This window comes from Candidatus Paceibacterota bacterium (assembly GCA_035452965.1).
Taxonomy (GTDB): domain Bacteria; phylum Verrucomicrobiota; class Verrucomicrobiia; order Limisphaerales; family UBA8199; genus UBA8199.
In genome coordinates, this window is record DAOTCE010000002.1 from 239,241 (window position 1) to 296,911 (window position 57,671).

Genomic DNA, 57,671 nt, shown 5'->3' on the forward strand with positions numbered 1-57,671 from the left:
GTGGCCACCTCCTCGCTGATCGTCTCCTGCGGCACGATGGCAATCCCGGAATCAATCTCGACCGCGCGCTTGACGGTTTCGATGTTGTCGAACTGCATCACCTGCTCGACGGTCACATGATGCCGCTTGAAGATTTTGTCCAGCGCCCGGCGCGTGGGGATGTCTCGTTCGAAGTTGATGAACTTCTGCCCGTCCAAAGTCTTGACCTTAACGGACTTCCGCTGGGCAAAAGGATGTTGCGGGTGGCAGATGAGAACCAGCGTGTCTTTGCGGATGGGAACGATCTCCAACCGGGCATCGCGGGCGGGGAACGCCACCAACCCCAGGTCCACCACGTTACCCAGCACATTCTCGTAAACCTGATCATCCCGGCGATACTCCACATGCACGTTGACGCTCGGATAGCTCTTCAAAAAGCGCTTTACGTAAGGCGGCAGCACGTGCAGGCCAACGCTGTAGATGGTCGCCACGCGGATATTGCCGGAAACGACGTCTTTAATCTCCTGCAGCTTGCTATGGAGCGAATCACAGGTCTGTAGAATCCGCTTGCTGTAATCGTAAAACACGTCCCCTTCAGGAGTGAGGCGGAAGTTCTTCTTGCTGCGCTCGATCAGCAGTGCGCTGAACCGCCGCTCCAATGCGCTGATGGTCTGGCTGACGGCCGATTGGGTGACGGCGTTGATCTGCGCGGCCTTGGTGAAGCTCTTGGTCTCGGCCAAATCGCAGAAAACCTTCAGGCTTTCGATTTGCATAGTTCTACTAAATACGATAATCCCTTATCAGTCAATATGAACAACAGCATGAATCGTCGTCGGTTCCTCGGCGCCGCCACGATCACCGGCGCAGGGCTCGCCCTCAGCTTCTCCCCACACGCTCGGGCGCAGAGCGCCGACAGCAAACCCGCCCTGCTGGGAGGCAAGCCCGTTCGCTCCCGACCTCCGCGCGAATGGCCCATCATCGACGGGCGCGAGGACAACGCCATGCTGGAGACCGTCCGCAGCGGCAAGTGGTTCCGGGGCAACGGCAAGAATGTCGCCCGGTTCGAAGCCGCCTACGCCAGGGCCACCGGCGCAAAGAACTGTCTCCTGACCAACAGCGGGACCAGCGCCCTGTTCACCTCCCTGGCCGCCGTGGGCGTTTCTGCCGGCGACGAGGTAATTGTCGCGCCCTACACGTTCATCGCCACGGTGAATGTGGTCCTGCTGCACCACGCCCTGCCAGTGTTCGTGGATACCGACCCCGAAACGATGCAGATTGACGCCCGCCAGATCGAAGCCGCGATTACCGATCGCACCACGGCGATCATTCCGGTGCACCTGGGCGGCTCCGCTGCCGACCTGGATACCGTCCTCGCGGTGGCCAAAAAGCGCAAGCTGCCCGTGATCGAAGACGCCTGCCAATCGCACCTGGGCCAATGGCGCGGCCGCTGCCTCGGCACCTGGGGCGACACCGGCTGCTTCAGCTTCCAGGCCAGCAAGAACCTCAATTGCGGCGACGGCGGCGCCATCATCACCAACAGCGACGAATGGGCCGACAAGTGCTATTCCTTCCATAACCAGTGCCGCCCCCGCCGGACTTCCAGCCACGACACCGTCTATACGAGCAGCCGTGGAGCGAACTTGCGCATGACTGAGTTCCAGGCCGCCATCCTGCTCTCCCAGATGACCCGCCTCGAGGAACAGATGAAGATCCGCGAGAAGAACGCCGCTTACCTGCGCGGTCTGGTCCAGGAAATCCCCGGCATTGTCCCCGCCAAAACGTACGACGGCTGCACGCGGCACGCCTATCACCTGTTCATGTACCGCTACCAGAAAGAGCACTTCGCCGGGATGCCGCGCAATCGTTTCCTGGAGGCGCTCAAAGCCGAGGGCGTGGACTGCAACCCCGGCTACGGCCGGCTGAACAAGGAGGCGTTCATCAAGCAGAGCCTCGCTTCGCGTTCATGGCAGCGGCTGTTCCCGGCGGAGACGCTGGCGAATTGGGAGCAGCGCACCGAATGCCCCGCCAATGACAAGCTCTCCGAAGAAGCCGCCTGGTTCACCCAAACAACCCTGCTTGGCTCGCGCAGCGATATGGACCAGACGGCCGAAGCCATCCGCAAGATCCAGAAGCACGCCGGGGACCTGGCAAAGGCCTAACGTTCCGGGCGGGCAGCCTTCATCGCTGCCGGATCCGCCGCAGCCGGGAGGTCGCGGCCGGTGCAGCTTTGCCAGTGCGCCCGTACCTTGTTGCGGAGATCGTCCAGGAACGAGTAAGTCACCGGCGTGACCACCAGGGTCAACAGCAGACAGAGCGCTTGCCCGCCGATGACGACCACGGCCACCGCGCGGCGTTCCTCGGCCCCCGGTCCGGTGCCCAGCGCCAGCGGTAACATGCCGGCAATCAATGTCATCGTCGTCATTAGAATCGGGCGGAGTCGTTCCCGGTTGCCTTGCAGGATCGCCGCGGCGCGCTCCAACCCGGCGGCGCGGAGCTTGTTCATATGATCTATCTGCAGAATGGCATTCTTCTTCACAACGCCGAAGAGCACCAGCAACCCCAGCGCCGAGTACAGGTTAATCCTCTGGTTGGCCGCCAGCAGTGAAACAAACGCGAAGGGCACCGACAACGGCAGCGAGAGCAGAATTGTGAACGGATGCACGAGACTCTCAAACTGTGAGGCGAGAATGATATACATCAGAACCACCGACAGGGCGAACGCAAACAGGAACTCCCGGAAAGTGGTTTCCAGCTCGCGGGCACGTCCTGAGACGCGTGTCGAATAGCCGGTGGGCAGGCCCATCTTGGCCACCTCGTTGCGCAGCGCGGCGATGCGGTCCGCCTGGGCATAACCGGGCGCCACCGCCGCCCGCAGGCTGACCTGCCGTTGGCGGTCCAACCGGTCAATGCGCGAAGCGGCCTGTGTCGAGACCAGTTTCACCACGTTATCCAGTCGGACCAGGCCCCCACCCTGGCGGGGCACAAACAACCGCCGAATTGGCTCCGCTTCGTTGCGGTCTCCCGGCTTCAGCCGCACCTGCACGTCGTAATCCTCGTTCATCGAATCATCGCGGAAGCGTGTGACGCGCTCATCGCCGCCCACCATCACGCGAAGCGCATCGGCAATATCCGTCGTGCTCACACCCAGATTCGCGGCGCGGTCGCGGTCAATCTCGACGCGCAGCTCGGGCTTGTCGAGTTTCAAAGTAGTGTCGGCATCCAGCAATCCCAGCGCCGGCGCGTTGGTGCGCAATCGCTCAGCGTAGGCGTGCAGCAGTTCGAGATCCGGACCGAGCAAGGCGAAATCAATGTCGAAATTGGGGCCGCCGCCAACGAACGTCTGCGGATTGCGGACCGCCACCCGGATGTCCGGCAGCTTCCGCAGGCACCGGCGAATCTCCTGCTGGACATCGCTTTGGGAGAAGTTGCCACGGAACGCCTTCCAGGGGGGCCAGCTCAACAGCCGGCCCCAGCGGAAGGTGCGTTCTGCGTGGGGAACAAGCTGCACGAAAAAGTTGGCACCATTGACCCCGCCCAGGAAACCGCTCCCGGCGGTGGCGAGCACCAGGCGCACACCGGGGATCGAGCGCAACTCCTCCTCAACCTGCAAAGTCACGTGGTTCATCGCCGCGAGGCTCGTCCCCTCAGGCGCGGTGACCCGGACGTCGAATTCGCCCTCGTCCACGTTGCTCGGCAGATACTCCTGCCGCACCACCTGGTAAAGCGGCACGGAAGAGGCGATGACCAGCGCTGCCAGCCCGGCGATCACCAGCCGATGCGCCATTGCCCACCGCAGGACCTTCATGTATCCGCCGTCAATCCGGCGGTAGAATCCACCGCGTGAGCGCGGCTCCGCTCCTCCGGATTTGGGTTCCCGCCCGTTCCCAACGCGCAGCAGCCGGGCGCTCATCATGGGTGTCAGGGTGAAGGAAACCAGCAAGCTCACCAGCACTGCCACCGCCGCGGTGAAGCCGAATTGGTAGAGAAAGCGCCCTGAGATGCTGGACATAAACGACACCGGCACGAATATCACCACCAGACTGAAGGTGGTGGCCATGACGGCCAGCCCGATCTCCGCTGTGGCGGCTCGTGCCGCCTCGAACGGCCGCATCTTCTTTTCCTCCACGAACCGGAAGATGTTCTCCAGCACCACAATCGCATCGTCAATCACAATGCCCACCATGAGCACCAGGGCGAGCATGGTCACGCTGTTCAACGTGAAATCCAGCGCCTTCATCATGCCGAATGCGGAAATCACCGAGGTCGGGATCGCCACCGCGGCAATCAGCATCGCGCGCCAGTTGCGCATGAAGAGCAGCACCACCAGGCAGGCCAGGATGCTCCCCAGGACCAGGTGCCGCTGGATTTCGTGCAGCGCTTCGTAGATGTAGCGCGACTGATCGCGCGTTACCTCGAGCCGCACGTCGCTGGGAAGCTGCGGCGCCAGCTCGCGCAGCTTTTCCTTAATCCCATCAATCACAGCCACCGTGTTGGCGCCGGACTGCCGCAGCACGTTGAGCGCCACCGTAGGCGCGCCGTTGAGCCTTGAAATGGACCGTTGTTCCTTGGTCCCGTCCTCGGCCCAACCGACGTCCCGCACGCGGATCGGCGAGCCATTGCGCGTTGTAATCACCAGGTCATTGAACGCGCGCGCGTCCGGCAGCCGTCCCATGGTCCGCAAGGTCTCCTCGCGCAGGCTGCCGGTGACGTTGCCGCCCGGAATGTTCGCATTCTGCCGCGCCACCGCGTCGCGCACCGCGGTGATGGGCAGCTGGTAGGCGGCCAGGCGGTCCGCGTCCACCCAGATGCTAATCGCCCGCGCCAGCTCGCCGACCAACTCCACCTGCCCCACCCCCGCCGAGCGTTCAATTTGCTTCTTGACCAGCTTGTCCGCAATCTCCGACAGCTCGCGCTGCGAGCGGTTGGCCGAGAGGGCGATCGTCAGGATCGGAGCCTGGTCCGTGTCCGACTTTGCGATCGTCGGAGGGTCGGTGTCCCGCGGCAAATCCCGCACGACTGTCGCCACCCGGTCGCGCACATCCTGCGCCGCCGCGTCTATGTCTCTCTTCAAATCAAACGTTACGACGCAAAACGCGCTCCCCGCGCCATTGACCGAACGCAACTCCTCGATGCCCTCGATGGTATTCAGCACCTCCTCGATCGGCTGGGCAACCTGAGACTCCACTTCCGCCGGCGCCGCGCCGGGCAGCCGCGTATACACTCGCACCGTCGGCAAGTCCACCGACGGGAAGCGGTCCACATCCAGGTTCAAGTACCCCGCCACTCCCACCACCACCAGGCTCAGCACGATCATCGTGGCGAAAACCGGGCGGCGAATGCAAATTTCGGCCAGCTTCTGCATCGGTCAGTTGGCGGGAGAATCCGTTCCCTTCCTGGCCGACTGCAAATCCGGACGCACCTGCTCCCCATTGTTGATCGTCACCCGATCGCCCGTTCGCAGGCTGCCTGGACGCAATACCACAAGCTCCCCGGTCGTGACTCCGGACACCAACTCCACCCATTCGGCACCGCGGCGGCCGGTTGCCACGACCTTCTCCGTCGCCATTCCGTCCTGCACCGCCACCACCTTCTCGAGCCCGGCGAATGTGATAATGGCGTCGGCAGGCACGGTGAGTGCTTTCTCGTCCTCGGTAACGATGATCTGCGCCCGTGCAAACAGGCCGGGCCGCAAGGAACCTTGTTTCGGCACGTCCGCCTCCACCCTCAGCGTCCGCGTCTGCTCGTCCAGCGCCGGGCTTAATCGTGCAATTCTGCCAGAGTAGACGTTTGTATCCCCCTCGATGGACAGGTGCACCGCCTGGCCGGTGCGTGCGAGGACGCACTCGCGTTCGGGCACGTCCAGCCGCAGGCGCAGCGGGTCCGTCTTGACCAACTGCACAATCGGCGCGCCTACTGCCACATACTCCCCGACGCTCGCCAGACGGGCTTGCACCGCGCCGTCAAAGGGGGCCCGCACCGAAGCATCGGCCAGCCGCTTGCGGGCCAGCTCCAATTCGGCTCGCCGCTGGGCGACCGTTGCCATCCGCCCCCGCGCCTCCTCCAGCGCCGTGTCGTAGCGCGATTGCGCCACCGTATAGGCCGCCTCAACCGTATCCACTTCCGCCTGGGACGCAATGCCGGAACCCGACAGGCTCTTGACCCGCTCCCGGTTCTTGCCCGCTTCCTCCAGCACGGCCTTAGCCTGCTTGACCGACGCCACTTGTTCCAACGCGATGCGATCATCATCACCCTCCAACGGAAGTCCCAGCGCGGCCCGCGCCTGCGCGAGCGCGGCTGCCGCCTGTTGCAGCCCCAAGTCATAATCACGGGGTTCGACCTGCGCCACCAACTCGCCCTCGCGAAGCATGCTGCCGATATCCACATTCAGCCGCTCCAAACGCCCAGCCACCTTGGCGCTGAGGGTGGACTGATCCTGCGCTGCCAGCGAACCGGTGGCTTGGATTGTCCGCGGGACCGCCCGCACTTGCGCGCGCGCGACCTCCACCGGACGTTCTACCACGCCCGTTTTGATCGAGCTCTTCGACCGGTCAGCCTGCCCGCAAGAAACGAGCAGGATGACGCCCAGCCCAGCCATCGCCCAGAGCCCACAAGGAACGACTCTCATATAATCATACTAGCCCGATAATCCACTGATTGGCGAATCAAAACCAACCCCACCGCTGCCGAGGCGGCACAATTGTCGGCGCACTTTGCACTGCCAATCGAATTTGCTTTCCCCGCGCCGGACCCTATATTGCCGTCGCAACCGGCCAGGAACAGCGGGCCGGGCGGTAATCTATGTTGGTGCATGTGTTAAAGTCGAAAATCCATCGCGCGCAGGTGACTGCGGGCGACGTGGATTATGAAGGTAGCCTGGGCATCGCCCGGGATCTCATGGACAAAGTGGGTTTGCTGCCGCACGAGAGGATCCTCTGCAGCAACATGGCCAACGGCGAGCGGTTCGAGACTTACGCCATTCCCGCCAAACGCGGCTCCGGGGAGATCATCCTCAACGGCGCCACAGCCCGCTTGGGCAAACCGGGCGACCGGCTGACAATTATGAGTTTCACCGAGGTGGAGGAGGCGAAGGCCAAGTCCTGGAAGCCACGGGTGATCGTCCTGGGCGAGAAGAACCGCGTGGCCAACGAACGCGGTCTCTGAGCCAGCCCGATCAGAGCCGTTGCCGCCTGCAGCGGGCAGCTACGATGAGGGCGCCGAGCCCCAGGAGGAAGGCGGAAGCAGGCTCCGGCACACGGTCGTCGTAACGGAAATTCGGGGCCAGGTAAGCCGCCCCGCCAGTGCCAGCCATTTCCAAGGGAAAACTCAAACCTGCGGGAACGGTGCTCTTGGCGGCTGCGCCCAAACGAAGGTAAGCCCCCATGAAGTTGGTGCCGCCCGCTCCGCCACCGCAGATCTCGACACTAAGCTCGTCCAGGGACCAGGCGCCTATATGATAGGTCTGGTTGGGGTCAAGGGGTACGGGATTGATGGATACATAACTGCTCTCGTTCGTGAGGGCACTGCTGCGCTTGATCAAACTGGAAGCGAGCAAAACGCCGCCTGTGTTCCACAATCCTACTTGGATTTCGTTAACGAAGGGGGAGGCGAAAAGGTAGCTGAAGCAACCCAGATCCGTGACAGCTACAAAGCTGGTCGGTTGAAACGTCCAACCGACAGTGGTGGTAACAAGCTCGGATACAGGAGGAGTATTCTCATGTCCTATGATGGCCTCGAACGTCCCTTGGGCGCTGACCGTCCAAACTCCCGCAAGCACCGCGATTGAAAGCAAGAATCTCATATGCCCTCTCTCAGGTTCACTGGTCGTCAGGCAGTTTCGACACGCTGGATGGCAATTGCAAGCGCAAAGCTCCTACTTTATCAGCCGGTAGTACCGCGGGCTGGAGCCGATGGGATCATAGACGACGTACTCGTCGCCAATGGTGAACACACCGGTTGCGGGCGGGAATGGGACGTTAGCCCAGGGACCACCAGTCAGCGCCGGTTTGTACTGGAGGGTGTAACCAGGGAAGACGGTTGACCAGGAGATGCGAACCAGGTTGGTGGGCCAGATCTGGATGTAAAGCCTCGGCTGGAAAGCAAAGACCTGTACGACACGGTAGAAGCCTCCGGCCGGGACAGGCCTGACTTCGAAGGTGGTAAAGGTCGTGGTGGCGGTGATCGTGCCGATATTGGTCCACATAACGGGCGTCGCAATGCTAGGCGTATATTGGACGATGTAACGCTCGCCCACGACAGAGTTCCAGCTCACGAGCAAACCGTGCGGAGGCGCCAGCGTGGTAAGCGTGACTTGCAGCGGTTGAGCGCTGGGGAGCAGGCCGTTGCGATCAAGGAGAACGGCCCGGATGGTATAGGCCACGTTAATGTCCTCCTTGTTGTATACTCCCAGATACCAATGCCCGCGCAGGTCGGAGACGGTCGCGTCTGCAGGGATGGCTGGGTCTGTGCGGACGACGATTTGCTCGGGAGCGCGGCCAGAGAAGAAGCTGCCTTCGAAGTACGGCGCCATGGTTGGCGGCACCGTCCTTTCCAGCACCAGGTCGGCGTCGCCAGACAGGTTGTAGAGTTCGAACAGAACTCCGGACGTCGCATTGCTGATGCCGAGATCGAAGAAGACCCACTGGGGCGGTCCGGGCGGCGCGGCGAAAGCGCTGGCCGCAGTCGGCACGACGAAGGGGATGCCGTTGGTGAGCGGGATAATCGTGGGGTAGTTGGTGGCGGAGCAGGCCTGGACAGAGAAAGCAACGTTCGTAGCAGAGGTGTTGAAGACACCCACGTACCAGCGGTTGGTCTGAATCGGGAACGGGGTGGTGTTGGTGACCAGCATGATGATCTGGTCGTTGGTGCAGGGCTGCTGACTGATATAGTCAAAGTGATTCAGGTCGGGCAGCGGCAAGTGCTCGCTCAAGACGACCTTGAGGTTGCAGTCGGCGCCGGGAAGCCAGAAAGAGACCGCTGGTGGCAGGGCGCCGGGAAGCGTGTTGTCAGCTGGCACCTCGAATTGGAAGTAGCGCGGAATTCCCGCCGGACCAACGACGTTGGAGACGAGCATCTGGCAGTTGGTGAGGGTGATGATGTCGAACGAGACCCCCAGAGCAAAAGTGACGCCGACAGGATTGGGATTGGTGAGAGCCAGATAGTAGGGTTGGCCGATAACCAGCGGCGGCGTGGTGTTGTCGGCGAGGGTAGTCAGTCCGGTCGAGACCAGCGGGCCGATCAGCGGGATGTCCGCCGATGTGGGGAAATTCGTCTGGTTGAACAGGACGGTGACCGGCAAGGGATTGACGGTGCGGGCCTCGGCAGCGAAGTGAAGGATGTTGGTGGCCAGCAGCGCCCACTGCGGCACCGGAACCACGAAGTACTGGACGCCATTGGCCGGAAGGGTATTGGTGTAAGCGATGCCGTGAGTGAGGGTAATGACCGGCGGCGGGTTGCTGGGGGCGAACCCGAGGTTAAGTTGCCACTCGATCAACTGGGCGAGGTTGGTGTCCGGGCCGGCCCGGTTGTCCCAGATTTCGAGCGTCCAGATGCCATAAGCATCTTCGCCTGCCAATTCCGCCAGAGAGACTTCGGGGAGATAATAGAGCTCCGGCGGCAGTTCGGTGAGGGTAATGCCTTCCACGAGGGTGCCGGGCAGGAGGCTCTCGAGAGTTAGGACCGCGTTGGTATTCAGGGCGGTGAACCGCACGCTATGCGCGCGCCACTGCGAGTTATCACCGTAAACAACGTCCTGTTCAACGCCATCCACGGAGACCTTAAGCTTGGCCAGGCTTTGGCCAATGGGCACGGAGCGATCGGACTTGCCGGCGGTGCGGGCGGCGGCAATGGCGGCGATCTCGGGCTCGGTCAGGGCGCGGGCATAAACCGATAGCTCATCCAGGTAACCGCAGAAGGGCTCGAAATTGTCGTAGCGGCTGACGTTGCCAATCGTAATGCCGGGTTGAGAGGACGAGTCGAGGTTGCCGAAGGGGCTTTCCCCGGTGAAAGATGTCTCGATCGCCCCGAACACAGGGTCTGAGAGGAAGACGTTGGTCAGGAGCTGCCCATCCACGAAAAGACGCATCTGGTTGGTGGGCCAGGGCGCGTTATTGGTCCACTGCACATTGGATTCGAAGACGGCGGCGATATGTTGCCAGGTATTGGTTTTAATAGGGTGATTCGTCGTGACCAGCGATACCCCGCAGCCCGGGCTAGTCTCGCTTTCAACATGGAATACCAGATTGAATTCCCAGGTGTCATCAAGCTGCATAGCCAGGTAATACGGATCCAGGCAGTCCCTTGAGTCGCCACGGAAGAATATTTGCTGGAAGGTGGAAACCCCGATGTCGTTTGTGTGCGAAGGGACGGGGTTTATCCAGCCCTCGATGGTGAACGAGTTGGTGAAATGGAGGTTGAGCGGGTCGCCCAGCTCAACTTTGGGGGCAAAGGCATACCAGGGGGAATTGGTGGGCGGCCAGGGAATACCGGGGAAGAAAAGAGTATCGGACACATTGCCGTCATTGACGTATCCGTCGGCGGAGACAGTGGCGGAATTAATAAACGCGCCGTTATTGCCGCTAAGGATGTCCTGGGCGCGCCGGCTGAGCGGTTCCACGCTGCCGTCCCACCAGCCGACCGCGCACGGGCCGCGGAGGTTGTAACTGAGCTGGTAGCGGTGGCCGGGGCTGGTCGGCAGGAGGCACTGAACGGCGCCGGTGGCCATGGCCAGCCAGTTCGTTCCCAGCGGGTCGAGGAAGGCGTTGCTGACGACCGTGACCGCTCCGGTGGTGACAGTCCAGTCCCGAGTCCCGATCTCGGGGCTGTTGGTGCCTCCCAGGATGATGGCGCCAGCCTGGTAAACGCCGGCGGTGGCATTCTGGAAACTGTTGGAGAAAATGAGGACCGGCGGGAAGTTGGTGGCGGTAAAGGGGGCCGGGGCAAACTTGATCGGGATGGTCGCGAGGTTGGTATTCTCGGTGAAGTGCAGCAGCCCGTCGAAGGACTGCGGGACCAGTTCCGACAGGACGAAATCATCTACCACGGCGTTGAGATTGTCGGGGGCATTGGCGTCGCCAGAGACGTAGGGATTCGAGCCGCGCACGACAATGGGAGTTGGATTGGTGGAGGTGGAGAACGCAATCGTGTTGGTCTCCCAATGGGGTCCGTTGGTGGCCCAAGCGAGGCCATTGGTGAAGGTGAAGACTTGTATGCCGGCCGGGGTATTGGACAGGGTGACTTCGGTAACGACAGGGCAGACGAGGACGTTGGTGCCGTATTTGCCGCGACCTCCGGCGTTGTAGATGGCATTGACCTCGCACGGCGAAAGGGCGCGCTCATAGACGCTGAATTCATCCAGACCGCCGCCAAAGGAGGTTCCCGGCGTCGGGCCGCCAAAGGTCCAACTCAGGATGTCGTGGTCTTCCCACGCCCAACCGGTCCCGGCGGTGAATCCAACCCAGGCGTTGCCAGCCGTATCTACCGCCGTTGCCATAGGCACCGGAACATTTGTAAACACCATTACCCCGTCCAGCCAGACCGAGAGCGTCGCGCCGTTGAAAGAGATCCGAGCCTGGTGTACGGCTCCATCTTTCAGGTTGATGCCTAGTTGGTTCAGGTCCACTTGGCTAACATATCCAGCGTTGGTCACTATCCCCACGGAGTTGCCACTGATGTCACAACCTGGGCCAGCAGTGCACGATGGCCAGTTCCAAAACGCGTTGAAATGGACGCTAACGCTGTTTGTCCCCTCCTGCAACCCGCCGAAGTTAAGTGGGGTGTTAGGCCCCACGTTCTGGACGGCGAACGTTATCCCCTCTCCTCCGGGAGTAACCCCAGGGCGGCTGCCAGTATTGCTGTACTGGAACCGAAACCGCGTGTCGAAGCCAGCAGCGCAGGGTTGTTTAATTGTCGCCCACGCCTGCCCGGACACTGTGTCTGCCGCCGGGGTGAGCCGCAGCACATTCCCCAACTGTGTGGCACTACCGACCAGATTCAGCCCGGCGGTCGAACTGAAGTCGCTGTATCTGATGGGCGTCGGCTTCAAGGTCGGGTCGTAGCCGAGATAGAGATCGCCAGCGGTGCGCGGCACGAAATTGGTGGAGAATTGCGCCGTCGCGGCGCTTTGCCCGTTCGTGTAGAGAACCGCCGTGTTACTGTTGGTATCGTAAGTGAGGGCGACGTGCTGCCAGCCGGAGTTGGTGATCACATTCGGCAAGGTGGTAATGACATGCGGCTGGGAGTTGGTGTCCCAAATGATGGCGCTGAGCGAGCCAGGCCCGTTCGTCAACCCCAACCAGAACTGGACGCCAAGCGGAGACTGGTTGGTGGGATATGCCGGGTCATACCATTCCACCAGCGGGGCCGGGCTGGCAATGTCGAACGGGTTGATCCATCCTTCGATGCTCAATCCGCGACCGATACCCAAGTCGAGTTCCGGGCAGTAGGGGACGACCATTCGGGTGGCAACGCCGTCGCCAATGTAAGCCTGATTGACTTCGCCGGACAGCCCGCTGGTCAGCCGGACCCAATCCACCGCCACATCCACCGACGCCGACCCGCCAGGGATCCCCACGAACTGGGAAAGACCGAGCTTGAAACCAGAGGAGAAGGCCGAAGCCCCGTGGGCGAAAGAGAACCCGGCCAACTCCGTTCCAGCGTCATTCAGCAGCGCAGCGCGTACGCCCTGGTAAGGCGCAGCCGACAGTACCAGCCGATACCAGGTATCATTCTGGAAGTTGAAAAGGAGGTGGTTATGAGTACCATCAATACTGCTGCCTGCGAACAAGTCACGGGTCGCCCCCCAGGACCCCACAAAGAGGCAGATGGTGTCGAACCGGTTCGAATTGGCCGCATCTATGACCCAGATTTCGATCAATCCTTCTATGTTGCTACCGGGGCCCTGATTAAGTGTATTGAAGCGCACCTCGTAGCGGAAATCCTGCCCCTGGAAGGTTGTGCCTGAACTCCAGCCACGCCGCTGCAGAGGGCCGAACGTATTCGACAGCCGTATAACGGTATTGGTGCCGATGGTGGTAAAGCTGTAGCTCGGCGCTCCCACGTAGGTCTCATGCAGAGGGTCATTCCCACCGCCAGCCGCCGGCAAGGAAGGCTGCCATATCGTATTTAGCGGCCCGGCAAAGTCATCCGTGAAGTGCCCCGCATTGCCGGTGGAGAAGGCAACGTCGCCCAACAAAAATCCATCGAAACCGCCAAAGATGTCCGCCCCGTCAAAGTCCAGCGGCCACCAGGCGACCATGCCTTTGAGCCAAGGCAGGTGATTGACCCGGTAGGAGAGGGTATAGGGATACGAGTTAGTGACCAGAATCGCGTTGGTCGTGGGCAGGGTGTTGGACACCGCGCCGTCGAACAGGGCCAGGACGTGGTTGCTGAGCCACGGGTAGGTGAAGTCGTCCAGGACCTCGACGTAGTTGCTGAGCACATTCCAGCCCTGGAACACCCCGCCGGGGGCGTAGAGGCCGACCGGGGCAAGGTCGAAGTTGTTGGTGTAAAACGGCTCCATCACGTAGTTGGTGCTGAGGTTGAAGGTGCCCAGGCCGTTGGTGGAGCCGGCGCCCCGATTCTCGAAGAGCAGAACCCGGGTGCCGCTGGGGCTGATGAGGGTGATGGCCAGATCCGAGATGCGCGGATCCTGGATGAGCAAGCCGACGTCCACTGTGGAGACGATCCGGTGGAAGCTGTTCGTGATGAAGACGTCGGTGATCGCGTCGTCGAGGATCGGCACTGGTTCCTTGACGTCGGGGGTGGCGACCGGCTGGAGCGTGAGCAGGGAGAAGCCAAAGGCGGCGCGGATATTAACCGTGATGGGCGTGTCGGTCCGGTTGCAGACGCGCACCCGGTACGTGCCGGCCCGCAGCGGCGGGACATCCGTCTGGTCCGTGGTGACTGCTCCGCCAATTGTGTTGGTGACCTCGGTGCTCTTGCAAGTCCCCCCGCTCAGCGGGCAAAGTTCAATGGTGTAGTCAACGGGTCCGGTGGCGGAAACAACCGCGACGGTAATGGTCAGGCTGACTGCGTTCGCGGGCACGTCAATGAAATCATTGCGGCAGGATCGACCCTGAATCGTGGCGGTGACGCCCTCGCCGGTGAGGTCAGGCTGGCGCTCGAGGAAGATCCTGAGGCCGACATTGGTGCCGAGATGGCCGAGGGAATTGTCCACCATGGAGAACATCCATTGTCCCTGCCCTTCTTTGCCGGCGAAATTCGCCAGGGTCCCGGGTCCATCGGTATGCTGGACATGGGAGTTGAACAGGAACGGGTCGGGACCAACATTATTTTCGTCGCTGTCGTCGTAAATCCACGTGGTCCAGGTCTGGCAGGCATCGCCGGCGAGCACGCAAGTATGGTTGTTAAGGACGGCGAAATCGTCCCCGTGACTGAGGTTGCCGAGCAGGTCGGTGGTCAATTCGTGGTTGATGATATTCGTGACGATAGCGCGGCGGACCTGGATTTGCTGGACGGCGACGGCGAGCACAAACACATTCGTGGAACCTTCGGGCGACCCGTCCGGGATTGCCACAAACGATGGGAAACCGAGCAGCGAGAGATCGCCGTTGGTATTGCTGCTGCCGAACGGCTCGCGGCTGAAAACGCCCACCAGCGCGTATTCGGCGGCCTGCTGGTCTTCGGACTTGACGCCGATGTAATAGACGCCGGGCGTGGCATTGGAATACACGATTGTCTCCGTGCCGCCGCGGCCCAGCGATTTGGTGGCGGCGTCCACGACGGCCGGGTCCAGGTTCGTCAGCGAGAAATAGTTGGGAACTGTCGGTGGCGCGACATACAGGTCAATGTCGGCCTCCGGGCGGGTGGCTAGCTCCGCGCTGGGTTCGAACACGCCCATGCGCGGATCCGCCAGGTTGGCGGGCAGGAAAGTGAGGAAGGCGGCGTTGGTGAACGAAGTGTCGTTGGTGATAACGTAGAAATGCCATTGGTTGGTCACCCCGAACGTGAGGACGGCATTGGCGGCGTTGCTGATGATAGTGGTGTTGGTGCCCAGCAACTGCGGGTTGGCGCCGACGCGCTGATGAAAGAGCATGCCGCCGGCAAAGTCCGGGGAATTGGCGAAGCTGTTGCTGATCGCCGTGATCAGGGGCTGATTGTCGAAGGCCAGCGTGATGCTGGGATTCAAAGCGATGGCATTCGTGATCAGCCCATCGTCGCTGGAGATGACCAGGGCGTAGTCCTGGCAGACGTTGTTGGTCTGGGCCGTGACGGCGTTGACGTTCACGCGGCGGCCCGTAACGGTAATGGAGTAGTTGTTGCTGATGCCGAGAGCGGGGGAGAGGAACACATTCTCGACGTTGTTCACCGTGTCAATGTTGGGGGTCGTGTTGGTGCGCCAGGGCTCGTTGTAATCGTGGCCGGTGGTGATGTCGTTGCCGAAGTAAACCAGGTTCGTGTTGTCGAGGTTGGTGACAACCAGGTCCAGATTGTTGACAAGCTTGGTGCTGGCAACGGGATTGCCCGGCGGATCGGTCCAGACCAGGGTGACGCGCAGGCGCTGCTCCTGGGCTTCCGGGGAGAGAGAGATTCTGTAGGTGCGGCTTTGGCCGGTGGCCAGCGCATCAGCCGGACTTTGGTCAATCATGACCAGCGAGTTGGTGGCGGCGCTGCTGTTGGTCAGGGAACCCGGCAGGGTGGTGGGGAGGTTGAGCAGGCCCCAGCCCTGGGAATTGACGGCGGCTCCGACCTCGAAGTCGTAGAGGTTGCCGACCGAGCGGGCGCCGTTAATCAACAGGGCCTTCATGAGCGCCGGGCTGTTGGTGCGGCCCAGCCGCTGCTCGAAGAACTCCTGCATCAGGGCCAGGGTGCCGGAGACATCGGCCGCCGCCATGCTCGTGCCGGATTCGTAGCGATAGTAAGGCCCTAGCGAGTCGTTCATCCCGGCCAATACCTCGAGGCGGTTGTCCAACAAGTTGGTCACCACAACATCGGTCACCAAATCAAAGGGAACAGGCTCCCCGGTGTCATTGCCGATGCCGAAGTACCAGTCAGCGTTGACAGGGTTTAAGGCGGCGTCCGGAGGCAGGGAGATTTGGTTGGTGCCTACGGCATCATACCCGCCCGGGCCGTTGGTGGGGATGTCCGACTGTTTGACATAGATGGGCAGGTTCGGGAACGGGTCCGGCGAATTGGTGTTTGGGTGGACACGCAGGTTAAGCTGGACGGCATTGTCGGGAACAGAGACTGAACTGATCCACAGCATGTCGGTGGTCACTACCAGGTTCGGGTAGATGCCGATAATATGACTGGTGGGATTGTAATAGGCGTTGGTGTCCCACTGCGCGGACTTGGTGGAAATGACAAAGGTGCCCGGGGCGACGAGGTCGGGCTTAAACCGGCCGGAGGTCCCTTCGACGCCCCGCCCGACCGGGCCGCGGCCGGAGAAGCCGGCGACCTCGTCATTGGCATCGGCCACGGACAACCATGGTTGATTGGTGGTGCAGTTGGAGTTCGTGTCGACGGTCGTGCATTTCCAGGTCCTGTTGGTGATATTCCGGAGCAGCTCGATGGCCCCAACGGTGATAACGTTCTTGGCGGTGCCGGGCGACTGGATCGTGTCTCCAACGCCGGTGGTGCCTTCCGAGTTGCCGCCGCCGTTGTTGCCGGCCGGGAACACCACCAGCAGCGGTTGAGAGCCCGTCACCGTGGGCAGGGCGTCGCGGACCGCGGCATCGTAGCTGGCGGCATGAAGGTCGTAGGATTGGGAGTCCGGGCCGACATAGTTCCAACTGTTGTTGGAGATAAAGGCGTTAGTCCGCGCGGCGGTTTGCTGCAAGTAGCCATCGGAGGGCCACGACAGGGTCGCGCCGTCGCTGGACGGCCTGCTGGACATCGCAACAGGCAGGGCGAAGAGCCGGGCGGCGGGGGCCTTGCCGCGAAACTGGTTATTGGTGCCGCCGTACGGACCTTCGGGACCCGAGGCGTTGGTAACGCCGGAGGATTGGCCGCCGCTGCTGGCGATAATGCCGGCCACATGCGTGCCGTGGCCGTCGGGGTCAACCAGAGTGTTAGTGGTATCGCCCAGGACGCGCGGGCTCAAATCCGGGTGGCTGGCATCCACGCCAGAGTCGTTGATGTTCACCAGCACGTTGGAACCGCTCAGCCCGAGGTAATTGTTCGTGGCAACCGGGTCGGTGGCGACGCCTATCCGCACACGGCTGAAGTCGTTGGCCGGGGCGCGCGGCAGCGCCCATTCCACCTCCTGAACGCCGGGCAGGCGGGCGAGCGCGGACAGCTTGTTCGCCGGAGGGAACACCCGGAGCACAGGCCCAAAAGGCGAGCGCTCTTCGTCGCCGACGATCCGGGCGCCCATCTTCTCCAACTCGGCCCGGGTCGTCTCGCGCGCATCGGCAAAGAGCAGCACGTTGAGCGCGCTGTTGTCCGGCAAGCGATCCTCCGCCACCGCCAGCTTAAGCAGCGAGGGCTTGAGTTTGTAATAGGGTTCGTAAGGCAGGACCGCCTGGGTCTCCGGGGCGGCTTTCAACTGCTCCGCCACGGAGGCGGGGCCACGCACGAGAAACGCGTTGTTTGGAATATAGGAGACAATGACCGCCCCGGCGGCTTGCAGCCGGGCGCGGAAGGTGTTGTCAATCGGCCCGCGCGCCTGGACGAAATAGGTGCCAGGATCGCCCTGGGCGCGCAGATGGTCGGGAATGGACGGGGTGGCCCGGGTGGTGTCGAGCAGCGCGTTTTCGAGCAGGATGGCCTGGTCGCTGCGCTGCAACTGATCCAAAGGAGCGGCGGTGTTGCTGAGGCGAAGGGCGAAGTGGCTCGTGTTGCGGGCGGCATTGTTGGTGGGCGGTTGGGCGGCCGGCGGCGAGTTGAGCGTGCCGGCCTGGGTCAGGAGTTGGAAGGGGGAGAGGGCCGGGCCGCGCGTGACGGCCTGCGTGGCGCCTGGCACGGGTTGAGCGGGAGGAGGCGTGGCGCGGTTGGCGGCCCGCCGGTTGCCCAGGTGCCAGAAGTAATAGGCGCCGGCGAAGCACAGCATGCTCAGCAGCAGCCAGAGTAGAGGTCGCGAACGCATAAAGAGGGATAGCTAAAGCGGATCAGATCAGTCCGGGGGCAGGACGTTGAAACTTTCGATGACGGGGTGAAGGGCGTTGATAGCGGGCGGGAGACCACGCTCGTAAGGCTGGATGCCCTCGAAGCGAACAACCGTGCGCGTGGCGGACTCCGCCATGATTTGGTAGTTAGTGCAGAGGCCGGCAAAGGTGCCGCTGGGGACCGGCTGGGTGGGCTTGAGCGTCTGGCCGAACGCGTAGATCACAAAGCGCGGAACGGTATCCACCTTGAGCAGCCCGGCGATCTGCTGCGGCAGGCGCTCGTAGGCCGCGTCGTTGAGGCCGTTATTGGCCAGGGAAGGCGTGCCCGCGAGGTTGAGGAACGGCGAAGCCACGGTCAGCTCCGGCACGCTCAGAATGTCGCCCAGGCGCCGGAAGACGTGATTCGGATACACCGGCATGGGGGCGTTCGTGTTGGCCCGCGCGGCGTTGATGGCGTGGACGAGCCGCACTGTGGGCGGCCACGTATTCGTGTCGAAAGCGTCATAGACACCCGCCGGCTGGATCACCGCCGGGGCCAGGATCGGTTTGCCGGCGGCATCCACGTCATTGGTCAGCGTGATAACCCCGCTCAAGACGGCAGACCAGGCCGCGAGGTTGGTCTGGTTGATGGACAACTGGCCGCGGGTGGCGTTGTTGTTGAGCGCCGAGGTAAAGAGGTCCAGCAGGCGCCCGTCATTGTTGGGCTGCATGAAGGCGGCGTCATTCACCCAGTTGTTGATGGGCACCAGATTCGTCGCGAGCTGGCCCACGTTGACGACCACCTGGCCGTCGCCGCTCCACCTGCGCCAGTTGTTGAACCAGCCGGCGAAGTTGCTGACGCCGAACGACTTGAGGTACACCGTTTGCCAGGGCGTGCCGCGGTGAACGCGGCCCAGCCAGCCCACGTTCGGGAGCTTGTTGGCCGGGAAATCCCAGTAATCGGACCTCAGCATCAAGGGGTCTTTGACCGTCAGGTCGAAGATTGTCGGACTGGAACTGCCGCCGTACGGATTCCCACCCCACGGTTCATAGCGGGCATTGACCTGGCCGAGGTTGGCCACCGGATCGGGCGTGGTGGAGCTGAACTTGTCGAGCACGAGATTGGTGCGGACCAGGTCGGTAAGATCACCGGTAGTGTAATGCACCAGCGGATCGTTGGCCTGCCACGAAGTCACCAGATAGATGTTCCGGAGAGGCTGGTAGGGCGCGGCAAACGTGTTGGACTTGTAGAACACGGTGTTGGGAGGGTGCGTAAAGATCGGCCCGAGGTTGAACTGGTAGCGGAAGAAATCAACCGCCGCCGTCCGCCCCATGCCCGGCGGGAAGTCATTCACCGCGCTGTTCCAATCCGCCTGGTCAAAATATGGCCGGTTGCCCAGGCTGACCTGGAGCTGGTTCCTGATGCCGTAGGTCGGCAGGTTCTCGTCGGCGATGTTCGGATAGTGGTTCGTGCACCACATGCTCCCGTAGCTGCCGCTCGGGGTATAGGTAGTCCCGCACTCCCCGCCCTGGGTCAGGGCGTCCGTCAGGTTCACCACATTCTGCTCGGCCAGGTTCACATAATCCACAATCCGGTCGTTATCCACGATCGCAAACCGGAGCAGGGCCTTCACGAGGAGCCCCCAATGAGGGACGTAAAACGCGGGATTCACCTGCTCAAACAAGCCCGTCGCCGGCACGAAAGCGGGGGGATTATGGTGATAAGTCGAGTTCTGGAGGAAAACGAGATTGGTGGCTAGCGGGACGATAAAAGAGGCCCGATCCTGGAACGGGGGAATGTAGCCAAGCCAGTTGTTGGTAATGAAAACGATGTTGGTCGTGTAGATTTGCGGTGGAGGGTTGAGCACCAGGCTATTCTCATTGGTCAACACCACCCGGATGTCGGGCTGGACGTGGAGCCGCAAGGGGCGGGTGAAATTGGTCACGTAGGAATTCCAGGCCTCGAGGCCGAGGACATTGGAAATGCCCACCATGAACATCTGGTTGGTTTGCGCTATCGGGGAGGTTGCGCCGCTGGCCCGGCGGAATTGAAGCTTGCGGGTCACCTGCACATGCGTGTGCATGGCGAACTCGTTGAAGTTGGGGAGGTTCTTCCGGGCGCCGATCACGAGCGGCACGTTATAGACCATGCTGTAGGGTTGCATACTGCCTACCGAGTTGGTGTTGTTCAAGTCCACCATGGTCGCATTCAGAACGCTCACCGCACTGGTAACCTCCTCATAGTTACGGATGAACACTCCTTGATTTTGTACGTTGAACACAGGGCGGAACACAGTGGGCAGGTAGGGATAGTTGGTGAGATCGGCCCGATTGGTGGTAGCGTCGTACATGTTGGCGGCAAACTGGAAGATGCGGTGGACGCTGGGGGTGTAGAAGTTGGCGGGCCAGACCCGGATGTAGAGATTGGTAACGAGCAGGCCGTTGACTACGTTGGTTACCAGCAGGGAGGTATTCGTGGGATTAGCGGCATCGCCGACGGTGTAGCCCGCGTCAACCAGCAGCCGGATGGCGGCGTTGGTGAAGAACTCCTCCGCTATCCACGGCTCGAAGTTCGTCTCCAGGTTGGGCACGACACGGCCGTTGATCACATTGCGGTAATTGAGGTTCATCTTGCCCGACGGCTCGGGGGCGGAGTCGGTGCCAAGCTGGGAGAGCAGGCGGTAGAACGTATAGCGATTGTAGGAATCGCTGTTGGTGCCGGCCATCTGGAGGCGGTCCGTGAAAGAGTCCCCGGCGACAACCCACGGCGGCCGGGTCTTGTTCTGGTCAAACAAATCCTGGGTGCTGTAGAAGCGGTTGGGATTGTCCGCGCCGGACCAGGGGGAATCCACTCGTAGCAGGTCGGCATCAGGCGGCGCCGGCCACCAGGTGCCGAACATCAGCGGGCCGGCGGAGTATCCATCCACGAAATCCGTGCTGAAGGCGTCGACGCCGGCAGGGAGCAGCGTGGACACACGCGCGAGGTTGTTGTAGTCGCCCGCATAGCGGTAGCGCAGCAATGCAGCGGCATCGTCGGCCGCCTTGCCGGTGCTGGCCTGCATAAGGTTCGTATTGTAGCTGTAGTACTGAAAGTTGTACGGGTTCGGCGCGGTGGACGGCCACATGTTCGTGTTGAGGTCCACCAAAAAGGCGGCCAGATTCATCTCAGCGCCAAGGACGCCCTGGTTGCGGAGGAACCCGTCGCCGGGGCTGTTCATAGACAACTGTTTGGCGTTGTTGTGGAGGTAATTCATGTCCAGCGTCTGGCCGGCGGGCACGACGAAATAGGCGTAGCGGGAAGTAAAGAGGTTCTTGGGGGAGTGGGCATACTCCGGGCGCTGCAATACGCCGATCCATTCCGGGTCGCCGACGAAGAAGTTGCTCAAGATGCCTTGCGGCGGAGGCCACCGGTAAGGAATGAAATTGGTGCTTAGATCGTAGAACCCTAGAGCACCTCCTGGATCCCTTACGACCACTGGCTGAGCCCCATTGGGATCAGCCATTCCGTTACGGTTCAGGTCGAGGTAGAAGCGGAACTCAGTGGAATTGGCCGCGAGCAGGTTGGTGATGAAAACGGGCGGCCGGGGGTCATAGAGCAGGTTGGCGATGTTTTGGAGCCGCTGGTTCGGGCTGAGCGGAGTGCCCGTGGTTGTGTAATCGTAGTTGACGTTGGTCGGGTTGGGAGTAACGACCGGCGCCGCGCCGGGGTCAAAGCCGATGGGGTTGATGAAGTTCGTGGAAACCAGCGTGCGGTAGTTGTATTCGTTGGTCCAGGTGATGAGTGGGGCGAGGATTTCGACGATGGCGCGATCGCGGGCGGCGTCGGCGGCCAGGCGGGCGATGGCCTGGTCGGTTTCGGTGGCCACCGAGCCATGCTGGCTGCGGCTGACGACCAGGAAGGTGACGGCCATGAAGGTGATGATGGAAAGCAGGACCAGCGTGATGACCAGGGCGACGCCGGCGCGGCGCGTGGTCCGCGGTCCGCGACGGCCGGTCTGTAAGGCGTGTGGTTTCATTGGTAAACCGAGGGATCTACGTTACGGATGGGAATGCGCTGGCGAAAGAGGTGGATGCGGCCGCTGACATCCGAGCGCTGGAGATAGGCCAGGCGGGCGGCGGCGGTGGGCATCGAGCTGTAGCGATCCCAGGTGTGCTGATCAAGGATGCCCAGCTCCAGCTCCAGCGCGGCCGGAACCGCGTTGCTCCAGAAATAGCAGCCCGCCAGGTTGTCCGGGTAATCGTCGTTGAGCAGTGTCGTGGCTTGCTGAATGATGGTAAAAAAGGCGGGCGTGGTGATGGCGTCGCGCCGGAAACACGCCACATTGGTGCCGGACCAGGAGCCATAGACAATGGGGAAGCCATTCGTCGCAAAGCCGCGGAGGTGGAAGTGAATGACGCCGTCGCAGACCCGGTTGGAGATATCGAGCGAGGCGACGGAACCCGAGGCGCAGGCATCGCGGAAGCGCAAGTAGAGCTGGCTGGGATCGGCGGGAAGCCCGTCGGACCGCAGCACATTGGTCGAGGCGCAGTAGCGGTAGAGGGAGCCCACGCCCAACTGGCCGGGCCCGCATTCCGGCAGCCAGAGGCGACCGTTGGCGTCGTTGGTGCGGACGCAATAGCCGACCCCGGTCCAGGTCTGGTTTTGGCGCAGCAACACGAAGCAATCCTGCAAAAGGTTGGTGCGCAGGAGAGTGGTGCCGGGCAGCGGCTGGGTCAAGGGGGCGGAGTTGGGAATCACCAGCGCCGCGTAATTGACTGCGTTGTGGTCCGACGGGGCGGCCTGCTCGAAGTCGCGCGGCAGCATTTCGGTGACGGCCCGGCCCGCCTCCAGCTTGTCCACCTGGCTCATGCTCATGCGGAAGGCGCGCTGCACCTGGGAGAATGTGGCGTAGAGGCCCAGGATGATGAAAGCCAGCAGGGAGACCGTGACCAGGATTTCAACGAGGGTGAAGCCCTTCGTCGCGTGGCCGGTGGTCCGCGGTCCGTGAGCGGTAGTCAGGGGTAGTTTCACGGCGCTTTGACGTAGTTTCGGGGTTCGAAGAAGTAGAGCGTATAAGCCGGGTCGTTGGGGTATCCCGGTTCGCGCACCGGCGCGAGCTGGCCGCCTACCAGCGTGCGAAATGACTGCCCATTCCTGCCGACTTCCCCGCCGGTGCGAATGGGCCAGCGGAACAGCAGGCGCAGGTCGTTCAGATTGGCCTGGAGGTTCCTCGCCAGCGCCACCGAGTTGGGGTCGCTCATCCAGCTCTGGTCGAAGTAATTGGTCCAGTAGGGGACGACCTCCGAGGTCAGGCGATAGGTGAAGGAGAGCTCCTGGACCGAGGCGTTGTCCTGGGGAAACTTCTCGCTGGCCGGCCCGCTCATCGCGCGAAGGTAAGCGGTGACCTGGTTCTTGGTGAAGCCCGTGCTGGCAGGTCCCTGCACCGGCGGAACCATGTATTTCGGCGTGCTCAGCAGGCCCACAATGCGGAAGCCGTTGGTGATCGGGAATGGCGGGGTGAGCGCGCTGCCGTTCAGCCAGGAGCCCGTGAAAGTGTATCCGTAGGAGTTGGTTACGCCGTTTGAGATCCCATCAGCGTCATAGTAGGTCACCGTATTGGTGATCGCCATGACGCAATTGGTCAGTTCATCCAGGCCCTTGGCGCCGTTGCGAATGGCGTTCAGCAAGACGGTGGCGTCCTGGTTGATGATCGTCTCCTCGCGGTTGATCTTCTGGGTGTTCATGCCGATGGGCAGCACGCCGATGATGGCGACCAGCGCAAAGCCGATGATCGCCAGGCTCAGGGCGATCTCGATCATGGTGAACGCGCGGCAGCTGCGCGGTGTGAAACGTGAAGCGTGCGGCTTGAGGTGTGCAAGTTCAGCCTGCGCCTGGCATTCCACATGATGCCCCCGGCCTTCGCTCTTCGGAGTTCGGACTTCTCTGCTCATTGCACCTTTCTGCGCTCAACCCGGGCGCGGCCGGTCAGGCGGTCTATGTAAACCAGGCTGAAGTTGTCGTAGGTGTTGCCGGGGGGCTGCTCGGTCACGGCCGGCGGCTGCGGCAGGGCCTGCTTGCTGTTCGGGTCGCGCGCGAAGGAGACTCGCCCCTCGGCGACCGGGATGAGTTCCGGCTGGCCGGGCAGCCCGGAGATGAGCTGGCCCATGCCGTCAAAGGCGATGTAGGGCAGCGCGACCGGCACGGTGACCGGGTTGTCCTCGCTGGGAAACGGGATGTTGTTGGTAACGGGAAATGGCGGGATGTAAACCGGCGGCCCTGCCGGGGGGGTCATGGTGGCGTTGCTCAAATAGAGCCCTCCCACGAGGAATTTCTCCACCGGAATATAAGCGCCGGCCGGCAGCGACTTCCACGAGGAGAGGTAGCGCGGCGTGCTCACGCCCGGCTGGTCGCCCACGCTCCGCAGGGTGAGGAAGGCATAACCGGTGAGCTGTTTGTCCAGCAGCGGCTGAACGCGGGCGAGGTTGGTGCCGTTCAAGCCGGAGTAGAAGTTGGTGAACAGGAAGACCATGTACACGGGGGTGCGCTGGCTGACGGCGAGCTGGCGGGCGCGGGTGACGGCGTCGAGCAACTGCCGGGTGCCGGCGACCTTGACGTTCGGCTTGAGGCCCCTGATCGCCGGCAGCGCGATGGCCGCCAGGATGCCCATGATGGCAATCACCGTCAGCAATTCCAGCAACGTGAAGGCCACCACCGTCCGTGGCCGCTGGCGCTCGCTGCGGGGTCCGTAATCTCTGGTGTTCGCCTTCACGGTTGTTACTTCCAGCTCAGGACGTTGTCTTTGTTGGCGCCTTTGGTGGCCTTGTCGTTCGGATTAATCAGCTTGTCGGGCCCGGGAGACCAAACCATCACGGGCACGTTGGCCTCGTAATGGGTGGCGCCGCTGACCGTCCTCGGGATCAGCCCGTTGAGCCCGCGTTTGGGATTGTTGCTGTCCGCCGGGTCCGCCGTAACGGCGTCCGTGTGGTAGAAGGCGTCACAGGCCTTGTCGTCGTAATCGAGGTCAATGGTGATGATGTAGGGGTTGCCCCACAGGTCGCGATATGTGCCATCCTGGCCGACGCCCGGCGACTTGTTGTCTCCGGCCATGGTGACGTTCAGATAGCGGGTCTTGTTCGGGTTCTTGACGTGGTCCTGGTTGATGGTCGGCTGAGTGGGCGCGTTGGGCCAGAACTCCACATCCAGGAGCACCGCCATGACTTCGGCGTTGTTGGTTTGGTAGTTGCCGGGAGCATCAATAGGGTGCAGCCCTCCCCCGGGTGTGCTGAAGCCCGCGTCCAAGGCGTTGGGTTCGCCGGGGCCGACGCAGATCACTCCCTTGGTCCCATAGGTGAAGTCCTCGCGGACCCGCGCCGCTTCACTCGTGGCGGTGACGGCGCCGACGCTGGAGACGGGGAACTTGCTGTAATCGGCCTCGTAGCTATGGATGGCGTTGGCGATGCTGGCGGCCTCCAATTGCGCCTTCTTGGCCTGGGCCCGTTTCTTGACGCCGGCCAGCGCCGGCAGGAGCAGCGCGGCCAGGATGGCGATGATGCTGATGACAACGAGCAGCTCGATCAGCGTGAAGGCCGGGCGAGTGCGGGGCGAGGTGTTGGCAGGTTTCTTCATGGCGTTCGTTGGTGCGGTGGACTTTGGGTTCATTTGTGGTTCTCTGCGGTCATGCGGCTTAATAGGGAGCGCTGACGACGAGCGGCTTTTCGCTCCAGTTGCAGATGCGATTGGTCTTGCCGCCGGCCATCACGTCAATCCACAGGTCGAAGGACTTGGGGTTGTTGCGCGGGCCGGAGGAATTGTAGCGCCAAGGGTTGATCCTGATGTTCTGGGCATTGAGATACATCAGCGGGCCCTCGATGCTGGAGCCCAGTACCGTGGCGGCAGTGGGGGTGCTGATCGCGAGGAACTGGCTGGGCTTCAGGCCGCGCAGGAAGGCCGCTCCGCCCGGGGCCTCTTCGTCGCTGCCACCGCGCGCGCAGTTCATGAAGCCGGTGACGTTCGGCCCGAACACGGCGTTCAGGGAGGAACCATCAACGCGCGCGCTGCCGTCCAGGGTGACATACACCGGGGCGGCGACGGTTCCGATGTTGGTGGTGCCGAGCAGCTCGTAGTAGAGCTGGTTGAGCGCATAGCGGTCGGGATTGCCGGTGATCTGGTTGTCGGGCGGGTAGTAGCCGAGCTTGTCCTTGTAGCGTTCGATGGCGGTCTCGAGCTGCATCAATTCGCTCTTCGCCCGGGCGCGCATGGTGGAGAGTTTGGCGGCGCGAACGGCGGGGAACGTCAGGGCGGCCAGGGCGGCAATGACGGTCATGACGACCAGGAGTTCGATCAGCGTGAAGGCGCGGGGTCGGCAACGCGAAACGTGAGGCGCGCAGCGTGAGCGGCGAGGTGGGCGGGCGCCCCCGGCGTTCGTCATTCGGAGCTCGGCGTTATTCATTCGGCATTCTCCCTTCATCGTTCGTGTAGTTCGCGTTCCAACCGCTCACTGAGCCACTGTTTGATCATGCTCTGGTAATTGAGGTAGCGGGACTGGGCGAGGCGTTTGATGCGGGCCAGCATCCGCGCATCAATGCGCAGCGAGATCGCCACCGAGCCGGCGGCTTCGGTGGGGGCGGCCACCGCGGATTCCATGAGGCGCAGGTCGGGCTTGTTCTCAGCCCAGAAACCCGCCTCGGCCTCTTCGCTGTCGAAGATGGGGACTTCTTCCCATTTGGCTATTGCGCGCATCACTGTTGGTTATTTGAATCTGACTTCGCCCGGCGCTTATTGCGCCAGCGCCTGGTCCACTTTGCGTTGGTAGAAGAACCGTTCCTCGGGCTCGAAGGGCCGGGCGTGGATAACCCGGGCCACCTTTCCGTTGGTCCGATACACACTGAAGATTCCTTCGCCTCCCGCCGATACGCCCAGGTTAAAAAACCGGGCCTGCACCGAGAACCTCGGCGAGTCCGGCAATAGCCGGATGGCAAACGGATCTTCAAACGATTCCTCGATTTCCTGCAGCGTCAAAGAGCTATCTAGATTGAAGGGCGGATTATTCCAATCAAACTCCATAAAGGCTCAATTGTAAACTCAATGCCCATACAATGTATTTACAATGTATTTACACCACCAAGACCCAGGTTGTCAACGGGTTTCGGCAAAATTGTGCAAGAAAATTACATGGATAGGCTGAACGGCCTTTGTTTTGGGTTAGGCAAGAAAGGCGCAGTTTTGTGGTGGCCGTGGCCGAAAACGCGGTAGTCGCAGCAGTCTCCTACTGGATGGCGGATTTGAGGCTTGTCCCGAGTGCGAGCCAGCCCGCCGAACGTGGCGCAAGGCGCATTTCATCACCACCTTCGTCAGGCACGATAGCGGCAGACATCCTGCCTGCTGTAGAGCCGGGCATCCTGCCCGGCGGAACAGGCGCGGACAGAGCTGGGCACCCCGATCCGAGCGGCAAGATGCGCCCGGCGAAGCACTCCCGCGAAGTGCCTGCTTGACCGCGGCGCCGCTCCTCAGGAAGCTGGGCGCCCGACGTAGTACTGTGAAGACACTGAAGTCATTGAACTGTTTGATCCTCGGGCTGGCTTTGCTGCTAGGCGCGCAACCGGCCGTTGAGGCCGCCGCAACCAAAACCAAGTCCAGCGCCGTGCCGGCCGCCAAGTCACCGGGCCGGAAGGCGATTTCGCGTGATCCCTGGCTGGGCGCGATTGTGGTGGACGCCGCCACCGGCAAGGTCCTGTACGAAGATCAGGCCGACGCCAAGGGTTATCCGGCCAGTGTTCTGAAACTGATGGACCTGCTGATCATCCTGGAGAAGATCGAGCAGAAGCAGATTTCACTTCAGGACCAGGTGCCGGTAAGCGCCAAGGCCTCCAGGACCGGCGGTTCCCAGGTCTGGCTGGCGGAAAAGGAGTCGTTCACGGTGGACGAGATGCTGTATGCGCTGATGGTCCAGTCCGCCAACGACGCGGCGGTGGCGCTCGCCGAGAAGATCGCGGGGAGCACTGAGGGGTTCGTTGAGCTGATGAACCGGCGAGCCAAAGAGCTCGGCATGACCAGCACGGTGTTTAACTCCGTCCACGGCCTGCCCCCGGGGGCGGGCCAGCAACACGACGTCACCACTGCCCGGGATTTGTCGCTCCTTTGCCGGGAGCTGCTCAAGCACCGCGACACGCTGCGCTACACCTCCACTCGCGAACACCTGTTTCGTCCGAATGTCCCCGGCAAGACGATCCAAATGCGCACGCACAACCATCTGCTGGGCCACGTCGAAGGGTGTGATGGATTCAAGACCGGTTATATCGCCGTATCGGGTTACTCTATTGCGGTTACCGCGGCTCGCCGGGGCCAGCGCGTCATTGCGGTGGTGCTGGACAGCACCACCTCGAAGGTGCGCGATGCCAAGGCGGCGGAGTTGCTGGCCAGGGGATTTGCCGCGCTGCCGGCAACTGGCCGGGCGGCCGCTCCGCCGGCTTCCCAACCGAACGCGGCCACGGCCAAAGGTCAAAAGAAGTAGCGCCGCAGAGCCCCTTCGGCTGCCGGCGCTCCCTCGATAAAGCGTTTCGCTGACGAAACCAACGCGGCGAAGATCTCACCACGCACAGTCTTCAACGCGGAATTGCCGTTTCACTCCTGCCCCTAAAGGCTCGCAGTTAAGGAGAACCGGGCTTGCCTCGCCGGTACGGGCCCAAAATGTCTAAGTACCTCAATCCAGTGCTCCAATCCCCTGTTCCTGGACCGCCCAGCCGCCCCGGTGAGACCACGCTGTGACACCCGTTATTGCCCCGTGTGTATCCCATGGGGCCCGACCCCCATGGGATACACACCGGGGTCCCGCCGGATTGGCACCGTCTTTTCGCCGTATCCGGCTTGGGGGTGGGATGTCTCAGGTTTGGGGGACGTAAGGGGAGCCGGCAGTTGGTGGAGCTGACGACGCGGGGATGGTCGTCACCCGTGAGCCGGTAGGTGAAACCGTCGGACGCGTTGAATTGGATGTCAGCGACGGTGCTTCCGCGGCCACCGCTGGAAAAGGTGGTGCGGCGGCCGTGGCCGTGACGGGTCCATTCTTTGCCGAGGTAAACGCGCACGGTCTGCCAGTCGGCGACCCGCGTCGCGGCAAGGTAATCGCGGGAATGAAAGAGCACGATGCGGCTGTCGGGCGACCAGACGACTTTCTCAATGGAATCCACATCTTCCGCGAGGTTGGCGATGGGCATGAAATGGCGCTGGTCCTTGCGTTCGACAAACAGCGCTCGGCGCGGCGGGTCAATGGACGGCAGGTCTTCCACGTAGGCCGTGAATGCCCCGTCCGGCGAGGACACCGCCAGCGCGGCAAGGGCCGTTACCCTTGCGGGCAAGTTCGTTCGTTTAGGCGCAATCGCCTGTATTACCCGTAAACTCGTTCAGTGACACCCTGTTATCGCTGAAGGAACCTCTTGAGGGCCTTTGCGAGGGACGAATCCAGCAACAACGAATTGACAAGTCCAAGCCGCACGATTTCGGCCACCATTTCAGCCTTCCCGACGCCTCCCGCCAGAAGGATGATGCCGGGAGGCCCATTAAGCTTCGCCTCCCGCGCAACTCTGGATAAGTGTTCGCCTTTGATCCCAGTCCAGCCCTTGTTGAGGCTGTCGACCCACCGCTTGTCATCCACCGAGAGCTTGTGCCGCCGCGGCAACAGCCAACCGCCGATATCTCCGTAGATCATCTTGGCCAAAGCCGATCTGGCAAGCCCCTCTTCCTGCTCGAGCCTTTCGCGGATGAAGTCTCCGGTTCTAGCACGAAACATGATATCCGCCGGATTGCCGGGGAGATCCAGGTCCTCATCTTCGCTGGCGATGATACCCGTGCCGCAGATGATCGTATCGATGCGATCAACCAGAGGTTTGCCTCTGCCGTTGGCTGGCCCGAAGATCTCCCGGTAGCCCGGAATATCCTCGATGAATTCTCGCCAGGCTGAGCCAGCGTTCCGGCGGACGTTTTGTGGCAGGTACGCAGGCACGCCTACCAGACAGGGCAGCTCGGACCGAGGGTTTGGATTGGCTGCCTGGCCCCTCAGGGCCGCGCCAAGCAGTTGGGCGAGGCGGGAAGCCGAATAATCGACGTAGCGCTGATTCATCAGGTGAACCGGGTCGCCGCACAGTGGAAGGCACTTGATCTCGGCGAAATCGTTTCCGACAGGGGCATCGGATTCCTCCTCGGATTCCTCCTCGGATATCTCCTCGGATGCCACCTTTACATCGAGTGCCCCCTTGATTTGTGAAACCACCCTCGCAACGCTGCGGCCCCAGCTGATGCCGATGAGCTTCGCGCGACGCAGGAGCTGTCCGACGCAGCCCGCGGCGGCGATCGAGAAGGGCTCCTCCCCATCCGGCAGCACCCGGACATCCAAATACTGCCCGCTCGGGGCGCTAGCGACCAGGGCCTTGCGCAGCCGCTCGGGAACAAACCACCGCCGGTCCACCTCCTTAAGGTCGGCCTCGGCCACGTTATGGCCCAGGAAGCTCGGAGAACGCGCCAGGTAGTGGTGCTCCTGGGCATAGGCCACGAGGCGTGAAACCTCCGGCTGGCTCTTATCCAACCGCTTGGCGATCTTGTCCTGCGTCAATCCCTCGCTCCGCATGCGGGCAGCAGCGACCGCCAGCAAACGGTGCTCGGCCTCGGGATCTTGAACACGTTTTGGCATAGGTTAGCGAGATCAGTTTGCGTTGTTGCTGACGCTATCCCGCGACCCCCCCCAGGCGCAAGTCTAACCGCGAATCCGTCCACGCCGGCGGCGCCAGGCGCTGGCCGCGCGCGCCGCCCACAGCGGCCTCCTGGATTCCAGTTTGTATAAACATGACAATAATTACATGTATATATAGTATTCACCGGAATACATATTTTTCATATTCATGAAATTGTCGTTGCCATGGCTGGCCGGCTCCGCTAGCATGGGAGGCGAACGGTATGCGTATTGCCCCAACAACCCGGGGAGATCGCGGCGGCCACCCGGCCGCGATCGTGGCTGTGCTGCGTTGGCTTGCTGTAGCCCGCCTCGAGGCCGCCAGGTGGTGCCGCGCTTGGGCTGCCTGCTTACTCCTCACGCCGCCGCATCCGACAAACCCCGCGCGTTGTGATTTCGCCTCCAGCTCACCCACTCCCACAATTCCGCCAGCCCCGCTGGTGGTCCGTCCAGCTAAATCGCCGGGGCGCAGAGTGTGGTTTCAGCTCTGGCTGGCTGACCGTCCCGCGGGTCGGCTCATGCTCCACGTCTGGTGCGCTCTACGCCGACCGGGCCACTGGGTCGCGGCGCGCAGCGGGATCGCCCGCGCACTCCGTGACCTGTGGCTCAGCATCTTCCGCCGGTTCCGCAAGCACAAATGCCCCAATAACCAGGAGAACCTACACATGCGTAAAAACAAAAAAAGAGCCACCGAAACCAGCAAATCCGCAAAGCTCACCCACCAGGCTTTGCAGTTTCTTCGCGAAGCGCTCAAGCTGCTTCAGAGCCAGAATACGACTTTGCCGCCCGGCAGCGTCCTGCTGGATCCAGAGTCCAGCGGGGACTTTGCCACGGTGGACAAGGTCGAGATTCGTGGCCAGCTCGGGACAACCGAGCAGCGCGCGCTGAAGATCAACGGCAAGCCCCCCCTCAGCCTTAATCTCCGCGAACACCTCGTTCTGCTAATCCTGGGGTGGCTGGCGAAGTGCTCCGCCAAAGCGGCAGCGTCGGGCAAGGGCCAGTTCCCGGATTACCTGCCGGTCGGTGTCATCGTGAAAGTCATCCTTACATTAACAGCAGAAGGCGGACCTGTGTCGGGCCGCTGGCGGGTTCCCTGCGAGCTAGATGTCTACCGGTGCGTGGCCAAGCTGCGCCGGCGTTTGCGCGAGCTGGGTTTCAGTCCCAACCTCATCGAGTCCGGGCAAAGGCTGGCCGGCTATCGGCTGTCGACTCACGTCAATAACATAATTCTAGCCGTCGCCACGGAGCAGCAGGAGAAATTCTGGGCTAACCTATTCCAAGATGTGCTCGGTGGCGGGGGAGTTTCACGGGAGGAAGCCCCCTTCAGAGGTTAATCCGAGCGCTTTATGCGTCTTTATCCATGCCTCGGGAAGAGAGGTTCAGGGCTTAGACCAGAACGACGAGATCAGCTTAAATAGGGCCGAATAAGATTCATATGGCACACCTTTGGATACCAAGTACATGCGCCGAGCTCCCGCGCTGGGCGGCGTTGCCGCTGGCTGGGTGGGCTTACCGGTTCATGGCCGCCGAGCCGTACGTGCGGCGGGCCGCCAAGGCGGACGGCCAGGCCGGGGACGCGATGCTCCTGCGCAGCGACCGCGACGGCGCGGAAAGCTGGTTCGTGCTCGCCCCCTCCGCGTCGCAACTTTGGGTGAACGGCCGCCAGGCCCACCTGGGCATCCGTGTGCTGTCCGACCGGGACGAAATCCGCCTGGCGAACGGACCACGGTTCTACTTCTCAACTGAGCGCCTGGCGCAAGTGGTTCCGTTTCCCGGCGCCGATCACGAGATTTTGTGCGCGCGCTGCAAGATGCCGATCGAGCTCGGGTCTGCGGCGGTGTCCTGCCCGGCGTGCTCTAAATGGTGCCACGCGCGGCCCGATCTGCCGTGTTGGTCCTATAAGGAATCGCCCGTCTGCCCGCAGTGTGGGCGCCCAACCAACCAGGCCGAGTTCCAGTGGTCTCCCGGTCGCCAATGAAAAGCGCGCGCCAATCGTCAATGACAAGCCTCCTGGTGTTGGGGGCCGGCCTGATCGGCAGGCCTCTCTGCCTGCTGGTTGGGCTGCTCCGGGGCCTGCACCGTGTGCTGGTGGTTGACCGTGATTCATATACAAAGGCCCAGGCTTGGCATCCCGCGGACGCCGGCCGCCCAAAGGCGGAAGTTGCAGCCGAGATGATGCAGGCGGCCAACCAGCGGCTGCATGTCGAGTCCATCGTCGCCGGCATTGAGGATCTCCCGCTGGGGATCTATCGGCGCTACGGCCTTATGCTCACGGCGTTAGACTCGCAGACGGCGCGCATGACGGCGAACTTCGCTTTCGAGAAGGCCGGCATCCGGTACTGGATTGACTCGGGCGTTAGCGCGCCCTCGCTTGTGCGGATCTCCACGTTCGCCCAGGGCGCCGACGCCCCGTGCTATGAATGCGGCCTGAGCGATTCGGACTACGCCGCCGAGGCCAGGTATCCCTGCCAGCCAGCCTTTACGGCTCCGGGCACTAACTCGCCGCAATACCTCGGTACACTTGCCGCGAGCATGCAAGCGGCGATAAGCGCTTTATTGCTCTCCGGGAAATTTGATCCGGCCATCTTGAACCGCGAGGTGGTCTATGATGTCGCCGCGCAGAAGCTGTTCGTGACCAGGTTGGTCCGGCGGAAGACGTGCCGCCTGGACCACGGTGCATTCGGCATTCGCCCACTGCATCGCGCTCCGGCGCGAATCCCATTGGCCGAGGCCTTCATGCTTGGGCCGGGCGGTTCGCGGAGGGCGGCCCGCGCTGCCGCCAGCCTGGAAGTGCCAGACAAGCTCTTTGTGCGAGTCCTTGCTTGTGAGTGCGGGGCGCAGCGGCAGGTGCTGCGCCTCAAGGGCAGGATTGGTCTCCGGGCGCAAACCTGCGCCCGGTGCGGCGGGCGCATGTTTCCGCCAGGCGCCGGTCTGACCAACTCACTCCGGCTCGACTCGCTGACCGCCCGCGAATTAGCCAGGCCCCTTTCGGCGTTGGGGCTGGAGCCGGCGGACGTCATCGCCATAAGCGACAACCGCCGGACCAACTACTATGAACTCGGTTTCCCGAGGAGAGAATCGCATGACTGACGTGGTATTCCGCAACTTTCTGACGCACCAGCGCGATACGGCACTGCGCCTGAACGCACAGAGTGACATCCTGCGCCTGACATTGGGCCCCGGCCCGCTGCCGCAAAATTACATCGCCGAGTTCCGGTGCAAGGGGCTGGTCCAGAACCGCGACGGGAGCATCAGCGAAGGAGGCCTGTTTGTGGTCGGCATCTTCTTCCCTAACGACTATCTCCGGCGCGCCTCGACCTTCGAGGTGCTCAGCTGGCTTGGTCCAGCGAATGTCTTTCACCCGAACATTGCAAACCACTCGGTATGCATTGGCAGGCTCGATCCGGGAACGGATTTAGTCACGATCTGCTACCAGCTATTCGAAATAATTGCGTACCACCGGTATAACACGCGTGAATCCGACAGCCTGAATAGGGCGGCATGTTCCTGGGCCCGCGGCCACAAGCATCTGTTCCCCACGGACACCCGGCCGCTAAAGCGTCCCGAAGCCTCGGGCGCAGGAAAAGGAGGCCTGTCATGCCAGCAGTAGAGTTGCGTTCCAAATCGGATGCCGCGCGCTGCCAGGCGGCGCTGCAGTCCACGCTTGCGTTCGTGGAAATGGTCGCGCCCACGCGCTGGCTGGTGCGCGCCAGCCGAACCACCGAATCGTCCATACTGGCGCGGCTGGTTGATGGATTCCTGATCCTCACGGCGCAGTATACACCTGCGGCGCCCTCGGCGGGATGGGAGCTGCTGAAGGCCAACGCGAACCTGTCCGGCCTGGCCAAGTTCGCCTCTGCCCCGGGTGGCGGTTGGTGCTTGCGGGCGGAAATCCCGATATCGGCCGAGTGCGATCTGCCCTCGCGGATAGCCCAGGCCTGCAGCGCATTCGCGGCGGCGCAAGGTGTGCCGCGTGCCGGCCAGGGCAGCGTGGGGATTATCCCCAGCGATGGGCCGCCAGCGGAGCTGGGCCGCCTGGTTGAGGCGGCTGGCTGGAAGTGTTCCTCGCAGTCCGGTGATGTCTGCTCCGTTGCCCTTGAGACCCGGCTCGGTGGGCACACCGCCATCCTCAATGCGCCCGCCGGGGCGGTTCGCATCTGCACCGACCTGGCGTTATGGGACACGCTGCCGGTGACTTGCCGGGACGGACTTGCCAACATGCTAGTGACCGCCAACGCCCGGCTGCGGCTGGCGCGAGCCATTGTGGCCGAAGACGAGAGCGGTGGCGCCGCCCAACTGGAAGTCCTCTTCCAGGCGCCCGCGGCCCCGGCGGAACTGCGCAGCGCGTTCGAAGCGCTCTCGGTGGGCGCGGATGCCTGTGCCTCGATCGCCGACCTGCTGCAGGAGGAAGCGGCGGCCGAACTCTTTCTCACGACTTCGGGTGGCTCCCAAGGTCGCGAGGACAACCAAAAACCAAAAGAAAGGACCATATGATAAAGCCACTATATGTTTCCAACATCATCGCCACAGACCTGACGGGCCAGAGACGCGTGCGCGCGCGCGCGCCTAAGGCAGCCAGTATGGGGGATTTTGTGGGCAGCCTCCTGCCGAGGCTAAATCTTCCGCCTCAGGATTCGGCCGGCCGGGCGCTGACCTATCACGCGCGTGTGGACCGCCTGGGGCGCCACGCTCATGCTTCTGAGACGGTAGGCGAGGTCTTGGAGCCAAACGACCAAATCTCCCTACACCCGAATGTGGACGCCGGGGGTGCCCGCTGACGGTCACGGGGCGGCGGTCCGCCGCCGCCCCCCTTTTTCTATGCCGCCGAAATCCTACCGCTACTGCTTCGCTGCCTACCGCGGCCAGGGCGGGCCGTCTCTTGGTCACTTCGCGGCGGACCTTGACCTCGGGCCGGCCGCCGAGTGGGGCCGGTTTACCGCGCTGCGTCGCTGGTTGAACCCGGAACTGGCCGCCGAGGCGGAACCCCGCATTGCCCCCATTTGGCACGCCAGCGCGGGAGCGCCTTACGTCGAGGGGTTGCGCGTGACCTTGCGGGCAAAGGCGATGCCCACGATTACGACGGATATCCCGAGCAGTTTCTTCCGGCCGAAGGCCATGCGGCTTGGGAACACTCTTGTGGCGCAGAAGAAGATCGCTTCCGGGGAGCTGTTCACCTACGCCGTGCTTGCGTTCCCAATTTCCGCGGATGCAGAACGCCAGGATCCCGATCCGCTCCAGATTGAGGAGTTGCCTGTCCCGATGGCACTGGCCCCGGGCTCGATCGAGGACGAGCTGACACAGGCGGCGGCTTTCGGAGACGTCGGCTCCGGGCAGATGCCCGTGTTCGTGCCGCAGGCGACCCTTGACGAGGCGTTGACCCTGGCCGAGAGGGCCGGCCACGTCGAGCTTGGGGCGGTTCTCATCGGCAAGATGCACCGGGATGCGAGATCGCGGGAATTGTTCTTGAAAGTCACTGCCCTAATTCCGGCGCGCCATACCTTGTCGGAGTCCGCCAAAGTTACGTTCACCGCGGAGACCTGGGCTGCGGTCCAGGCTGCCTTAAGCTTGCGGGGGGCGGGGGAGCAATTTGTGGGCTGGATGCATAATCACCCGGGCGCGCCGCACTGGTGCAAAAAGGAATGCTCGCCCGAGGCCAAGTTGCGGTGCTTGTTCAATACGCCATTTTTTTCCAGTGCGGATTGCGATTTACACCGCGTTGGATTCTCCCAGGCTCACTGTGTCGCGCTTCTGGTCACCGGCACCTTCTCCGGTTTGAAAATAACCATGTACGGCTGGGACCGGGCCCAGATCGTCCAGCGCGGTTTCTACATAACCAACCCCGACGCCGCGCGGCGGCTCCCGGAGCCCCAGACGGCGTCCATCATTAACTCCGATATCCATGAAACGACCTGCACCAATTCCTGATCCGATCGCCTTAGACTTGATTCGCATGTGCTTCCGGGCGGAGCTGCCCATTGGCCAGCGGCAAGCGCAGATAAAGGCGCTGCGCCAACAGTCCGCCGAGATGAGTGACTTGATCGACCAAAGCCTGCTGGAGCAGGTGGACCAGGCCCGGCTTGGTCTGAAGCAGGCCGGGAAGTCTCAGGCCGAACTCAAGAGCATCGTGGATAAAGTGCTCGCTGCTCCCTGGTTCTCCGCGGTCTACCTGGCGCCGCTAGCCGCCAAGACCGGGTCGCGCGCCATCGTGCATCAGGGGGGCAGCCGCCGGGTTGTGGAGCTGGCGCCGGAGATCAAGGCTGCGTCCTTGCACCCGGGCGACCAGGTCTTCCTGAGTCACGAGTTGAACATGATCACCGGCATCTCGCCGGAGGGCCCGCCGCGGTTCGGCGAGCTCGGCGTATTCGACCGCCGCACCAGCGACGGCCAGCTGGTGGTGAACAGCCGGGACGAGGAGCTTGTGCTCCAGCCGGCGCATTCGCTCGCCGACTCCGGGCTGCAAGCCGGGGATCTGGTTCGCTTCGACCGCGCGATCTGGATGGCGTTTGCGAAAGTGGAGGGCGCCCAGGGGAAGGAGTTCATGCTCGAGGAGATTCCCGATCTTCCCCGCACGCTGCTCGGGGGGCTGGATGCCCCCTATGACGCGATGCTCACCGCGCTGAGCGCGCTCGTGGTCGCCCCGGAAATGGCCCGCCGCTACCGGCTCAGCGGCCGAAACTCCATTCTGCTGGTCGGACCTCCGGGATGCGGCAAGACCTACATGACCCGCATCGTGGCGAGCGAGGTCGCGCGTCTGAGCGGCCGCCGGGCTCGCTTTGGCGTGGTCAAGCCGGCGGCCTGGGAGTCTCCCTACGTCGGTGTGACCCAGAAGGCCATACGGGACACGTTCAAAGTTCTGCGGGAGGCGGCCCGGGACGGGGTAAGCTATTTATTACTTGACGAACTCGAGAGCTTCGGCCGCGCGAGGGGGCATTTCGCCAACATCCACAGCGATAAGCACCTCGCGGCGCTGCTGGCCGAACTGGAGGGTTTTGAAGACCGCCAGGATGTTGCCATCATTGCGGCCACCAACCGTAAAGATTTACTGGATCCCTCACTACTGGCTCGCTTCGCTTTGGAGATCCCGGTCGGCCGCCCCGATGAGACCACGGCCAAGGCCATTCTGGACATTCACTTGCCAGCCTCATTGCCCTTCTCGCCCAACGGCGAGCTGGCCGCCGGCACGCGCGACGAGATCATCGAGACCGCCGTCTCGCTCCTCTACGCGCCCAACGCGGACAACACGCTTTGCCGCATCCGCTTTCGGGACAACACCGAGCGCACGATCACCGCCCGGGAACTGGTCAGTGGCCGGTTATTGCAGCAGATGTGCGCCAGCGCGTGCCGCCGCGCGTTCGTCCGCGAGCTGCGCGGGGGCGAGGCCGGCGTCAACGCCGACGATATGGAGCAGGCGGTGGCTGAGAGCATGGAGCGGCTGCGCACCCTGCTGACCCCGGTCAACGCGCATATTCACCTCGGCAACCTCCCACAGGACGTTGACGTGGTCAGCGTCGAACCGGTGGTGCGCAAGGTGTCCAACGCCCGGCGCTATCTATCCCTGGACCCCGTATAAAAGGCCGCCTCGCATGTCAAACAAACCAGTCAGCCGATCAACTGCCCTGGGGTTGTCCGACGCGGGCGCGGCGCCGAAGTTGCTCGGTGCCGACGTCGAGCTGGGCAACTTCATTCTGGGCGTGGATGATGAACGTGGCACCGGGGAGGTGGCCTCGCGCGCCCTGCTGAGGGAGATCGAAGGGTTGCCCTTCCTTGACTCGGGCCTCACCGGCGCCTGGTGGGACCAGCCTGGCCAGTTCCAGTCGGCCGGAACCAATCCTCAAGACTGGGGCCGGAAGTTTCTGCCGGTCAACGGCGGTGCCGTTTACATTGACCTGGCGCATCTAGAATGGTGTGCGCCTGAAATTTTGAACGCATATGACTTCGCGGCGGCCACCCACGCGATGCTGCGAATTGTGCGCGCAGCCCTGCAGGCAGCTAACGCAAAGTTGCCCGAGGGCCTCAAACTCGTGGTAGTGGTCAATAACCAGGATGGACAGGGGCATTCCTACGGCTCGCACCTGAATGTATTGATGACACGCGCGGCGTGGAATCGGCTGTTCCACCGCCGCCTGCATGAGTTGCTGATGCTGGCCTCATTCCAGGTTTCCAGCATCATCCTCACCGGGCAGGGCATGGTGAACTCCGGCCGCGGAAACGGCGGCGAGAGCAATGGCTGGTATGAACTGTCCCAGAGGGCTTCCTTTTTCGAGTGCCTGGTGGGCCCCCAAACCACTTACAATCGCCCGCTGGTCAACAGCCGCGACGAAGCGCTGTGCGGCAGCCTTACGAGCCTTGGGAGCCCGGCGGATCGCTTTGCCCGGCTGCACAGCATCTTCTTCGATGCGACACTCTGTCCAGCCTCCATCGTTTTGCGGGCCGGCCTGATGCAGATCATGCTCGGACTGCTTGAACGGGACGAGACCGGCAGGCATCTGGAGTTGATTTTGGATGATCCGGTGGAAACGGTCGCCCGCTGGAGCAGGGATCCATCCCTGACGGCCCGCGCCGGGTTGCTCACAGGGGAACAAGTGACCGCGCTCGAACTGCAGCGACGCTTTTTCGACCAGGCGGCGCGTTTCGTGGAAAGCGGCGGCTGCGAGGGGATTGTCCCCGCGGCACGGGGGATTATGGAGTTATGGGGGGATACGCTGGACAAGCTTGGCCGCCGCGATTTCGCGGCGCTCGCCACCCGTCTCGATTGGGTGCTGAAGCTGCAATTGCTGCAGCGGGCCATGCACCAGCACCCCAAGCTCAACTGGGGCAGCCCCGAAATCAAACACCTGGATTTCAAGTACGCCGATCTGGGGGAAGGTCTGTTTTGGGCGTGCGACCAGGCGGGCGCCGTTGATCATGTCGGCGTGTCGGAGGAGCAGGTTCGCAAGTTCACCCAGGAGCCCCCGGTCAACACCCGGGCCTGGACGCGTGCCCACCTGCTGCGCCTGGCCGATCCGGCAACTGTGGCGGAGGTTGACTGGGACAAGATCACGTTCGAGTTCCGCGGGCTGAGCGGCGCTGGCTTCCGCCGGACAGTCAGGCTGGCCAATCCTTTAGCTTTCACCCGGGACGATACCGAGGTGGTCTTCCGCCGCAGCGAAGATCTGCATGAGGCCTTGGATCTTCTCGACGCCCCTGCCTGTGATCCCCAGCCAGTCTATGCCGCCGGCCAGTATTGGGTCGCATCGAATTACCAACCTGCCAACGCAACAAGCCCCCAGTCTGACCGGACCGATGAGTCCGGTAATGACCAACCGCCACATTCAAAGCTATGAGTGAACTTGAAAGAACGCACAGTGAATCGAACCGAGCTCCCGAACCGGCAGCTGGCAGCCCCGACGCCAGCGGCCTCAACGATTTGCGTCGCCGGGCCGCCGCCTTGCAGGCGGCGGCGGATGCCGCGATCCGGAATGCCCTCTCGGGCAACAGCCAGGCGTTTAATGCCTCCATGCGGCAGCAAGGAGGGCAGTAATCGTGGCCGAGCGGCTCTTCGGCCTTGAGACCGAATACGCGTTCGCGCTGTTGGATCGGCAAGGGCGCCGTATCATCCAGTCCCCGGCCGTCGAAAAGTTGCTCGCCGCCGCGCGCCGGCGGCTGATCCACCTGCCGGATGCGCACTCCAGCGGCATGTTCCTGACCAACGGCGCGCGGTTTTACGTGGATTGCGGGTGCCATCCGGAATTCGCCAGTCCGGAGCTGGCTAATCCGTGGGATGCCGTTCGTTACGTTAAGGCCGGGGAAAAGTTGCTGGAGGAGCTGGCAGCAGAGGTGGTCCAGAGCCAGGTCACGATCGGCCAGGCGTGCCTCTTCAGGCAAAACGTTGATTACAGCGGATCGGGAAACACCTGGGGGTCGCATGAGTCCTACCTCCACCGCGCCAATCCAAATTTGTTTCGGCAGTATTTGATCCCGCATTTGGTCAGCCGGATCATCTACACGGGCGCTGGTGGTTTCGAGTCCAATTCCCACGGAATCCACTTTACGCTGTCGCCGCGTGTGCCGCACTTGACTGCGGTGTCGTCGCTCGAATCAACGCATGGCCGCGGGGTGCTCCACACCAAGAACGAACCGCTAAGCTCCGAGGGATATCATCGCCTCCACCTGATATGTTCGGAGAGCCTGTATTCAGAGTGGGCGATCTTTCTGCGAGTTGGCACCACGGCGCTCGTCGTGGCCATGATTGAAGCGGGGCTGAGGCCGGGAGCTCAAGTGATGCTGCGCGAGCCCCTGGAGGCGATGCGGGTGTTCGCCAGTGATCCTGGCTGCACGAAGACCGCCAGGACGGTCCCGGGAGAGTTTCTCACTGCCGTGGGCATCCAGCGTTGCTACCTCGCCCAGGCTGAAGCGCATCTGCACGACTCCTTTATGCCCCCTTGGGCGGAGGAGGTTTGCCGGCAATGGCGGCAGGCGCTGGAGTTGCTGGCGTCGGGCGGTCCGGAGGCCGTTGCCACCCGTCTGGACTGGGCCATCCGCCATAGCATTTTCACCCAGTTCTTGCGGTCGCAGGGCTTTAGCTGGCGGACCCTGCGAAAATGGAACCGCGTCGCCGAGATGAATGGGAGGTTGCTGAACACGGCAACGCCGCCTCCGGAAATCGCCGCGCTGGCGTTTCTGCGGGGTGAAGAGATCTTAATCGAGGAGGCGCCGCCGGAACTCGCGCCTCAATTGCGCCTACGGGGCACATCGGCCGAAGGATTCAGCAAGTTCCAAACCTTGCGCAGCCGCATGTTCGAATTGGACACGCGGCTTGGCCAATTGGGGAGCGCCGGGATCCTCTCCCAACTCGACCAGTCGGGCGTGCTGGATCACCACATGCCCGGCGTGGACAACGTCGAGCAGGCGAGGGAGTTTCCTCCCGCCATTGGCCGGGCGAAGCTCCGGGGAGAATGCGTGCGCCGCCTTGGCAGCACCAATGCCAATCGCGAAGGCTGCATCTGCGATTGGAGGGCCATCTGGGACCAGCCCCAAGACCGGATGCTGGATCTATCCGACCCGTTCGCCCAGCATGCCGACTGGAAAGCCGCCCCGCCCAGGCCGGCACGGCGGCCGGGCCCATCCCGGGGTCCTCGCCCCCCGCTCTGGGAGGTGCTGAACGATAACGTTCTCTTCTAAAGCAAGAAGTCTGCTGAAAAAACAGAATTAATGTGATATGATGAACTGGATAGCGATGCGAAGATCGTTTCTCACCGTGGCCGCCGTGGCGGGCTGCCTTTGGCTTCAGAAAGCGCCTGTGTGCGCCGGCGCGGTGACTGTGAGCGGCAGGCAGATTCTCGTTGGCGGGGCGGCCTTTCAGGTGCGCGGCGTGTGTTATGCGCCCACGCCTGTCGGTGGCGCAGGCGACGCGGTTCCTTACGGGGATTATTTCACAGCGAACCACCAGGCCATTTATGCCCGCGACCTCCCGCAAATACGACGAATGGGGGGGAATTGCGTGCGGATCTATGGCTGGGAACCAGCGGCGGATCACTCCGGCTTCTTCGACGCGGCTTACAATGGCGGGCAGCGGCCGATCTACGTCCTGCTCAATCGCTGGATTGACCCGCTCACTGACTGGAGCAACACCGCTGCCGTAAATGCGGTTGCTGCCGCCTGGGTGACACTGGTCACCAACGTCATGCACCATCCTGCGGTCCTCGGCTACCTTTTGGGCAACGAGCTGAATTGGAGCGAGGCGAACCGGCAAAACCCGGCCTTCTGGGCAGCCCTCAACCGCATTGCCGGGGCCATCCGCCAGCATGACACGAACCATCTTATCTCAACTGCCCTTGGCGACGTGGACTTGCCGGGCAGCATCTCCTCCTTCGACGCGATCATGACCAATTTCAACGTCTGGTGTCTGCAGGTTTATCGGGGCGACAGCTTCGGCACCCTGTTCACGGATTACGCTGCCGCCAGTGCAAAACCGTTGCTGGTGACCGAATTCGGCATGGACGCCTATGATCGCCGCATCGCCGCCGAGTATGCGGACAACGCTGGCGCGCAGGCCGATTTCGTTGTCTCCCTGTGCAATGAACTGTCGGCCAACGCGCCAGCTGTCTCGGGCGGCTGTGTTTTCGAGTGGGCCGATGAATGGTGGAAATCGGGCAGCGCGACAATCCACAACGTTGATGGATGGGCCACCGGCGCATTCCCTGACGGCTGGGCAGACGAGGAGTGGTGGGGTATCCACCGCATCTCACCCGTTGGCGGAGGCGCACCCGACGTCCTGCAGCCGCGCGCCCTGTTCGCACAGTTGCGAGCGCTCTGGACGGCGCGACTCCTGGCCGCGCAAAGTCCTGTGGGACAAATCCAGATAATCGTGCAGGGCGCCAGCGGCCAGACGGCGGTTCTGAAAGAGACCACCAACTTTCAGCACTGGACAGCTACCGCAACCAACACGATTCCTTTCACCAACGGACTTCCGATTGGGGCGGATCGGCAGGTGTTTTACCGTGCCGAGCTGCGGTGACCCGCCTGCAGCCGCAAAGCCCCATCCTGTTCCAGTTTTGAGCGGCAGTAGGTCGCCCGAGTCGCCCCAATCCTTCTGAAATAGCCCGAGTTTACGGCGGCTCCCCGGAGGGGCCCCGGTGTGTATCCCATGGGGAGCGCTCCCCATGGGATACACACCGTAGTCCCGCCGCATTGGCGCCATCCCATCGCCGTCGTTGGCATAGGTGTAGAGTGCCTGTAGCTCGCGGGGTGGCAGCAAACGTCCAGTTTCGTTGGGCAAACCATCGCAGCCAGGGCCGAACGCCTGTGGCAATTCCTCCAGAACAGCGGCTTCGTGTTAGATGACCTGAATGAATGCCTCAATGTGCCGCCGTCCGGTCCGCGCCTCAACCGCGATCGGGCAGGCCGGAAGCTGCTGCCCGCTGGAGCTGCGCCATTGACTCAGATCCTCTGCATTTACCAGGGTAGCCCCCGGGGGGATTGACTCTCGCGAGAAGAAGAGCCGGTGAATGATGGACTGCACGGGCACCTGCATGTGTCGAACAGGACGGCGCGCCAGCTTGCCGGCAACGTCGTTGCCGATGACCTTCAAAACCCGGAGCTTCGGCGTCGGACGCTTGGCGGGAATGGGTTCCCGGTCGAATTGACGCGCTTCGGCCGCCGTCATGCCCAGGCCGGCTTCCAGATACATTGCCGGCTTGGGCCACCGCCTCAGGCATGCGATCGCGGTGGCCTGGAAACTGGCCTCGACCGCATACCGCCGGCGGACAAGGTCAATGGCGGCAAAGTCCAGGCGGCCTCGGGAAAGCACCTCGGCCCCAAAAACGGGCGCGAATAGCGGCTCGAAGAACCCAATTTCCGCCGCGATCTTGTCCATCAGCCGCTCAACGGCTGAATGCGCGGAAGTGGACCGATGGACGGGTTGAACCTCGGTGGGACCGTCAAGGGTCAGCAGATGGGCGATTTCGTGCCAGCGGCTGAACCAGCGGCGGTGGGCCTTGGCCCCGCTGCAATCAATCACGGCCACATATCGCTGCCGGGGGAGAACCGATCGCGCGCGGCAACGAATCAACGTCGCAAAGGTCTCATCGTCAAAAAGCGAAGGCAGGCTCGCAAATACCACATCGCCGGCGTCAACGTGGCTTCGAACAATCGAGTCCAATTCCTCCTGGTGGTAGAACTCCTGGAACTCAAGGTGGAGTCGCCGGCAAACCAGCTGCTCCAGTTCCTGGACGGAGCGGACGCCACCGTCCTCGAGCGCCCAACCCTCCACCAGCCGCCGGCAAAAGGCGAGGATGGCGCCTACCACCCCTTCCCCACCGGCTACGCCAAGCCGGCGGGCAATCTCCGCCACCCGACTGTCTCGATCGGCCGCTCTCATTTCACGTAAGCCTTGACCGCCTCGTAGAACCGTTTCCAGTCCACCTTCTCCAGGTCGTCCGACTTGGAGCGGGAACGATGGGCGATGATCTGGCGTTGCAGGTCCAGCAGCAGCAGGGCCTGGGCAAAAGTCAAATTGGCCGTCCGGGCAAACTGGGATAGCGAGGCTGGAATATGGACCTCGCCTTTCTGCGGTTCCAACAGCTCGCCCTTCATCAACTCGTCCATACTGACCCCCAGGGCGTTCGCAATGGCCAGGAGACTGTCGGCGCCGACACTGCGCTTGCCCGCCTCGACGTCCGAAAGGAAGCCCTTGCTCAGGCCGGACTCGCTGGCCAGCCGCTCCTGGGTCCAATCCAGCTCATTCCGCCGTTTTCTGATTCGTTCGCCAACCGGGTTCATTGCAACGTGTTCAGGGCCGCAAGGGTAAAAGGCGCGGCGGGGGCGGCAAGCCTAAATTCACGCAATGTGAATAAAATGTTTACAATTGGCGGTTGACGTCCTGTATAGCGAATATATTCTCGTTAGCGAACATTACAGCGAGCTCGGAGTATGAACCATAATAACACAGCGACTCTTCAACACGGGACGAGCCTGCGGAGCACCTTGCGCAACGCGCGGCCGGCCGGGAAGCATGGTGATCACGGGCTGCCCCAATCCCTCGAGGCCGAGCAGGGGGTGCTCGGGTGCATAATGCTCTCCCCCGCGGACTCGCTGCCCGAGTGCTTGCAGGCTTTCAAAGGCAGTAACGAGGTTTTCCACGACCTGCGGCATCGGTCGGTCTTTGAGTCAATCCGCTCGCTGGCGGAGAAGGGGGCGGCGATAGACATCATCACGTTATCGCAGCACCTTCGTGACCGCGGCCAGTTGGACCAGATCGGCGGGGTCGGCTACCTCTCCCAGTTGGCGGACACCGTGCCTTCGGCGGCGAACCTCGAGTATTACGTGGGGATTGTGCTCGAGAAGCACCTGCTCCGGCGGGTGCTGGAAGCGGCGGACGAGATTGCGACGTGGGTGCGCGACAACCCGCAAGACGTGCCGCAGCTCCTTGATCGGGTTGAACGCCACATTCTGGAAATCAACAGTGACCGGGTTGGGGTCGCTGAAAACCGGATGCTGGATATTATGCGGCAGGCCCAGGCTACGATCCAGGATCTGTTCGAGCGGCAGGGCGAGCTCAAGGGAATCCCCAGCGGCTTTCGCGACCTGGACCGCAAATACACGAACGGTTTCAATGGCGGTGAAATGATCGTGATCGCCGCCCGGCCGAGCGTCGGCAAGACCTCCTTTGCCATGAACATTGCCGAGCATGTCGCGGTGGGGCGGGGCTTGCCGGTGGGCGTGTTCAGCCTGGAGATGTCTGCGGAGTCGCTGGGCCTGCGGCTGCTGTGCTCGCGCGCCCGGGTCAACTTGAGCGACGTGCGCGAGGGGTTTTTGGCAGATCCCGACTTCCGCCGGCTGGCTGTTGCGGCCAGCGCGCTGGCCAAAGCGCCGTTGTATATCGATGACACCGGCGGCATCACCATCCTGGAGCTGCGGGCCAAAGCGCGGCGGATGAAACAGAAATATAATATCGCGTTGTTCGTTGTGGATTACCTTCAACTGGTGCATCCGGAAAACATGCGGCTGGATGCCCGGCACCAGGAAGTGGCGGAGATCTCCAGCGGACTCAAAGAGATGGCGAAGGAGTTGAAGGTCCCCGTGATCGTGCTGAGCCAGATGAACCGGGACTACGAGCGGGAACCCAAGAAGCGAAAGCCGCGCCTGTCGGATCTGAGGGAATCGGGGGCGATTGAGCAGGATTCAGACTTTGTGGGGTTGCTCTACAAAGCCAAGGAGGAGGATGAAAACCAGGCGGCCAACGCGCGCCCCGCCGAGGGCATAGCCGTCAACCTGCTCATCGCCAAACACCGCAACGGCCCCACCGGGGAGGTAGCCCTTACCTTCCTGAAGGGCTACACCCGCTTCGAGAGCGCTGCCCCGGTGTCGGATGAGGACGTTCCGACAATGGAGAACTGAGCGGCATCAGCGTCATCCCGCCGGCTTGCCCGGCTCGGGATCCGGCGCAGGGGCGCCTCGCTCGCCGAAGAGAACGCGGTCCAGGGAGAAGCGCCCCGGGCCGGCGAGCAGCAGCAGGAGAGCAACGCAGAGAAAGGTGGCGGGGAGTTCAACGGCACCGCCACCCTTCTGTGCGACGAACGGCAGATGGAACACCATCGCCGTCATCCAGACGGCGACCGCCATCGTGCAGGTGAGGCCGAAGGAAGCCAGGGGCGTCAGCACGCCGAGCATCCAGGCCAGCCCGCCCCCAAATTCCGCGAGGGCCGCCAGCGCCTGGAAGAAAGGCGGGATGGTGGCATCCGGCCCCATCCAGCCGAACGGCTGCCGAATCTTGCTGTAGCCGTGGAACATGAACGCGAGCCCGACCACCAGCCTGATTAAGAGCAGGGGAATGGACACGCGCGCAGACAACCGCAGTGGTTTGAGTAGTTGCATCATAGTTAACCTCCCGCCATAGCGCCCACGATCAGGAATGGCTCCGCGCCTGTGGCAACCGCTTCCGGCACCGGGCGGTCGGCAGGCTCCTGGGACAAGTCCTGTTCGCAGGCGAAAAAGCGCACAAAGGGCCGGCGCCGCAGCGAGACGTGGTCGCGGATCGTCCCGCGCAGCACAGGGTAGGAGGCCTCGAGCGCGTCCAGCACTGAGCAGAGCGTGGCCGGCCCGTTCACTTCGAGCCGCACCTCGCCATCCACGCGGGCCAGCGTCCGCAAATGAGCTGGGAGCAGGACCCGGATCATGGCAACGTCTGGACCGCGACCGACAACACCGGAGGAAGATCGCGAACGATCGGGCTCCACCGGTCGCCGCTGTTGGCGGAGGCATAGACCTGTCCGCCCGTGGTGCCAAAGTACACGCCGCAGGGCGCGAGCGAGTCCACCGCCATCGCGTCGCGCAGCACGTTTACGTAGCAGTCGCTTTGGGGGAGACCCTGCGTGAGCGCCTCCCACTCGTTCCCGCCGGTCCGGCTGCGGTAAACCCGCAGCTTGCCCTCTGGCGGAAAGTGCTCGGTGTCGCTCTTGATCGGGATGACGTAAAGGGTGCCTGGTTCGTGCGCGTGAACCTCGACGGGGAAGCCAAAATCGGACGGCAGATTCCCGCTGACCTCCTGCCAGGACTCGCCGGCATTATCGCTGCGCATGACATCCCAATGTTTCTGCATGAACAGCACATCCGGGCGGGAGGGGTGCAGGGCGATGCGGTGGACGCAGTGGCCCACTTCCGCATCGGGGTCTGGCAGGGAGTAAGGTGAGGTGAGGCCCGAGTTCATCGGCCGCCAGGTCTGGCCGGCATCATCGGTGCGAAAGACCCCGGCGGCTGAGATGGCGATGAACATCCGCCCGGGACGAGCCGGGTCCTGGAGGATCGTGTGGAGACACATCCCGCCGGCGCCGGGCTGCCAGAGGTGGCCCTTGGCGCCGCGCAGTCCGGACAACTCCTCCCAGTTCTGACCGCCATCCGTGCTCCGGAACAGCGCCGCGTCCTCCACTCCGGCATAGACGGTCTCAGGGTCCGTGAGGGACGGCTCCAAGTGCCAGACGCGCTTGAACTCCCAGGGATGCTGTGTGCCGTCATACCACAGATGAGTGCCCGGGACGCCGTCATAGACGAACCTGTCGCCGACCGGCTCCCAGGTCTGGCCCCCGTCGTCGGAGCGCTGGATTTTCTGCCCGAACCAGCCGCTGCACTGCGAGGCGTAAAGCCGGTCCGGCTGAATCGGCGAGCCCTTGATGTGGTAGATCTCCCACCCGGCAAAAAGGGGGCCGCTGACTTCCCATCGTTTGCGGGCACCGTCCGCCGTCAGGACGAACGCTCCTTTCCGTGTGCCAACCAGGACCCGCACCCTGCTCATGCGGGGCTCCTGTTCTGGAGGGTTGTCTTGAATCTGCTCACCTGCTTCAGCTTAGCATAATTCGTGATAAACCGCGAGTGAGATAGGGCGCACCGTGTCAGGGCGGATAGGGGGGCGCGAAGCGAGTGAAAAATGAGCAAAGAAATAATTTGAACAGGTTGCTGCAAGGTGGTATCATATGAGTAGCGCGAGAGAAGATTTCGCTGTTCGTTTAGGGTTAGCATAGAGGCTTTGCTTGTAATGCGGTTCGAACAGCGACCGAATAGTTGGCCGCATTACCCTTCTGAGCGCCTGGGTGAAGGCGTATAAGTCTCGTCACCACGAAGAGCTGGATGCGAATCCGGCTCTTTGTATGTACGAAATGACCGTTGCCGGGGGGCGGCGAAATGACTAGGCTAGGGAGGTGAAACATCAACTCGACTTTGAACGGCCGATCGTGGAGCTGCAGAACAAGCTCGAGGAGTTGAGGAAACACCCGGAGGCCCACTCGCTGGATATCAGCGTTGAAGATGAAGTCCGGTTGATTGAGAAGAAGCTGGAGGAAACCAAACGGCAGATATTTGCCAATCTCAGCGCGTGGGACCGGGTCAAAATCGCGCGGCACCCGAAGCGGCCCTTTACGCTGGACTACATCCAGGCCGCGTTTAGCGGGTTCAGCGAGCTGCACGGCGACCGGCTGTTTGCGGAAGACCGCGCGATCGTGGCGGGCTTTGCCTGCCTGGGGGAGCACAAGGTGATGGTGATGGGGACGCAAAAGGGCCGCGACACCAAGGAGAACATCCGGCGTAATTTCGGTTCGGCGCACCCGGAGGGGTATCGCAAGGCGCTGCGGCTGATGCGCCTGGCCAACAAGTTTGGGCTGCCGATCGTAACGCTGATAGACACCGCGGGGGCCTATCCGGGCATTGGGGCGGAAGAGCGGCATATCGCGGAGGCGATCGCGGTGAACCTGCGCGAGATGATGGTGATGGAGGTTCCCATAATCGCCGCCGTTATTGGTGAAGGCGGCTCCGGCGGGGCGCTGGGCATTGGCGTGGCGGACCGGGTTCTCATACTGGAGAATGCCTACTATTCGGTCATCAGCCCGGAGGGTTGCGCGGCGATTCTGTGGAAGGAGCGCTCGGCGGCGGCCAAAGCGGCCGAGGCGCTCAAAATTACCGCCAAACACCTGTTGGAACTGGGGCTGGTGGACGAGATTATCCCCGAGCCGCTGGGTGGCGCGCACGCGAATCGCGCCGCTGCGGCCCAGACATTGCGGGAATATTTGCTCAAGCATCTCGAACAGCTCAAAGCTCTGCCGGTCGCCGAACGCCTGGAGCAGCGTTACGCCAAGTTTCGCAACTTCGGGCGCTATAGCGAGAACCAACCCGCGACAGCGGAGAATGCCGCGGGCTGAACTGCCGGCAAGTTCGAAGCCTCCAGGCCAGGTCCGAATGCTCTACCCTTTAACCTTCCGGCCCATTTTCAAGGAGCGCGTTTGGGGCGGGCGCGAGCTGGAACGGCTTTACCATAAGGCCCTGCCGCCGGGGGTGCCCATCGGCGAATCGTGGGAAATCGCCGACCGGCCGGGGGACGTCAGTGTCATCGCCAATGGCCCGCTTGCGGGCAGGGACTTGCATTGGCTCACGGAGAATCACGCGGCCGACCTGCTCGGCGATGCCCGGCCCCAGGCTGGGCGATTCCCGCTGCTGTGCAAGATTCTCGATGCGCGGGAGAAGCTCTCGCTGCAGGTGCATCCGCCGGCGGCCGTGGCGGGGCGGCTCGGGGGGGAGCCCAAAACCGAGATGTGGTATGTCGCGGAGGCCGCGCCGGATGCGGAGCTTTATGCCGGTCTGAAGCACGGCGTCACCCGTGCCGAGTTTGAACGGAAGCTTGCGAACGGCAAGGTGGCAGAGTGTTTTCACCGGGTGAGGGTGCGGCCGGGGGACGCCATGTTCATGCCCAGTGGCCGGGTCCACGGGCTCGATGCGGGGCTGGTCATCTTCGAGATCCAGCAGAATTCGGACACTACCTACCGGGTGTTCGATTGGAACCGTGTCGGCCTGGATGGCAAACCCCGCGAGCTGCACATCCCGCAGTCGCTGGCCAGCATCAACTTCGAAGACTTCGAGCCATCGCCGCTGCCGCTGGCGTATCTCCAGCACGGCGGGCACAAAGTGCGGCCGCTTGTTAGCGATCCCAGCTTCAGCGTCGAGGCTTGCGAGGCGGGTGCGGGAGCCAGTCTTGCGCTCCGGCGGGGGAAGATGCAATTGATCGCGCTGCTGACCGGGCGGGTGCGCATCGGCCATGGGCGCGGGGCGCCGACGCTGCCGCTGGCGGCGGGCGAGTTCTGCCTGGTGCCGGCCAGCCTGGAGCAGGTCGCGGTGCACGCCGAGACACCGTCGGCGTTTCTGCGGGTCGAAGCGTGAAGAAGTTTCTCCAGGGTTGGGCGATCAACACGCTGGCGGTGCTGGTGGCGGTTTATATCGTGCCGGGCATCCGCTTCACCGATAGCAGCCTGCTGACGCCCGTCATCACCTCTCTGATCCTTGGCATCCTCAACGCGTTCATTCGGCCCACCCTGATGCTGCTGGCGCTGCCGCTGCTGATTTACACCCTGGGATTGTTCACGCTCGTCATTAACGCTCTGTTGCTCTATTTCGTGAGCTACCTGCTGGCGCAACGCTTCCAGATTGACAGTTTTGGCGCGGCGCTCTTCGGCGCGCTGATTATCAGTGTTGTTTCGCTCCTGTTGAACCTGCTGGTCGGTGCCCGCCATGCCCGGGTCAGCTTGAGGCACCGGCACCGGCCGCCGGATTCCGACGTGGGCGGCAGCGGCCCGGTCATTGATGTTTGAGGGGCGGGGGCGGGTCAGCGGCGGCTGCTCTGGAACGCGGCCCGGAGGATTTGCACGCCGCGTGCCAGGAAGTCTTTCTCGAAGTCAGTCGCCAGGTTCCCCAACTCGCCGGGCGTTTCCACGGGGCGGAATGCCGCATCGGCGGCGAACACACCCAGCATCTGCTGGAAATAGTCCGCGTCATCGGTGCGCAGGTAAACCCTGCCGCCCGGCGTCAGTGCCTGCCGCGCCAGGCTGGGGAATCGCTCGTTGATCAGGCGATGCCGCCGGTGCTTGCGCTTTGGCCACGGGTCTGGGAAGTAGATGTGCAGCGCCTCCGCCGAGCCCGGCGGCAGCAGGTATTCGAGCAGGTAAGAACATTCGATGCGCACCCCGCGCAGGTTGGTCAGGCCGGCCCGCCGTCCTTTGCGGTCCAATTTCCGGATGCGGCCGAGCAGCCGTTCCACCCCGATGAAATTGCGCTCCGGGTGCGCTTGCGCATACTCCGCCAGGAATGACCCGTCGCCGCTGCCCAACTCCACCTCGAGCGGTTGCGCCCGGGGGAAAAGTTTCCCCAGGTCAATCCGCTCCACGATGGAGGGCAACGTATAAAGCAGGCTCATCCAGGCAATGGTCTCAGATTGCGCTGGTCCTGTCAGCCTCAACCGCGGTCGGCGGCCGGGTGCCCTGCCGACTCAGCGCGCCGGGATTGAGGTTTGGTAGAGTTCCTCTCCCTTTTCGTTGATGTAGGCCGCCCGCGCCTCGGCCGCGGACACTGTCATGGACAGGAACCCCAGGGACCCGGCGCCGAAGCGGACATCCGATCGCCTCTGCACGGCGCGTGGCCGCGAGCCTCCGCCACAAACAAAGAAGTTCACCTTCCCGCGCACCAGATGTTGGAGCACATGATCGTGGCCACAGAAATAGACCTGCACACCATGCTTCTCCAGCAGGGGGAGCACGTCGGCCACCAGTTCTTTGGTGTCGCCGTGGGTGCCGGCCGCGGCGTAAATCGGGTGGTGTCCGACCACGAACTTCCAGCACGCCGGCGACGCCGCCAGCACTGAATCCAGCCAGCGCGCTTGCGCCTTGGGATCCTGGCCTTTCACGTGATAACTCGAGCCCTTTTTGTGGTAGGCGGTCACAAACGGCGAGGTGTCCAGATGAACGAACAGGACCTCGTTTGCCTCATCAATCCTCTCGGTATGGGTGTAGTAACGCGCCGGCATCCTCCAGCGCGGACTCAGCTTCGAGTAGGCAATCTCGGCGTCAGCGTTGCCGCGATTGTCGTGGTTGCCCAGCGAGGCGTACCAGGGGATCACCAGCGAGGGGGCTTTGTAGATGTCTTCGAATTCGGTTTTCCACCGCGGGCTGTGCTCGCTGGAGATGCCGTTCGCGTGGTAGTTATCGCCACAGGTGATCACAAAGCTGCTTTTCCGGGCCGCCGCGGTGCGTCCCATCTGCCTGGCTACCGCCACCTGGGAGGTTCCCCCCTTCCCTCCCCAGTCGCTGATCACCAGGAAGTTGAGGCTGCCGGCGCTCTGCGCCGGGAGTGGCGCGGCCAAAGCCAGGAGAGCCAGCACTACAGCCAACGCCGGCTGCCTTTTCCAGGGGCCGGCCAGACACGAACGGGACTTAAAAGGTATCATTCGAGTCATAGACGGCCTCCGACCGGGTGGCGTTACAGCTAATTCATTGGGGATGCGGCACTTGCAACGGATTCTGTTTCCGGCGGCGGCCCCAAGGTGTCAAGGCTGTATCCACGGTGTGGATACGGCGTGGATACGGTTAGGATAAGGTGAGACTCCCTTGCGCATGGGGGCCGGTCCGCCGGCGGAGGGGGGCTGAATCGCCACTTATGCGGCTGGGTGGCCGCTGGAGCGGCTCAGAATGCCGCGGGTTGGAGCGGAGGTCCTTGACCGGCTCGGGTTCCGGCGGCACTCTCGCAGGACCCGAATCGGTCATGTTAAGGCTGTATACCAGTCATCGCCTGGAGGCGTTGGTGGAGCAACTGGCGGAGGTCGCCCGGACACCGCTGCGCTCGCCGCTGCGGCCGGAGATGGTCGTGGTGCAGAGCCAGGGCATGGCCCGCTGGCTGAAGCTCGAGCTGGCGGCCAGGCACGGCATTTGCGCGAACTACCAGTTTCCGTTCCCCAAGGCATTCTGCGCGGATGTTCTGGCGGCCAATCCAGGCGAGCGGGTACTGCTCGATCGCGAGGTGATGCTCTGGGACATCATGCGGCTGCTGCCGGAGATGTTGAAGCGGCCGGAGTTCAAAGCGCTGAAGCACTACCTGGCGGATCGGACTGATACTCGGAAGCGTTTCCAGTTGGCGTCGCAGATCGCCAACCTGTTTGACCAATACCTCGTGTTTCGCCCCGAGCTGGTGCTCGCGTGGGACCAGGGGCGTTTGAGCGGCACAGACTCCGCGCCGAATCCCGACGAGCTTTGGCAGGCGGCGCTTTGGCGGCGGTTGCAGCAGGAGCGGCCCGTGGCGCATTTGGCCGCGTTGCTGGGGAAGTTCAAGGAGCAGGTGGCCCGGGCCGAATTCGAAGCGCGGGCGGTGCCGGAGCGCGTGTGCATCTTTGGCATCTCGGCCCTGCCGCCGTCCTATTTGCACGTCTTCTGCGAGCTGGGGGCGCGCGTTGACCTGCACTTGTTCCTGCTCCAGCCTTCCAGGGAGTATTGGGGCCTGATCGTTAATGCGCGCGAATCGGAGCGGATGCGCAAGGCAGCCCGGCAGGATGCTGCCGGGGCGCTGCACCTGGAAGCGGGCAACCGCCTGCTGGCGTCCCTCGGCACGCTGGGCCGGGACTTCCTGAACCTGGTGTTGGACGCCGCGGATTGGGACGAGCAGACTTTGTTCTCCGATCCGCCGGAGGAGAACCTCTTGCAGAACATCCAGGCCGATATTTTCCACCTGCGCGACAGGGGCCGTGATGATTGTCCCCGGCTCGCCATCAGCGAAACGGACGCTTCGTTGCGGGTGCATGCCTGTCACAGCCCGCTGCGCGAAGTGGAGGTGCTTTACGATCATCTGCTCGACTGGTTTGAGCACGACCGGACGCTGAGACCCCGGGACGTGCTGGTCATGACGCCGGATATCGAGACCTACGCGCCGTTTATTCAGGCGGTGTTCGACTGGCCTGGGGAGAAGAACCCGGGGATTCCGTTCAGCGTGGCCGACCGCGGGCTGCGCTCGTCCAGCCAGGTCGCGCAGGCGTTTCTGGGTCTGCTGAGCCTTCCCATGACGCGGTTGGAGACCTCCCGCGTCCTGCGCATTTTGGAGGCCGGCCCCGTGCGGGCGAGGTTTGGCCTGTCTGAGCCGGACCTGGACATCGTCCGGGACTGGGTATGCCGGACCAATATCCGCTGGGGCCAGGACGCGCGCCAGCGAGAGAGCCTGGGCCTGCCCGGCTTGCCGGAGAACACCTGGCAGCAGGGGATGGACCGGCTATTCGCGGGCTACGCCATGGCCGGCAAGGGGGAACAGATGTTCGGCGAGGTGCTGCCATTCGATGGCGTGGAAGGCGGCCGGGCGGAGGTGCTCGGTCACCTGGCGGAGTACTTGAAGCGCCTGTTTGACCTCGTGGCGCAGCTCAAGGAGCGGCGAACCATCGGGCAGTGGGAGGAGGTCTTACTGGCGGCGCTGGAGACGTTCTTCCAGCCAGAAGACGCGTCGCTTCCCGACGTGCTGTTCATCCGCTCGACGCTGCGCCAGTTGGCGAAGCAGGCGGCTGAAGCGGGGCATGTGGAACCGGTGGACCTGGCGGTGATGCTCGAATCGCTCAACCAGAAGCTGGGAGAAGACCAGTTCGGGTCGGGCTTCATTACCGGCGGCGTTACTTTCTGCGCCCTTAAACCAATGCGCAGCATTCCGTTCAAGGTGATCTGCCTGATCGGGATGAATGACGGCGACTTCCCCCGCGCCGACCGGCGCCTGAGCTTTGACCTGATGGCGCAAAAGCCGCGCCCGGGCGATCGCTCGTTGCGGGATGACGATCGGTATCTGTTCCTGGAGACGTTGCTCTCGGCGCGGAGGCGGCTGCACATCAGCTATGTCGGCCAGTCCATCCGCGACAACAGCGAAGTGCCGCCGTCGGTGCTGGTAAGCGAATTGCTGGATTACGTCGCGCAGGCCTACGAAGTACCCGGCCGCGACATTCTAAAAGACCACGTGCTGGTGCGGCACCGGCTGCAGGCTTTCAGTCCGGCGTATTTCACGGGCCAGGACAAAAGGCTGTTCAGCTATTCGATGGAGAACCGCCAGGCCGGCCAGCGCGGCCAGGCGGCCCGGGTCGTGCCGCCGTCGTTCCTCGACACTCCGCTGAGCGAGCCCGGCGTCGAATGGCGCGAAGTGGAGGTGTCAGCGCTGGCGGGGTTCTTCTGCAACCCGGCGAAGTGGTTGTTGACGCGCCGGCTGGGGATGCGGCTGGAGGGAAAGGAGGAGGCACTCGAGGAAGTGGAGCCGTTCGAGGTGGGTTCACTGGAGAACTACAGCATCCGGCAGGAACTGGTCGAGCGGGCGCTGAAAGGCGAGGCGACCCGGGAAGCCCTGCGGCTGATGAAGGCGGCGGGGCGCCTGCCGCTGGGCGAAGCCGGGGCGCTGAATTTCAACGGGCTGCAGGCCGCCGCCGAGGAGTTTCTGGAGCGCCTGCGCCCGCACCTGGGCGAGGGCTACCGCGCGCCCGTGCCGGTGGATTGCCGGCTGGGGGAGTTCCACCTGACAGGGGAAATCCGTCGGGTGACCGCCAGCGGCCTGCTGCATTACCGGTGCGCCGGCTTGAAGGCCAAGGACCGGCTGCGGCTGTGGGTCGAGCATTTGGTGTTGAATGCCGCCGCGACCGGGGGGGCGGGGTCGGGTGCCGTTTTGGTTGGCAGCGACGACACGCTGACCGCCTCGCCACCGGCGAATGCACCGGAGGTCTTGTTGGAGCTGTTGAGACTCTACTGGCGGGGACTGAGGCAGCCGCTCAAGTTCTTCCCGCAGACAGCCCTGGCTTATGCCGAGGCCGCGTCGAAGCGCGATCCGCTGGCAGTCGCGCGGAGGAGTTGGGAAGGCAACGATTTCTCTACGGCGCCGCCTGAGTCCGATGACCCCTACTTTGATCTATGCTTCCATAACGTGGACCCGCTGGACGAGGAGTTTGAGGAAACGGCGCTGGTGGTGTTCGGGCCGCTGCTGGGCGGGCTGAAGGAGGCGAAGTCGTGAAGGCGCCACCAGTGTTCCGGCTGGCGGAGACGGAGCTGCGCGCGGGCACAAGCCTCATTGAGGCCAGCGCGGGCACGGGCAAGACGTTCACCATCGCCGGCCTGTTCCTGCGGCTGATCCTGGAGCGGGACCTGTCCGTGAACCAGATTCTCGTGGTGACCTACACGGTGGCGGCCACCGAAGAATTGCGAAACCGCGTTCGCCAGCTCCTGGCCAGGGCGCGCGAGGCATTCATGACCGGCGCCAGCGAGGACGCTTTCCTGAAAGCGCTGCTCCAACAGCATGCGGCCCAGGCCAAAAACCTGGCTGCTCGGCTGACGACGGCGCTCGATGGCTTCGACGAGGCGCCCATCTACACCATCCACGGCTTCTGCCAGCGGGTGCTCAAAGACCGGGCGTTCGAGACCGGCAGTCTCTTTGACACGGAATTGGTCACGGATCCCGTGCCGTTGCTGCGACAGCTCGTGGAAGATTATTGGCGCAAGCAATTCTATCGCGCGGACCGGCTCCCGGTGCTCTTTGCCCTGAAGAACAAGCTGAGCCCTGAAGCGCTGCTGCCGCTGGTCCGGGAATGCCTGCCCCATCCGGCTCTCAAGCTGCTCCCGGATCCGGAGGCACTAACCCCGGCTGCGGTGGCCGCGGAGCTGGAAGGGGTCTTCAGCTCCCTGCGGGAAACCTGGCGCAAAGAGAAGGATGCCATCCGCAGCCATTTTGGCAGCGGGGCCAGGTGGGCGAACCAGCCTTACAACAAGGAACGGGCGATGGCGGACGCGTTCCGCCAGATCGAGCATTGCCTGGGCGCGCCGGGGTTTCCGGTGGCGGCATTGGACGCCTTGCTGCGGTTCCGCAAGTCCGCAATTGCCGGGAATGTGTCCCGGAAGGTCAAAGGCGCGGTCGCCCCGGAGCATCGCTTCTTTGACCAGTGCGAGCAACTGGCAGCGGCGGAGAAGCGTTATGTGATCGCCTTGAGGCTCGGCGCGTTCCGCTATGTCGAACAGGAGCTGCCGCAGCGGAAGGACGAGCTCAAGATACAGTTCTATGATGACCTGCTCCGGAACGTGCACCGGGCGTTGGCGGGCGAGCACGGGCAGCGCCTGGCAACGATTCTGCGCAGCCAATACGCGGCGGCGCTCATTGACGAGTTCCAGGACACCGACCC

The 57,671-nt window shown here is 62.9% G+C and carries 43 protein-coding genes (2 of these 43 cut by a window edge); 21 read left to right on the plus strand and 22 right to left on the minus strand.

The annotated features are described in order from the left end of the window. On the minus strand, positions 1-752 hold the 5' portion of the coding sequence (locus tag P5205_02970; protein ID HSA09310.1) for a LysR family transcriptional regulator. Its footprint begins 130 nt before the window's first position; 752 of the gene's 882 nt are visible here — the first part of the coding sequence; its start codon is at positions 750-752; its stop codon lies beyond the left edge, outside the window. A 48-nt stretch (positions 753-800) separates the two neighbouring features. Here P5205_02970 and P5205_02975 point away from each other — a divergent pair, with 48 nt between their 5' ends. Continuing rightward, positions 801-2,138, plus strand: coding sequence for a DegT/DnrJ/EryC1/StrS family aminotransferase (locus tag P5205_02975; GenBank protein HSA09311.1), 1,338 nt, complete (start codon positions 801-803; stop codon positions 2,136-2,138). Here P5205_02975 and P5205_02980 read toward each other — a convergent pair. Further along, positions 2,135-5,341: an efflux RND transporter permease subunit gene (locus P5205_02980; protein HSA09312.1), complete on the minus strand. Its 3,207-nt coding sequence runs from the start codon at positions 5,339-5,341 to the stop codon at positions 2,135-2,137. The genes P5205_02975 and P5205_02980 overlap by 4 nt on opposite strands. Before the next feature lie 3 nt (positions 5,342-5,344). Then, entirely contained in the window at positions 5,345-6,604 is a 1,260-nt protein-coding gene (locus P5205_02985; GenBank protein ID HSA09313.1) for an efflux RND transporter periplasmic adaptor subunit, read from the minus strand. 173 nt (positions 6,605-6,777) lie between these two features. Between P5205_02985 and P5205_02990 the strand changes: the two genes are divergently transcribed. Continuing rightward, positions 6,778-7,140, plus strand: coding sequence for an aspartate 1-decarboxylase (locus P5205_02990; GenBank protein ID HSA09314.1), 363 nt, complete (start codon positions 6,778-6,780; stop codon positions 7,138-7,140). 10 nt (positions 7,141-7,150) lie between these two features. Here P5205_02990 and P5205_02995 read toward each other — a convergent pair whose 3' ends face one another. From P5205_02995 to P5205_03040, 10 genes are all read right to left on the minus strand, one after another. Continuing rightward, positions 7,151-7,777, minus strand: coding sequence for a PEP-CTERM sorting domain-containing protein (locus tag P5205_02995; protein HSA09315.1), 627 nt, complete (start codon positions 7,775-7,777; stop codon positions 7,151-7,153). Between the two features lie 72 nt (positions 7,778-7,849). Continuing rightward, positions 7,850-18,022, minus strand: coding sequence for a S8 family serine peptidase (locus tag P5205_03000; GenBank protein HSA09316.1), 10,173 nt, complete (start codon positions 18,020-18,022; stop codon positions 7,850-7,852). Positions 18,023-18,049: 27 nt separating this feature from the next. Further along, positions 18,050-22,036, minus strand: coding sequence for a hypothetical protein (locus tag P5205_03005; GenBank protein HSA09317.1), 3,987 nt, complete (start codon positions 22,034-22,036; stop codon positions 18,050-18,052). Then, positions 22,033-23,031 (minus strand): prepilin-type N-terminal cleavage/methylation domain-containing protein, encoded by a 999-nt coding sequence (locus tag P5205_03010; protein ID HSA09318.1) that lies wholly within the window; start codon positions 23,029-23,031, stop codon positions 22,033-22,035. Before P5205_03010 ends, P5205_03005 begins: the two co-directional genes overlap by 4 nt. Beyond that, on the minus strand, positions 23,028-23,951 hold the full coding sequence (locus P5205_03015; protein HSA09319.1) for a type II secretion system protein: 924 nt from the start codon (positions 23,949-23,951) through the stop codon (positions 23,028-23,030). Before P5205_03015 ends, P5205_03010 begins: the two co-directional genes overlap by 4 nt. After that, positions 23,948-24,769: a prepilin-type N-terminal cleavage/methylation domain-containing protein gene (locus P5205_03020; protein HSA09320.1), complete on the minus strand. Its 822-nt coding sequence runs from the start codon at positions 24,767-24,769 to the stop codon at positions 23,948-23,950. The genes P5205_03015 and P5205_03020 overlap by 4 nt, the downstream gene beginning before the upstream one ends. Before the next feature lie 5 nt (positions 24,770-24,774). Then, positions 24,775-25,626: a prepilin-type N-terminal cleavage/methylation domain-containing protein gene (locus P5205_03025; protein ID HSA09321.1), complete on the minus strand. Its 852-nt coding sequence runs from the start codon at positions 25,624-25,626 to the stop codon at positions 24,775-24,777. Positions 25,627-25,684: 58 nt separating this feature from the next. Continuing rightward, on the minus strand, positions 25,685-26,449 hold the full coding sequence (locus P5205_03030) for a type II secretion system protein (GenBank protein HSA09322.1): 765 nt from the start codon (positions 26,447-26,449) through the stop codon (positions 25,685-25,687). Positions 26,450-26,463: 14 nt separating this feature from the next. Further along, entirely contained in the window at positions 26,464-26,739 is a 276-nt protein-coding gene (locus P5205_03035; GenBank protein ID HSA09323.1) for a CopG family antitoxin, read from the minus strand. Positions 26,740-26,775: 36 nt separating this feature from the next. Then, positions 26,776-27,063: a hypothetical protein gene (locus P5205_03040; protein HSA09324.1), complete on the minus strand. Its 288-nt coding sequence runs from the start codon at positions 27,061-27,063 to the stop codon at positions 26,776-26,778. Between the two features lie 472 nt (positions 27,064-27,535). Between P5205_03040 and P5205_03045 the strand changes: the two genes are divergently transcribed. Beyond that, positions 27,536-28,510 (plus strand): D-alanyl-D-alanine carboxypeptidase family protein, encoded by a 975-nt coding sequence (locus P5205_03045; GenBank protein HSA09325.1) that lies wholly within the window; start codon positions 27,536-27,538, stop codon positions 28,508-28,510. A 136-nt stretch (positions 28,511-28,646) separates the two neighbouring features. Here P5205_03045 and P5205_03050 read toward each other — a convergent pair whose 3' ends face one another. Beyond that, entirely contained in the window at positions 28,647-29,351 is a 705-nt protein-coding gene (locus tag P5205_03050; protein ID HSA09326.1) for a hypothetical protein, read from the minus strand. Positions 29,352-29,410: 59 nt separating this feature from the next. After that, positions 29,411-30,679: a hypothetical protein gene (locus P5205_03055; protein ID HSA09327.1), complete on the minus strand. Its 1,269-nt coding sequence runs from the start codon at positions 30,677-30,679 to the stop codon at positions 29,411-29,413. Positions 30,680-31,383: 704 nt separating this feature from the next. On the opposite strand from P5205_03055, the gene P5205_03060 reads away from it, so the two are divergent. From P5205_03060 to P5205_03115, 12 genes are all read left to right on the plus strand, one after another. Continuing rightward, a complete protein-coding gene (locus P5205_03060; protein HSA09328.1) occupies positions 31,384-32,052 on the plus strand; it encodes a hypothetical protein in 669 nt (222 codons plus the stop codon). 101 nt (positions 32,053-32,153) lie between these two features. Continuing rightward, positions 32,154-32,696: a PHD finger domain-containing protein gene (locus P5205_03065; GenBank protein HSA09329.1), complete on the plus strand. Its 543-nt coding sequence runs from the start codon at positions 32,154-32,156 to the stop codon at positions 32,694-32,696. A gap of 20 nt (positions 32,697-32,716) precedes the next feature. Beyond that, entirely contained in the window at positions 32,717-33,808 is a 1,092-nt protein-coding gene (locus P5205_03070; protein HSA09330.1) for a ThiF family adenylyltransferase, read from the plus strand. Beyond that, complete coding sequence (locus P5205_03075; protein ID HSA09331.1) at positions 33,801-34,328, plus strand: hypothetical protein; 528 nt, start codon at positions 33,801-33,803, stop codon at positions 34,326-34,328. The genes P5205_03070 and P5205_03075 overlap by 8 nt, the downstream gene beginning before the upstream one ends. After that, positions 34,316-35,212 (plus strand): hypothetical protein, encoded by an 897-nt coding sequence (locus tag P5205_03080; protein HSA09332.1) that lies wholly within the window; start codon positions 34,316-34,318, stop codon positions 35,210-35,212. The genes P5205_03075 and P5205_03080 overlap by 13 nt, the downstream gene beginning before the upstream one ends. Continuing rightward, positions 35,209-35,496, plus strand: a complete 288-nt coding sequence (locus P5205_03085; protein ID HSA09333.1) for a hypothetical protein — start codon at positions 35,209-35,211, stop codon at positions 35,494-35,496. The genes P5205_03080 and P5205_03085 overlap by 4 nt, the downstream gene beginning before the upstream one ends. A gap of 40 nt (positions 35,497-35,536) precedes the next feature. Further along, positions 35,537-36,643, plus strand: coding sequence for a hypothetical protein (locus tag P5205_03090; GenBank protein HSA09334.1), 1,107 nt, complete (start codon positions 35,537-35,539; stop codon positions 36,641-36,643). Beyond that, complete coding sequence (locus P5205_03095) at positions 36,618-38,288, plus strand: AAA family ATPase (protein ID HSA09335.1); 1,671 nt, start codon at positions 36,618-36,620, stop codon at positions 38,286-38,288. Before P5205_03090 ends, P5205_03095 begins: the two co-directional genes overlap by 26 nt. Positions 38,289-38,301: 13 nt before the next feature. Then, positions 38,302-40,041, plus strand: a complete 1,740-nt coding sequence (locus tag P5205_03100) for a proteasome accessory factor PafA2 family protein (protein HSA09336.1) — start codon at positions 38,302-38,304, stop codon at positions 40,039-40,041. Continuing rightward, a complete protein-coding gene (locus tag P5205_03105; GenBank protein ID HSA09337.1) occupies positions 40,038-40,238 on the plus strand; it encodes a hypothetical protein in 201 nt (66 codons plus the stop codon). The genes P5205_03100 and P5205_03105 overlap by 4 nt, the downstream gene beginning before the upstream one ends. A gap of 2 nt (positions 40,239-40,240) precedes the next feature. Further along, complete coding sequence (locus tag P5205_03110; GenBank protein HSA09338.1) at positions 40,241-41,878, plus strand: proteasome accessory factor PafA2 family protein; 1,638 nt, start codon at positions 40,241-40,243, stop codon at positions 41,876-41,878. Positions 41,879-41,915: 37 nt separating this feature from the next. Beyond that, complete coding sequence (locus tag P5205_03115; protein ID HSA09339.1) at positions 41,916-43,214, plus strand: hypothetical protein; 1,299 nt, start codon at positions 41,916-41,918, stop codon at positions 43,212-43,214. A gap of 318 nt (positions 43,215-43,532) precedes the next feature. Here P5205_03115 and P5205_03120 read toward each other — a convergent pair whose 3' ends face one another. Further along, positions 43,533-44,576 (minus strand): hypothetical protein, encoded by a 1,044-nt coding sequence (locus tag P5205_03120; GenBank protein ID HSA09340.1) that lies wholly within the window; start codon positions 44,574-44,576, stop codon positions 43,533-43,535. Continuing rightward, positions 44,573-44,977 (minus strand): helix-turn-helix transcriptional regulator, encoded by a 405-nt coding sequence (locus P5205_03125; protein HSA09341.1) that lies wholly within the window; start codon positions 44,975-44,977, stop codon positions 44,573-44,575. The genes P5205_03120 and P5205_03125 overlap by 4 nt, the downstream gene beginning before the upstream one ends. Positions 44,978-45,127: 150 nt before the next feature. Here P5205_03125 and dnaB point away from each other — a divergent pair, with 150 nt between their 5' ends. Further along, on the plus strand, positions 45,128-46,594 hold the full coding sequence (gene dnaB, locus P5205_03130) for a replicative DNA helicase (GenBank protein HSA09342.1): 1,467 nt from the start codon (positions 45,128-45,130) through the stop codon (positions 46,592-46,594). A gap of 12 nt (positions 46,595-46,606) precedes the next feature. Here dnaB and P5205_03135 read toward each other — a convergent pair whose 3' ends face one another. Genes P5205_03135 through P5205_03145 form a run of 3 tightly spaced genes read right to left on the minus strand, consistent with a single transcriptional unit; the run spans position 46,607 to position 48,485 of the window. Next, positions 46,607-47,074: a DoxX family protein gene (locus P5205_03135; protein ID HSA09343.1), complete on the minus strand. Its 468-nt coding sequence runs from the start codon at positions 47,072-47,074 to the stop codon at positions 46,607-46,609. Positions 47,075-47,076: 2 nt separating this feature from the next. Further along, the gene (locus P5205_03140) at positions 47,077-47,373 is read right to left on the minus strand and encodes a MoaD/ThiS family protein (GenBank protein ID HSA09344.1); all 297 of its coding nucleotides are present in this window, start codon (positions 47,371-47,373) and stop codon (positions 47,077-47,079) included. Next, positions 47,370-48,485, minus strand: a complete 1,116-nt coding sequence (locus tag P5205_03145) for an exo-alpha-sialidase (GenBank protein ID HSA09345.1) — start codon at positions 48,483-48,485, stop codon at positions 47,370-47,372. Before P5205_03145 ends, P5205_03140 begins: the two co-directional genes overlap by 4 nt. A 403-nt stretch (positions 48,486-48,888) precedes the next feature. Here P5205_03145 and P5205_03150 point away from each other — a divergent pair, with 403 nt between their 5' ends. Genes P5205_03150 through P5205_03160 form a run of 3 tightly spaced genes read left to right on the plus strand, consistent with a single transcriptional unit; the run spans position 48,889 to position 51,321 of the window. Next, positions 48,889-49,881: an acetyl-CoA carboxylase carboxyltransferase subunit alpha gene (locus P5205_03150; GenBank protein HSA09346.1), complete on the plus strand. Its 993-nt coding sequence runs from the start codon at positions 48,889-48,891 to the stop codon at positions 49,879-49,881. A gap of 37 nt (positions 49,882-49,918) precedes the next feature. Next, a complete protein-coding gene (locus tag P5205_03155; protein ID HSA09347.1) occupies positions 49,919-50,893 on the plus strand; it encodes a class I mannose-6-phosphate isomerase in 975 nt (324 codons plus the stop codon). Then, positions 50,890-51,321 (plus strand): phage holin family protein, encoded by a 432-nt coding sequence (locus tag P5205_03160; GenBank protein HSA09348.1) that lies wholly within the window; start codon positions 50,890-50,892, stop codon positions 51,319-51,321. The genes P5205_03155 and P5205_03160 overlap by 4 nt, the downstream gene beginning before the upstream one ends. Before the next feature lie 14 nt (positions 51,322-51,335). Here P5205_03160 and trmB read toward each other — a convergent pair whose 3' ends face one another. Together trmB and P5205_03170 are read right to left on the minus strand one after the other, a co-directional pair. Continuing rightward, on the minus strand, positions 51,336-51,923 hold the full coding sequence (trmB, locus tag P5205_03165) for a tRNA (guanosine(46)-N7)-methyltransferase TrmB (GenBank protein ID HSA09349.1): 588 nt from the start codon (positions 51,921-51,923) through the stop codon (positions 51,336-51,338). A gap of 72 nt (positions 51,924-51,995) precedes the next feature. Then, on the minus strand, positions 51,996-52,958 hold the full coding sequence (locus P5205_03170; GenBank protein HSA09350.1) for a tartrate-resistant acid phosphatase type 5 family protein: 963 nt from the start codon (positions 52,956-52,958) through the stop codon (positions 51,996-51,998). 305 nt (positions 52,959-53,263) lie between these two features. On the opposite strand from P5205_03170, the gene recC reads away from it, so the two are divergent. Further along, entirely contained in the window at positions 53,264-56,512 is a 3,249-nt protein-coding gene (gene recC, locus P5205_03175) for an exodeoxyribonuclease V subunit gamma (GenBank protein ID HSA09351.1), read from the plus strand. Next, positions 56,509-57,671: the start of an exodeoxyribonuclease V subunit beta gene (recB, locus tag P5205_03180; protein ID HSA09352.1), read on the plus strand. The gene runs 2,443 nt beyond the window's last position; the window shows 1,163 of its 3,606 coding nt (coding positions 1-1,163); it begins with the start codon at positions 56,509-56,511; the stop codon falls past the right edge of the window. Before recC ends, recB begins: the two co-directional genes overlap by 4 nt.

Excerpts from the sequence above, each read along its gene's own strand:
- P5205_03125 (HSA09341.1), bottom strand. The coding sequence starts at position 44,977 with ATGAACCCGGTTGGCGAACGAATCAGAAAACGGCGGAATGAGCTGGAT.
- P5205_03170 (HSA09350.1), bottom strand. The coding sequence starts at position 52,958 with ATGACTCGAATGATACCTTTTAAGTCCCGTTCGTGTCTGGCCGGCCCC.
- P5205_03115 (HSA09339.1), top strand. The coding sequence starts at position 41,916 with ATGATGAACTGGATAGCGATGCGAAGATCGTTTCTCACCGTGGCCGCC.
- P5205_03035 (HSA09323.1), bottom strand. The coding sequence starts at position 26,739 with ATGCGCGCAATAGCCAAATGGGAAGAAGTCCCCATCTTCGACAGCGAA.
- P5205_02985 (HSA09313.1), bottom strand. The coding sequence starts at position 6,604 with ATGAGAGTCGTTCCTTGTGGGCTCTGGGCGATGGCTGGGCTGGGCGTC.
- P5205_03075 (HSA09331.1), top strand. The coding sequence starts at position 33,801 with ATGACTGACGTGGTATTCCGCAACTTTCTGACGCACCAGCGCGATACG.
- P5205_03015 (HSA09319.1), bottom strand. The coding sequence starts at position 23,951 with ATGAGCAGAGAAGTCCGAACTCCGAAGAGCGAAGGCCGGGGGCATCAT.
- P5205_03080 (HSA09332.1), top strand. The coding sequence starts at position 34,316 with ATGCCAGCAGTAGAGTTGCGTTCCAAATCGGATGCCGCGCGCTGCCAG.
- P5205_03025 (HSA09321.1), bottom strand. The coding sequence starts at position 25,626 with ATGAAGAAACCTGCCAACACCTCGCCCCGCACTCGCCCGGCCTTCACG.
- P5205_03060 (HSA09328.1), top strand. The coding sequence starts at position 31,384 with ATGCGTAAAAACAAAAAAAGAGCCACCGAAACCAGCAAATCCGCAAAG.
- P5205_03000 (HSA09316.1), bottom strand. The coding sequence starts at position 18,022 with ATGCGTTCGCGACCTCTACTCTGGCTGCTGCTGAGCATGCTGTGCTTC.
- P5205_03155 (HSA09347.1), top strand. The coding sequence starts at position 49,919 with ATGCTCTACCCTTTAACCTTCCGGCCCATTTTCAAGGAGCGCGTTTGG.
- P5205_03100 (HSA09336.1), top strand. The coding sequence starts at position 38,302 with ATGTCAAACAAACCAGTCAGCCGATCAACTGCCCTGGGGTTGTCCGAC.
- P5205_02995 (HSA09315.1), bottom strand. The coding sequence starts at position 7,777 with ATGAGATTCTTGCTTTCAATCGCGGTGCTTGCGGGAGTTTGGACGGTC.
- P5205_03055 (HSA09327.1), bottom strand. The coding sequence starts at position 30,679 with ATGCCAAAACGTGTTCAAGATCCCGAGGCCGAGCACCGTTTGCTGGCG.
- P5205_03005 (HSA09317.1), bottom strand. The coding sequence starts at position 22,036 with ATGAAACCACACGCCTTACAGACCGGCCGTCGCGGACCGCGGACCACG.
- P5205_03085 (HSA09333.1), top strand. The coding sequence starts at position 35,209 with ATGATAAAGCCACTATATGTTTCCAACATCATCGCCACAGACCTGACG.
- P5205_03040 (HSA09324.1), bottom strand. The coding sequence starts at position 27,063 with ATGGAGTTTGATTGGAATAATCCGCCCTTCAATCTAGATAGCTCTTTG.
- P5205_03095 (HSA09335.1), top strand. The coding sequence starts at position 36,618 with ATGAAACGACCTGCACCAATTCCTGATCCGATCGCCTTAGACTTGATT.
- P5205_02975 (HSA09311.1), top strand. The coding sequence starts at position 801 with ATGAATCGTCGTCGGTTCCTCGGCGCCGCCACGATCACCGGCGCAGGG.
- dnaB (HSA09342.1), top strand. The coding sequence starts at position 45,128 with ATGAACCATAATAACACAGCGACTCTTCAACACGGGACGAGCCTGCGG.
- trmB (HSA09349.1), bottom strand. The coding sequence starts at position 51,923 with ATGAGCCTGCTTTATACGTTGCCCTCCATCGTGGAGCGGATTGACCTG.
- P5205_02980 (HSA09312.1), bottom strand. The coding sequence starts at position 5,341 with ATGCAGAAGCTGGCCGAAATTTGCATTCGCCGCCCGGTTTTCGCCACG.
- P5205_03135 (HSA09343.1), bottom strand. The coding sequence starts at position 47,074 with ATGATGCAACTACTCAAACCACTGCGGTTGTCTGCGCGCGTGTCCATT.
- P5205_03120 (HSA09340.1), bottom strand. The coding sequence starts at position 44,576 with ATGAGAGCGGCCGATCGAGACAGTCGGGTGGCGGAGATTGCCCGCCGG.
- P5205_03070 (HSA09330.1), top strand. The coding sequence starts at position 32,717 with ATGACAAGCCTCCTGGTGTTGGGGGCCGGCCTGATCGGCAGGCCTCTC.
- recC (HSA09351.1), top strand. The coding sequence starts at position 53,264 with ATGTTAAGGCTGTATACCAGTCATCGCCTGGAGGCGTTGGTGGAGCAA.
- P5205_03145 (HSA09345.1), bottom strand. The coding sequence starts at position 48,485 with ATGAGCAGGGTGCGGGTCCTGGTTGGCACACGGAAAGGAGCGTTCGTC.
- P5205_03105 (HSA09337.1), top strand. The coding sequence starts at position 40,038 with ATGAGTGAACTTGAAAGAACGCACAGTGAATCGAACCGAGCTCCCGAA.
- P5205_03030 (HSA09322.1), bottom strand. The coding sequence starts at position 26,449 with ATGAATAACGCCGAGCTCCGAATGACGAACGCCGGGGGCGCCCGCCCA.
- P5205_02990 (HSA09314.1), top strand. The coding sequence starts at position 6,778 with ATGTTGGTGCATGTGTTAAAGTCGAAAATCCATCGCGCGCAGGTGACT.
- P5205_03065 (HSA09329.1), top strand. The coding sequence starts at position 32,154 with ATGGCACACCTTTGGATACCAAGTACATGCGCCGAGCTCCCGCGCTGG.
- P5205_03090 (HSA09334.1), top strand. The coding sequence starts at position 35,537 with ATGCCGCCGAAATCCTACCGCTACTGCTTCGCTGCCTACCGCGGCCAG.
- P5205_03140 (HSA09344.1), bottom strand. The coding sequence starts at position 47,373 with ATGATCCGGGTCCTGCTCCCAGCTCATTTGCGGACGCTGGCCCGCGTG.